Source organism: Methylobacterium sp. E-066, from assembly GCF_022829635.1.
Lineage (GTDB): Bacteria > Pseudomonadota > Alphaproteobacteria > Rhizobiales > Beijerinckiaceae > Methylobacterium.
The window spans coordinates 1-51,369 of sequence record NZ_JAKSYO010000127.1; the positions used below are offsets into that span (position 1 = coordinate 1).

Below are 51,369 nucleotides of genomic sequence, written 5' to 3' on the forward strand. Positions count from 1 at the left end.
GGCGGAAGGCCGGGCCGGGATCTTCCAGGGTGATGCGGATGCGTCGGGAGCGCGTCCCGGCCTCGGCGAGCGGCGCGATCTCCCGGACGCGGCCCTTGGCCGTTAGCTCCGGCGCGCTCTGGAGCAACACGGTGAACACGCCATCCGCCGGCAGGGCGCCGACATATTGCTCTGGTATATCGACCACCGCCTCGCGGATCTCCGGGCGGGCGACGGTGACGACGCCCTGGCCGGCGCTCAGCACCTGCCCGACCTCGGCGAGGCGCTGGGTGACGACGCCGTCGAACTCGGCCTTCAGCTCCGTGTAGCCCATCTGGTCCCGGGCCTTCTGGAGGCTCGCCGCAGCTTGATCGAGCCGCGCCCGGGCAGTGTCGCGCTTGGCAACCGCCTGATCGAGGGACGCCTGCGAGACGTTGTTCCCCGCCATGAGACGCCGGGCACGCACCTCGGCGGCCTCCGCGTTCTCGGCCTGCGCGCGGGCGTCGGCGAGATCGGCCTCGGCCCGGGTCAGGTCGAAGCGCGTGACCACGGTGTCGAGGGCGGCCAGCCGCTGCCCCTTCTTGACGATGTCCCCGACGGTTACGTCGCGCGCCACCATCCGGCCCGGAATCTGGAAGCCGAGCTGCGACTGGTAGCGCGGCTCGATCGTGCCTGCGAAGGGGCCGAACGCGATGCTGTCGCTCGGCACGGCCACCTGCGTGAGCACCGGCCGCACCGGCGCCGCCGCCTCCTTGGGCGTTTCGCCATGGCCGTCGCAACCGCCGAGACTGAGGGCGAATGCGATAGTCGCCAGAACCGCGCGCACACTCATGGGTTGCCTCCGACGAGGGCGGCGGCAACCTCCTGCCCCGGCCGCAGAAACTGGATGCCCGCGATGACGACGCGCTCGCCCGGCTCGACGCCGCTCTTCAAGGCGATGACATCCGGCCCGTACCGGTCGATCTCGACGGTGCGGACCGACACGGTCCGCCGGCCGGTGTCGTAGATCCAGACCGCCGGGTGGCCGTCGTAGCGATAGAGTGCCGACCAGGGCAGGATCACCGCATCATGCGGCGCGAAGCGTCCGTGGCCGATGACGACGGCGCCGAGCCCCATGGCGGGCGGCGTCTGCTCCAGGCCGATCTTGACCCGGACCGTGCCGCTCGACGCATCCACCGTCGGCGAGACCTCGCGCACAGTTCCGCGCGCCGTGATCGCCGGGTTCGCCTGCAGCGAGACGGTGATGGTCTTGTCGCCGGGCGGACGCGCGGTGAGCGATTCGTAGACGTTGAACACCGCGTCGCGCGGCCCGTCCTGGGCGAGCACGAGCACGGTCTGGCCAGATTGAACCACCTGACCGACCTCGACACTGCGGCTCGTAACGATCCCGGACACGCCGGCACGCAGCTCCGTGTAGGAGAACTGCTCCTGCGCGGTCCCGAGTGCGGCCTGGGCCGAATCGACCGCGGCCTGCGCGGTGCGCAGCTCCTGCTCGGCATTGTCGTAGCTCGGCCGCGTGGTGTAGCCGCCCGCCAGGAGCTGCTTCTGGCGCTCGTAGGCCATCTTGGCCTGGGTCAGCCGCGCCTCCGCGGAGGCCAGGGCGGCCTTGGCGTTGTCGAGATTGGCCCGCTGGGTCAGCGGCTCCAGCACGGCGAGAACCTGATCGGCCTCGACGTGATCGCCGACCTCGACCCGGCGCTCGGCGACCTTGCCGTTCGTCCGGAACGAGACATTGACCTGCGCCTGGGCCTGGATATCGCCGGTCAGCACGACCTCGGAGGCGACCGGCGTGCGCTGGGCTTCGACCACGCGGATGCGCGCCAGGGCCGAATCCGGCGCCATCGTCGGTTCAGCGGCGTGGACCGCCGACGCGAGGGCGATCGTCGCCAGCACCACGGATGTGTATCGATGAGCGGTCATGCGGATCTTGCGGTCGACCATCGCGGCGGAATGGGAGCCCACGGCGTGACGGGTTCCTACTTCATCGCTTACATACCGTCCAGTCGGTTTCTAAAACGGTGACCCATGCGCGTGAAACGGCAGCGGCTGGCGGAACGGCCGGAGATCATCCTAGAGGCGGCCGACGCGGTGTTGCGCAAGGGCGGCGCGCGGGCGCTGACTATCGACGCCGTTGCGGCCGAGGCGGGCCTGAGCAAGGGCGGCGTGCTACATCACTACGCGTCGAAGGATGCGTTGATCCTGGCCCTCGTCGCCCGCAAGCTCTCCGAGCTGCGCGAGGACATCGCCGCCTGCGAGGCCGAGATCCCGCCTGGACCGGCGCAGCTGCCGATGGCCATGGTGGCGCATGTCCGGTCGCATTACTGCGACGACGACGAATCCTCCCGCGCCCTGCTCCTGGCCTCGATCGAGTATCCGGCGGCCCTCAACGACTACCGGGCCTTCGTGGCCGACCAGCTCGACCGGCTCGCCGGGATGAACGGCGCCCGCCCGGGCGAGGGCTCGGTGCTGTTCTTCGCGATCCTGGGCGTGATCATGGGCCGGACCCTCGGCTTCCACCAGCTCGGCACGGACGAACTGGAGCCGATGTTCGGGGCGCTGGAGCGGATCGCCCGGAAATCCGAGGGGTGATCCCGTCCCGGACGCCACCGCATCCGCTGCGCCAATTGTATCCACAGGTGGGAGAGGCAAAAATTCATCGGCGGTGCCAAGCTCGAACCGCAGTCTTCCGCGATGGCGGATCCCCGACGGAAGACGTACGCGAGCGGTGGAACCTGGCATCCCCGTAATAATCGCGGCGGTGTCTTTACCGGATCGCCGGAACGACCGTGCGACGAAAGAGTCTCAATCGTGTCGCGTCGTCGGGTGGTCGGGTCATTGCATGCGGTCGATGCTTTTTCCGGTCCACAACACCGGATCGTCATGCGCCGATGAGTCCTCCGGCTGCACAAGCGCGTTGACAGCCGTCCCGTTACTCGCCGCCAGCGTAGCGTCATGAACGAACACGCCGCGTCTCCGTCCTCCGAGGACCTGCGCAACGCCCTGGCACGCGCGCTCTACGATCACGATGGAAGCGGGAACGCCAACCATCCGGCCTGGGACGGAGACACGCTGGATACCCATCATCCGGGGCTGCGCCAGCGCTATCTGCGACGCGCCGACGCCCTGGCCGCCGGCCCCCTTGCCGCCCTGATCTCGGATCGGAACGACCGGACCGCGTGCGACGAGGAGTTGCGCGTGCTCCGGCGGCAGCGCATGGCCCCGGAGCGGGAACGCGAGCTTTTGGAGGCCAACAACCGCGTTCTGGCGCGCGCCCATGCGGCGGAGGCTGCCCAGGAAGCCGCCGAGGCGGCGCTGTCCGTGGCGCAGCGGGAACGCGACGTCGCCCGCGAGGCGGAGGCGTTCTGGCAGCGTTTCGCCTTCGATGCCGACGAGTTGGCGACCCGCCGGCTGATCGAGCAGACGGACGCCCGCGCCGAGGCCGAACGCACCGCGATCCGCGAGCGCTGCCGGCGCGAGCGGGCCGAGAGCGCCCTTCGGCTGTTCGCCGACCGGGCCGAAGTGATGCCCAAGGAGGGCTGGGCGTCGGAATTGACCAAGGCCAATCGCGACATCCCGCTCTGGTGGTTCCACGCCGCCCGGGTCGCGCTGGAATCGCACGAGCCGCAGGGCGATCCCGAGCCGGAAACTCCTTGATCCGGCTGCGGGGGTCGCGTTTAGGCCGGACGGACCGTCAGGCCGCGGCCGACCGCGCCAGATCCGCCGGCGGCTCGCGGAACAAAGCCGTGCAGCCGGAGCCGCGATGCATGCTGAGGATCGAGGCCCGGTCGATGTCCGGGTGTGCCTTCAGCACCTTCTGCACGCAGCACAGGACGCGCTCATACTGCGCGGCGTCGTAATTCGGTTCCAGCGGGCTCACGGCGATGTAGGTCTCGACCACGAGCACACGCTCCGCACGATCGCGGTCGACATCGACCGCAATCCAGGACGACTTGATCAAGCTGGTGCTGGCGAGCATGGGCGTTCCTCGTTCAGCTTTGTTGCGCGGTCGTTCACAGCGGGACGACCGATTTTGGCGGAATGATGGACCGCCTTGAGACGTATGCCAAGAGGGCAAGGACCAGTTCCCCCGTTGCTCTGCGGGGTTCGCGTTGAGACCTTAAACTCTTGGGTCTAAGCTGGGGAGCTCGCCACAACCTTCGCGAGTGCTTCTTTGTACTCGCCTCCGGCGGATGGCATGTGGTATACAAATTTCAAGGCCCGCCAGACCGGGCCACGTGACGGAACCGCGAATCGACGGGGCCGCGCATCGGGAGGAAGTTTCGGCATGGTTTGTCCGAGAACGCGAGACGCGTGGTTCCAGACCCGCTGCACAGCCTCCGCGATGACGCGGCGCGCACGACCGATCTGAGACCCCTCCCGTCGCCGCATCCCGAAACCCGACCCGAGATCCGAGACCGATCATGACCAAGGCCCTCGAAGGCGTCCGCATCCTGGACTTCACCCACGTCCAATCCGGCCCGACCTGTACCCAGCTCCTGGCCTGGTTCGGGGCCGACGTGATCAAGGTCGAGCGGCCGGGGGTCGGGGACGCCACCCGCCAGCAGCTGCAGGACATTCCGGATGTGGACAGCCTTTATTTCACGATGCTGAACCACAACAAGCGCTCGCTCACGCTCGATTCGAAGAATCCGAAGGGCAAGGAGGTGCTCTGGCGCCTGATCGAGGAATGCGATGTCCTCGTCGAGAACTTCGCTCCCGGGGCGCTGGCCCGGATGGGTCTGACCTGGGAGAAGATCCACGCCAAGAACCCGCGCATGATCCTCGCCTCGGTGAAGGGTTTCGGGCCGGGCCGCTACGAGGAGTGCAAGGTCTACGAGAACGTCGCGCAATGCGCCGGCGGCTCGGCCTCGACCACAGGCTTCCGGGACGGCATCCCGATGGTGACCGGCGCTCAGATCGGCGATTCCGGAACCGGCCTGCACCTCGCGCTCGGCATCGTCACGGCGCTCTACCACCGCACCCAGACCGGGCTGGGCCAGAAGGTCGACTGCGCCATGCAGGACGGCGTGCTCAACCTGTGCCGGGTGAAGCTGCGCGACCAGCAGCGCCTCGAGCACGGGCCGCTGAAGGAATACAGCCAGTTCGGCGAGGGCATCCCGTTCGGCGAGGCGACCCCGCGGGCCGGCAACGATTCCGGCGGCGGCCAGCCGGGCCGGATCCTGCGCTGCAAGGGCTGGGAGCAGGACCCGAACGCCTACATCTACGTGATCACGCAAGCCGCGGTCTGGGACCCGATCTGCGACATCATCGGCGAGCCGGGCTGGAAGACCGATCCGAACTACGCCTCCCCGAAGGCGCGCCTGCCACATCTCAACGAGATCTTCACGCGTATCGAAGCTTGGACGATGAAGATGTCCAAGTTCGAGGCCATGGACATCCTCAACGGCCACGACATCCCGTGCGGCCCGATCCTGTCCATGAAGGAGATCGCCGCCGACAAGGCGCTGCGGGCGACCGGCACCATCGTGGAAGTCGATCACCCCACCCGCGGGCGCTACCTGTCGGTCGGCAACCCGATCAAGCTGTCGGCGAGCCCGACCGAGGTCGTGCGCTCGCCCCTGCTCGGCGAGCACAACGACGAGATCCTGCGCGACGTGCTCAAGTACTCCGCCGAGGACATCGAGGCGATCGCCGGTTCCGGCGCCATCGGCGGCGTGCAGAAGATCGCCGCGGAGTGAGAGCGGCGGCCGATCCCGGGCCGTCGTCCGGGATCGCCTTCGGGCCGCACGAAAACCCCGCAAATCAAAAAGAATCCCGCCCCGTGTCGGGGCCGGACGACGCCAGGGATCGCCCATGCGCATCGCCGTCATCGGTCAGCAGGATTTCGGCAAGGCCGTCCTGGACGCGTTCCTGAAGCGTGGGGATACCGTCGCGGGTGTCTTCTGCGCGCCGGAGAAGCCCGGGGCCAAGCCGGACGTGCTCAAGACCGCGGCGCTGGAGAAGGACCTGCCGGTTTTCCAGTTCCCGAGCCTGAAGAGCCCCGAAGCCGAGGCGGCGATGCGCGGCCTCGACGCCGATATCGGCATCATGGCCTACGTGCTGCAATTCGCACCGCAGAGCTTCGTCACCATCCCGAAGCACGGCACGATCCAGTACCATCCGAGCCTGCTGCCGCGCTATCGCGGCCCGTCCTCGATCAACTGGCCGATCGCCAAGGGCGACCTGCAGACCGGGCTGACGATCTTCCGCCCAACCGACGGCCTCGACGAGGGGCCGGTGATCCTGCAGAAGACCTGCGAGATCGGCGGCGACGCGACGCTCGGCGACATCTACTTCAACTCCCTGTTCCCGATGGGCGTCGACGCGATGCTGGAGGCGGCCGACCTCGTGGTCGCGGGCGAGCATATCGAGGTCGATCAGGACGAGGACGCGGCGAGCTACGAGGGCTGGTTCCGCGCCGCGGAAGCTGAGATCCGCTGGTCGGCCCATGCCGACCAGATCTATAACCTGATCCGGGCCGCGAACCCGGCTCCCGGTGCCTGGACCACCCTCGACGGCAAGAAGCTCCAGATCTTCGACGCGCACCTGCATCCGGTCCGCCGCCTCGGCGAGGTGAAGGGCAAGCCCGGCGAGGTGATCGCAGTGGACGAGGATGGCTTCAGCGTCTGCGCGCAGGGCGGCCGGATCGAGATCCGCAAGGTCAAGCCGGAGGACGGCAAGAAGATCACGGCTTCCGAGTTTGCCGCCTCCGGCGGCATCGCGCTCGGGCAGATCCTCGGCCGCTGAGCCGAGGATTATCGCGCTTCAACCTTTGTCGACCGCGTTCAGCCCGTAGCCGCGGAAGCGCTCGACGGTGCTGTTGATCTCGTGGTCGGACAGGATGTTCGGGGCGCCGACCTGGAGCGCCACGGCATATTGCCAGCACAGGGTCTCCAGCTCGACGGCGAGCCATAGCGCCTTCTCCAGGCTCTCCCCGGCGGCGATCATGCCGTGGTTGGCGAGCAGGCAGACGTTCCGGTCCTTGAGCGCCGCCAGGGCCAGCTCCGAGAGCTCCGCCGTGCCGTAGGGCGCGTAGGGCGCACAGCGCACGTTCGGTCCGCCGAAGGCCGCGATCATGTAGTGCACCGCCGGGATCTCCCGCCCGCACAGGGCGAAGGCGGTGCAGTGGATGGGATGGGCGTGGACGACGGCGCCGATCTCCGGCCGCGCCGCCAGGATGTCCCGATGGAACCGCCATTCCGAGGACGGCTTGAGCCCGTCCGGGTGCGTCCCGTCGAAGGCCAGCGGCACGATGTCGTCCGGGCCCATGCGCGCGGTGGGCAACCCCGAGGGCGTGATCAGGATGCCATCGCGGAACCGCACCGAGACGTTGCCCGAGGTGCCGCGGTTCAGTCCTTGCGCGTCGAGGTCCCGCGCCGCCGTCACCACGCTCTCGCGTGCGATCCGCTCGTCCGTATCCATGCCCGATCCTCGGATGAACCCGGTACCGGGTACGCACGAAGGCCCGGCGCCGTAAAGCCGGCGCCGGGCCTTCGATGGTTGCGATGCGTCTTACTGAGCGAGCACCGGTGCGAGGTTCGCCTGCGGCGCCTTGGTGTAGGCCGCCCGCATCGGCTTGAGCACGAACAGGGCCAGGAACGCCGCGAGAATATTGAGCCCGGCCGCCACCAGGAACACCGTGTGCCAGCTCCCCGTCATGGTCGTGAGCACGCTGGTATAGGGCACGATCAGCGCCGCCGTGCCCTTGGCTGTGTAGAGCAGGCCGGCATTGGTCGCGGCGTATTTCGAGCCAAAGGTGTCGCCGCAGGTCGCCGGGAACAGCGAGTAGATCTCACCCCAGGCGAAGAACACCAGACCGGTGAGCAGCACGAAGGCGATCGGGTTCTCGCCGAACTGGCTCAGCGCGTAGATGCCCAGGCCCTCGATGGCGAAGGAGATGAACATCGTGTTCTCGCGGCCGATATGGTCCGAGACCCAACCGAAGAACGGCCGCGTCACGCCGTTGAGCACCCGGTCCAGGGTCGCCGCGAAGGTGAGCGCCGGCAGCGTGATCCCGAGCAGCGAGACCGGCACGTCGGCGATCTTGAAGTCCTTGGCGATCGGGCCGAGCTGCGCGGTCGCCATCAGGCCGCCGGCGGCCATCATGACGAACATCGCGTACATCACCCAGAAGATCGGGGTCCGCACCATCTCACCCGGCTTGAAGTCGCGCTTGGACTGGCTGACCCGGGCGACATCCGGAACCTGGCCCTTGGCCGGCGACCGGAGGAACAGGGCGATCAGCATCACGATCAGGCCCTGGCCGATGCCGAAGTAAAAGAACGCGGCCTCGTAGCCTTGGGACTTGATCATGGCCTGGATCGGCACGACGGTGAGCGCCGAGCCGGCGCCGAAGCCCATCGCGGTGATGCCGGCGGCAAGACCGCGGCGATCCGGGAACCACTTGAGGGAGTTGCCCACGCAGGTCCCGTAGACCGCACCCGCGCCGGTGCCGCCGATGGCAGCTGCCACGTAGAGCATCGTGAGGGTTTCCGCATAGGAATTCATCACCCAGGCGATGCCGCAGAGCAGGCCGCCGAACAGGGTGACGATCCGCGGGCCGTACTTGTCGACGAACCAGCCCTCGATCGGCACCAGCCAGGTCTCGGTGACGACAAACAACGTGAAGGCGATCTGAATCGCGGCGCGATCCCAGCCGTGCCGCTCCTGCATCGGGTTCACGAAGAAGGTCCAGCCGTACTGCATGTTGGCGATCATGCACATGCAGACGACGCCGAATGCCAGCTGGAGCCATCGGCCCCGCCCGACCGGTTTGCGGATCTCGGACATACGCTTCCCTCCAGATTGGATTTATTATTTTCTCTCGTTCGCCGGCTGTGTTTATGACCCGACGGCGCCGCCCGTGGCAGTACAAACCGCGGTGCGTGCTTTGAAAAATTCTTGGCTGGCGGACAAACGAAGTCTCGGCGGCGCCGCCTTCCACCGCCGAAAAGTCTCACCCGCGCCGTTCTGGTCTACGGTATGCCAGATGAATGGTGCTGAGGTCGGGAGGATCTGTCAATCGATCCTGCATAAAAATACACGAATTGGCCGCGGGATTACCGGGGCATCGGATACGTGAGCTCCAAAGTTGGCATTACCGTTCCAGTTTGTGCCGCCACCGCGTGATCTGCTCGATCGCGCCGTTCGCGACCGGTCTGTGGAGTTGGCTCGCAATCGGCTAGGATCTGCCAAAGGTTTGGGCTAGTTCGTTTAAAGAGCGCACGACACAGAACACGTGCGAGAAATCATGGGCATGGGCCGACTGGACGAGGCATGTCGAACTCTGAACCGTTGAGCGTTAAACCGATCGTCGCCAGCTCCAGTCTACGGACCTTGGCTTATGAAGCGCTCAAGACTGCTATCACCAACATGGACATCTACGGGCGGCCGGATGAGGTGCGGCTCGACGAGCGGAAACTGTCGCAGGATCTCGGCGTCAGCCGCACGCCTGTCCGTGAGGCGCTCACCGTCCTGGAGCAGGAAGGGTTCGTTCGGTCCGAGGCGCGCCGCGGTGTCTTCGTTATCAAGAAGAACAAGCGCGAGATCGTCGGCATGATCCACGCCTGGACGGCCCTGGAGAGCATGGCGGCACGCCTCGCCTGTGCCAGCGCCACCGACAAACAGCTCCGGTCGCTGCGCGAATCATTTCCGGAGTTCTATGAGGGCCAGCCGGCCGAGCATATTGACGAATACTCGGACGCCAATATCCGCTTCCATCAGCGGATCATTGCGCTCGGCCATTGCGAGCCGATCGCCGAGCTGACCAGCAACCTGCTGATGCATGTCCGTGGCATCCGCAGCACCGCGCTCCGTCAGGGCGACCGGGCGGAGCGGTCGATCCGCGAGCACGTGGCGATCATCGCCGCGCTGGAAGCCCGAGATGCCGATACGGCGGAACGGCTGGTGCGGGAACACGGTCTCGGCCTCGCCCAGCACGTGGACAGGTACGGCGATTACCTCGACTGAGGATCCTCGACCGGGCGATGAATCGTGGTCGAACGGTACCCGCCTCCCGCGAGCCTGTTTGACCGGCGTTTCCCATCCTCGCCCTCATCCTGAGGCGCCGGAGCGGAGCGGAGGCCTCGAAGGAGCCCTCCAGCCAGCCGCGCGGTCCCTGGAGGGCTCCTTCGAGGCCCGGCGATCTGCGATCGCCGGGCACCTCAGGATGAGGGGAGAGAGTGGGATCGTGCGGTCAAATAAGCTTTGAGCGGCCTCCGAGAGCATCGTTTATCGAACGCGCGTTCTGACAGGACCAATTGTGTCCGATCTCATGTCGCAATCCGATTGCGGTGCAACATGCTCCGTCTTCAAGGGGCCTAACTCGACACATGGCGTGCTGAGCAACCAACACCGCGATCGGGATTGCCGGTCGCTCTCCGGTTGACGGTCGCCTCATGCATTCCGGGCATGACTGGAATTCGGTATCTGGCATACCAGTTTGCGGCGCGGCATGGCATCTCTTGCATCGCAACATCGTTTTCCTGCCGAGCCGCACCGGAGCCTCCCGATGATCGCCAGTTTCCTCGTCGTGTTTGTCGCCCTCGCCGCTTGCCAGGCCCTGCTGGCCGTCAAGCTCGCGGACATCCTGAGCCCGTCCTCCGATGCCGGAAAGGCCTCCGCCCAGCCGGTCCGTCAGGACGGCGCCGTCAGCCTCGCCTGAACACTGCTTTTCCGGCGTCTATACGCGGGCAGACTGCGTAGGGTTAACACTTTGCTCAAGGGTTTCCGCTAGCGTCAACGGATCGTTGACCATGCGGGCGAGGGAGCAACCGCGTTGGCCCTCGGCATCTCTTCGCGGACCGCGGACGGTCCGTTCGTCCTGCTGGTCTCGGATCGTCCATCCGAACGCGCCGCTCTCGAGCGTGCCATCGCTCTGGTGATGGATTGCCGTGCGGTCCCCGCCGGCAAGGCGATTCCTTCGGGACGTCCCCATCTCATCGTTCTGGACCTGCCGCCGACGCAGGCGGCGGCGCTGGAGCCAACGCTGACCCATCGTGGGCTGCCGGTTCCGCGCCTCGTCCTGGTTCGCGGCGAGCCGTTGAAGGCCTCCCCGCATGTGCGCCAGCTGCCGGCGGCCGCTCCGCGCCAGCAGGTGCTGGCGAATGTCTTCGCGATGATCGAGGCCGTGACGCGCTCGGTGGAGACACGCCGGCAAAAACTCGTCGGGCGCGTCTCGGACGCGACCGCGATCGTGTCCGAACTGTTCGACAGCGCGGCGCTCGGAGCGGGGCTGCAGCGCGCCGATGTCGAGCGCGGGACCGCGCTGGTGCTGGCCGCCATCTCCGAGGCCGGGATCACGGATTGGCTCGCCGAAGTCTGGCGCCACGATATCGGCGTCTACCAGCACACGTTGGGGGTGGCCGGCCATGCCGCGAGCTTCGGCGCGCAGATCGGGCTGAGCCGGATCGACCTCGCGCGCTTGGTGCGATCCGCCCTCCTCCACGACATCGGCAAGTCGCGCATCCCGAGCGAGATCCTGAACAAGCCCGGCCATCTCGACCCGGAGGAGTTGCGGCTGATGCAGCGCCATCCGGTGATCGGCGCCGATCTTCTGCGGGCCCAGGGCACGTTCGAGGACGAGGTCATCGACGTCGTCCTGCATCATCACGAGCGCCTCGACGGGACCGGCTATCCGGACCGGCTCCGGGGCGTGGCGATCTCCGATCTGGTCCGTATCGTGGCGATCTGCGACGTGTTCTCGGCCCTGACCGAGCGCCGCGCCTACCGGAAGCCCGCCAGCCCCGCCGAGGCTCTGGCGATCATGACCGACGGGTCCGGCCATCTCGACCCCGATCTCCTGCGCGTGTTCGCACCGGTCATGCTCGGGGGTGACGCCCTCGCGGCCTGATCGCCGTGGCCTCGGCGCCACGGTTCGACGGTGCGGGTCGAGGCCAACGACGAGTGCCGCGCTTTCGCCGCAACCGCGCCCGAGGGAGACGCATCCCGTCTGGAAGCGCTGTCCCCCGTGTCGAAATTTTACCTCGTCGTCGCTGCCGCCCTGTCGCTGTCGCTCGCCGGTTGCGGTGGCCTGTCGTTCACGCCCGAACCGAATGTCGAGACCACAACCCATACCGCGATCCTCGACGAGGTCGCCGCCGCGGCCGTGATCTCGGCCTACCGGGTCCAGCACGGGCTCAGCCCGGTCATCGTCGACACCGGCTTGGTGAAGGCCGCCGCGTTTCAGGCCGGCAACAATGCCCGCCACGGCCAGCTCAGCCACGATGTCGGCGGCAGCTTCACCGCGCGCATGGCCTCAGCGGGTCTGGCAAGGTCCTACGCCGCGGAGAATCTCAGCGCCGGCTCCGAAACCTTCGAGCAGGTGCTCGCCCGCTGGAAGGCCAGTCCCGAGCACAACAAAAACATGCTGCTCCCGCAGATCCGCCGGATCGGCATCGCTCGGGTCGACGCGCCCGATACCCGCTACAAGCGGTTCTGGGCGCTGGTGATGGCGGGCGGCTGATCGATCAGGGCTCGGCCAGAGCTAGATCGACGATCCGCAGCTGTGCCCGCTCGGCCCCGCGCCAGCGGTCGCAGGACAACGTGCCGGCCACGTGCATCTCCTGGCCGATTCCCCTCAGCAGGGCCTGACCGAGCGGGCGTTCCGCGGCGCGAAAGCAGATCGCCCCGACGGCTTGCCCGTCGCGGCTGCGCAGGCGGGCGCGGACATGGCCGGAGCCGACGACAGCGGCATCGACCAGACGATGGCGGCCGAGGGCGAAGACCGGCTCTGGCGCGCCCTGCCCGAACGGCCCGGCGCGCTGGAGCAGCCGCACGGTCTCGGCAGTGGCGCCGCCGGCGCTGAGGCCGCCGTCGATCAGCAGGGCGTCGGCCGCCCGCGAGACCGCGACGCTGGCCCCGAGCAAGGCTGCCAGATGCGTCTCGAAGCGCGGGATATCGTCGGCTCGCAGGGTGACGCCGGCCGCCATGGCGTGGCCACCGCCCTTGCTGGCGAGGCCGGCCTCGACGCAGGCGCGGACGGCTAGGCCGAGATCGGCTCCCGGAATCGAGCGCCCGGAGCCGGTGGCGCTGCCGTCCGGCCGGATCGCGAAGGCGAAGGCCGGGCGGTTGAAGCGCTCCTTGAGGCGCGCCGCGATCAGCCCGACGATACCGGGATGCCACTCGGCGTTCCCCGTCACCAGCACGGCCCGGGCGGGATCGAGGGTCAGGGCGCGGTCCATCTCGGCCTCCGCCTCGGACACGGCATGCGCCTCGATCGCCTGACGCTCGCGGTTGAGCCGGTCGAGGTCGGCGGCGATCCGGGCGGCCTCGACCGGATCCGCGGTGGTGAGCAGGCGCGCCCCGAGGGCCGAATCGCCGATCCGGCCGCCGGCATTGATCCGCGGCCCCAGCACGAAGCCGAGATGCCAGGATTCCGGGGGTTCGCTGAGGGAGGCGGCGTCGAGCAGGGCCGCAAGACCGATCCGGCCCCGGTGGCGCATCACCGTCAGCCCCTGGGTCACGAAGGCGCGGTTCAGGCCGATCAGCGGCACCACGTCGGCCACCGTCGCCAGGGCCACGAGGTCGAGAGCGTCCGTGAGGGTCGGCTCCGGGCGATCCGGACCGAAATAGCCGTCCCGGCGCAGGGCGCGGTTGAGGGCGGCGAGCGTCAGGAACACGACCCCGGCGGCGCAGAGATGGCCGAGGCCGGAGAGGTCGTCGAGGCGATTGGGGTTCACCACCGCGCGGGCGGGGGGTAGCAGCTCGGCGGCGGAGTGGTGATCGAGCACGATCACGTCGAGGCCCAGCTTCTCGGCCTCCTCCAGCGGTCCGTGGCCGCTCGTGCCGCAATCGACGCAGACCAGCAGGGTTGCGCCCTCGGCCGCCAAGGCGGTGATCGCCGCGGCATTCGGGCCGTAGCCCTCGGTGATCCGGTCCGGGATGTGGATCGGTGCCCGCAGGCCGAGCTGGCGCAGGTAGCCGGCAAGCAACGCCGCGCTGGCCGCGCCATCCACGTCGTAATCGCCGAACACGGCGACGATCTCGCCGCGGCGGATGGCCCGCACGAGCCGGCGCACGGCCGCATCCATGTCGAGCAGCGTGTCCGGATCCGGCATCAGGTCGCGCAGGCGCGGCGCCAAGTGGCGTGCAGCTTCGTCCGGCGCCACCTGCCGGCCAGCCAGCACCCGCGCCAGAAGTTCGGGCAGACCGTGAGCCTGAACCATCTTGGCGATGTGGTTCTGCACCGCCAGGCCGGCGCAACGCTCCTGCCAGCGCCGCCCGGTCACGGAAGCGGCAACCCCCAGGAACGGCGGCGGATCGGCGATCAGCGAGGCGGCGGCGGCGGACACGGGCGGCACTCTACACCGGGTCGGACACGGAATCGCGGGCGCGACGGCAACAGCGGCCGCGATCGACGCTGTCCCGGCAAAACGAAAGGGCGGGCATCGCTGCCCGCCCCTCGCCGAAACCGATTTTCAGACGGTCTCAGAATGCCTTGAGGATGTTGTCGACCACCTTCTTGGCGTCGCCGAACAGCATCATGGTGTTGTCGCGGAAGAACACCTCGTTCTCGACGCCGGCATAGCCCGAGCCCATGCCGCGCTTGATGAACAGCACCGTCTTGGCCCGCTCCACGTCCAGGATCGGCATGCCGTAGATCGGCGAGGCCTTGTCGGTCTTGGCCGCCGGGTTGGTGACGTCGTTGGCGCCGATCACGAAGGCGACATCCGCCTGCGGGAACTCGCCGTTGATGTCCTCCAGCTCGAACACCTCGTCGTAGGGCACGTTCGCCTCGGCGAGCAGCACGTTCATGTGGCCCGGCATGCGGCCCGCCACCGGGTGGATGGCGTATTTCACATCGACGCCCTCCTTCTTCAGCATGTCGGCCATCTCGCGCAAACTGTGCTGCGCCTGCGCGACCGCCATGCCGTAGCCCGGGACGATGATCACCCGCTCGGCGTTCTTCATGATGTAGGCCGCGTCGTCGGCCGAGCCCTGCTTGACCGGGCGCGTCTCGACCTGGCCGGGGCCGGCCGCGGCGGCGGCGTCGCCGCCGAACCCGCCGAGGATCACCGAGATGAACGACCGGTTCATCGCGTGGCACATGATGTAGGACAGGATCGCGCCCGAGGAGCCGACCAGCGAGCCGGTGATGATCAGCGCGAGGTTGCCCAGGGTGAAGCCGATACCGGCCGCCGCCCAACCCGAATACGAGTTGAGCATCGACACGACGACGGGCATGTCGGCGCCGCCGATCGGGATGATCAGCAGGCCGCCCAGGGCGAAGGACAGCAGCACGATCAGCCAGAAGATCGCCTTGCTCTCGTTGCCGATGAACAGCGCGATCAGCACCACCAATGCGACCGCGAGGCCGATATTGATGAGGTGCCGGCTCGGCAGCATGATCGGCTTGCCCGACATGCGGCCGTCGAGCTTGGCGAAGGCGATGACCGAGCCGGTGAAGGTGATCGCGCCGATGGCCGCGCCAAGCGCCATCTCGAACAGCGACTGCTTGTGGATGTGGCCGTTCTCGAGGATGCCCACAGCCTGCGGCGCGTAGAGCGTCGCCGCGGCGCCGGCCACGGCCGCGAGGCCGACCAGCGAGTGGAACGCGGCCACGAGCTGCGGCATCGCCGTCATCGGCACGCGCTTGGCGATGACCGCGCCGGCCCCGCCGCCGATGCCGATGCCGAGGATCACCAGGATCCAGGCGCCGAACCCGGCGGGCGGATGGCCGACGAGCGTCGTGAGCACGGCCAGCGCCATGCCGATCATGCCGTAGAGGTTGCCCTGCCGCGACGTCGTCGGGTGCGAGAGCCCCCGCAACGCCATGATGAACAGGACGCCGGCGACGATGTAGAGAAGCGCGGAGACGTTCTGGGACATCGTCTCAGGCCTTCTTCTTGTACATGCCGAGCATGCGCTGGGTGACGAGGAAGCCCCCGAAGATGTTCACGCTCGCGAGCACGATGCCGATAAAGCCGAAGGCGCGGGCCCAGCCGGTGCCCTTCTCCAGGAGCGGCACGCCGGCGGCGAGGATCGCACCGACGATGATCACCGAGGAGATCGCGTTGGTCACTGACATCAGCGGCGTGTGCAGCGCCGGGGTCACAGACCAGACGACGTAGTAGCCGACGAAGATCGCCAGAACGAAGATGGCGAACTGGAAGATGAACGGATCGACCGCGCCGCCAGTGGCTGCGCTGATCCCGTGGCCCATGCCGGACGCGATGGCCTGGGCCTGGTCGGCGGCGTTGCGGGCGACATCGGCCGCCGCGCGCGCGGCATCGGCCAGCACGCGGGTCTGATCAGCCGCCTGATCGGGAGGGACGACAAGGTTTGCCATTCTGCTTCTCCTCGCGATCGGTCTTCAGTGCGCGCTCGACGGGGCCGGGGCGGCCTCGGCCTTGCCGGTCTCCGACTTAGCGAGGCCCACCGCCGCAGCTTCCGAGGCGGGGCCATCGGTCTTGGACTGGAAGGACGCGTGCACGACGGAGCCGTCGCGGGTCAGGTTGGTGGCCTTCACCAGCTCGTCGTCCCAATTGATCGCCAGGGCCTTGCTCTCCTTGTCGATCAGGGTCTCGGCGAAGGCGTAGAGGTTGCGCGCGTAGAGGCTCGACGCCGTGGCGGCGAGGCGGCCCGGCACGTTGGTGTGGCCGACGATTTTCACGCCGCGGTCGGTCACCACGATCTCACCCGGCTTGGCGCCGGCGACGTTGCCGCCGCGCTCGACCGCGAGATCGATCAGGACCGAGCCCGGCTTCATCGAGGCGACCATCTCCTCGGAGACGAGCTTCGGGGCCGGACGGCCGGGAATCAGCGCCGTGGTGATGACGATGTCCTGCTTGGCGATGTGGCCCTTGACCAGTTCCGCCTGCTTGGCCTGGTAGCCGGCCGACATCTCCTTGGCGTAGCCGCCCGCGGTCTCGGCCTGCTTGAACTCGTCGTCCTCGACCGCGACGAACTTGGCGCCGAGGGATTCGACCTGCTCCTTGGTGGCGGGGCGCACGTCGGTGGCGGTCACGACCGCGCCGAGGCGCCGAGCGGTGGCGATGGCCTGGAGGCCGGCGACGCCGACGCCCATGATGAAGACCCGGGCTGCCGGCACGGTGCCCGCGGCGGTCATCATCATCGGCATGGCCCGGCCGTACTCGGCGGCCCCGTCGACGACGGCCCGGTAGCCGGCAAGGTTCGCCTGAGAGGACAGCACGTCCATCACCTGCGCCCGGGTGATGCGCGGCATCAGCTCCATGGCGAATCCCGAGACCCCCGCCTCGGCCAGGGCCTTCAGCGCGGCCTCGTTGCCGTAGGGATCCATGATCGCGATGATCGTGGCACCGCGCTTGAACAGCGACAGCTCCTCGGCCGCCGGCCGGCGGACCTTGAGGACGAGGTCGGCATCCCGCGCCGCATCGGCAGCGCTGCCGGCAATCTCGGCGCCCGCGGCCTCGTACTCGGAATCGAGGATCCCCGCCTTCAGACCGGCACCCGCTTGCACGGTGATGTCGGCGCCGAGCGTCTTGAATTTCTTGACGGTCTCCGGGACTGCGGCCACCCGCGGTTCCGCAGAGTCCGTCTCGGACAGCACAGCGATGCGCATGCGAGGCTTCCCCTGAACAAGCTTGGCCTCTCGAATGCGCGAACCGGCATAGCTTTTCGAGACGCGAAAGAAGTTTGCGCTGATGGAATAAGTGGGAATGTAACCCGCGGCGCACCGACCCGGCGGCCACGCTTCAATGCATCATCGGACCGCTCGGCCAGTCAGGCGAGCGGTCCTCCTCGCAGGTTCAGGCGAAGGCGAGATACAGGAAGAGGAGAATGGCAACGACGAGGGGCCCGCGCCATCCGATGGCGGGGGCCAGGGCACCGACGGCGCCGGCGGCACCCGAGACGATCACGCTGAGAATCGCCAGAAGCCACGCTTCGCGAATCCCGCCCACGGCGAGCGCCAGCACCCAGCAGATCACCACGCCGGTACCGATCTCGACGAAGCGCACGAAGCCGCGATAGGTCTGCTCGTGGGTGCTCGCGTCCATCGCCGGGCTGTAGGTGTGCCCGGCCACCGTCTCACTCTCGGCCATCGTGCGCTCGTTTCCCTCAGATGCGACTTCTTGTGGTCACCCCGGGATGTAGCTCAAGCGTTTTCCTGCCGCAATCGGACGTTCGCAAGTTGATTGCCCTCACGGTGGGCTTCCGTGTGCGAATTTACGCCGGCTTCGGCAGACCGGCCTGGGCGAGAATCTGGTCTTGGCGCACACCGAGCTTTTCCAGTGAAAAATGCTCGATCTCGGCCTCGAACAGCCGGTGGTAGTTCAATTCCGAGCGGAGATGCAGGAACACCGCTCCCAGGCCCACGGCGGCACGGTCCATGAACACGAACTCCTGAGGCACCGTCACGGGACCGCGCTCCTTCAGGGCCTGATGCACCTGGAACGCCTGCCGCCGGCCATAGTCGCCGGGCTTGACCCCGTCCGCCACGGTGCGGGTGCGGTCCTCCAGGAGCGGGCCGTAGATGAAGCGCGCCCAGATGTTCAGGATCTCGATCTTCTCCTTGTCGAGGTTCTTGAATCCCCAGACCTCGTAGGCATGGACGATGCGCGCGGAATCGTCCTCCAGCAGGCCGCGATACAGATCGACCACGCCGCCGACGAAGCGCGGATGGAAGATCCGCACGCAGCCGTAATCGAGCAGATTGATGCCCGCCGCCTCGCCGCCCTCCGAGAAGACCGTGTAGTTGCCAAGATGCGGGTCGCCGTGGATCACGGCGGCGCGGCTGAACGGATGCCACCACGCCTTGAACATCGCTTGCGCGATGCGGTTGCGCACCTCGACCGGCTCTTCGGCGAAACCGAGGATCTTGTCGCCGTCGAGCCAGCTCAGGGTGAGGAGGCGCTTGGTCGACAGGTCGGAGAAGACCCGCGGCACGCGCACAGCGTCGATATCCTTGAGCACCTCGCCGTAGAGGCTCGCGTGCTTGGCCTCGCGCTCGTAATCGAGCTCTTCGCGCACCCGCGCGCCGATCTCCTTGGCGATCTCGCGGGTATCGAGCCAGCTGTTCATCCGCCGGTGGAGCGCGAAGGCGATCTCGAGCTGCTGGAGGTCGGCCTCCACGGCCGATTGCATGTCGGGGTACTGAAGCTTGCAGGCCAGCTTTTCGCCATCCTTGGTGGTGGCGCGATGGACTTGGCCCAACGAGGCCGCGGCGGCGGGCTTCAGGTCGAAGCTGCCGAATCTGTCCTGCCAGCCGGCGCCCAGCTCGGACTGCATCCGCCGCTTGACGAAGGCCGCGCCCATGGGCGGCGCATCGGCCTGGAGCTTCTGGAGTTCGGCGGCGTATTCGGGGGGCAGCAGATCGGGGATGGTGGCGAGCAGCTGCGCCACCTTCATGATCGGCCCTTTGAGGCCGCCGAGCGCCTGCGCCAGGGCGGCAGCGCTGGTGGTCCCCTCCTTACCGAACAGCCGGGACATCGCCATCCGCGCGGCGACACCGCCAACATTCGCGCCGACGCTGGCGTAGCGGCCCGCGCGGGCGGAGAAGCGATTGGCTTCGCGGTCGGTCTCGGCCATGGTCCAGGATCTTCCTCGGTGCAGGCTGGGACATAAGCGTTTCGGCACCCCGCACCAGCCCGCCGGGTCGCTGCGCCGCGGCGGCTCAGCCGGCCGGCCAGTTGTCCCGGATCCAGCGCGTGAGGCCGGATTCGTCGATCTCGCCCGCGGCGAGGCCGCGTATCATCACCACGGCCTCGGCCTCGTCGGCGACGAAGTCGATATCGTTGAGCCCGAGGAACGTGATGAGGGCCAGAAGTGCAGCCCGCTTGTTGCCGTCGATGAACGGATGATTCTTGGCGATGCCGAAGGCATAAGCCGCCGCGAGTTCGGCCAGATCGATCTCCGTGCCGTCCTCGGCATATGCGACCCGATTGACCGGCCGCCCGAGCGCGGATTCGAGGGCGCCTTCGTCGCGAAGGCCGGGCGGTCCGCCGAACTGCTTCAGCTGCAGGGCATGAATCGCCTTCACCAGCTCGCTCGTGAGCCAGACGATCTCGCGATCGGTGCTCATTTTGCGAGCTCCGCCAAGGCATTGCGATAGGTCTTCATCGCCTTCTCGGCGACCTTCATGCCCTTCTCAAATGCAGGATCGTAGGGCGACAGCCGCACGGAGCCGTCGGCATTCTCGGTCACGTAGAGCCAGTCGCCCTGTGCCAGCTTCAACTTGCCGAGAAAATCCTTGGGCAGGATCAGACCGGTCGAGTTCCCGACGCGCTTCACCTCGAGCTTCATGACCACCTCCGCGATGTTATACATCACGTATAACATCGCGGGGATCGGCTTGGAAGCGGGCTAGGCCTGGCCCTCCATCCCCTCCAGCTCGACGATCATCCCCTCGATCATCCCGAGGCCGATCTGCCAGAAACCCGGATCCTTCGCGTCGAGCCCGAACGGCGCGAGCAATTCGCCGTAGGGCTTCGAGCCGCCGGCCGCGAGCAGCGCGAAGTAGCGTTCGACGAAGCCCGATTCCGCCTCGGCGTAGACCCCGTAGAGCGAGTTCACCAGGCAATCGCCGAACGCGTAGGCGTAGACGTAGAACGGCGAGTGGATGAAGTGCGGGATGTAGGCCCAGAACGGCTCATAACCCGCATCAAGCGTGATCGCAGGCCCGAGGGACTCGGCCTGGACCGAGAGCCACAGGGCGTTGATCTGGTCGCTGGTCAGCTCGCCCTTGGCCCGCGCGAGGTGGACCTTCCGCTCGAACGAGTAGAACGCGATCTGGCGCACCACCGTGTTGATCATGTCCTCGACCTTGGCGGCGAGCATGGCCCGGCGCTGGGTCGTGTCGGTGGTCGCCGCGAGCAGCTTGCGGAAGGTCAGCATCTCGCCGAACACGCTGGCGGTCTCGGCGAGCGTCAGGGGCGTTGGCGCCATCAGGGCACCGTTCGGACCGGCGAGCACTTGGTGGACGCCGTGGCCGAGCTCATGGGCCAGCGTCATCACGTCCCGCGGCTTACCCTGATAGTTGACCAGCACGTAGGGGTGGACCGAGGGTACGGTCGGGTGCGCGAAGGCGCCCGGGGCCTTGCCGGGCCGGGTCGGCGCGTCGATCCAGCGCTCGTCGAAGAACCGCTTCGCGATCCCGGCCATCTTCGGCGAGAACGCGTCGTAGGCCGACAGGACCGTGTCGCGGGCCTCGGTCCAAGGGATGGTGCGCTGCTCGACCTTCGGGAGCGGGGCGTTGCGGTCCCAGTAGGGCAGCGCGTTCTGCCCGAACCACTTGGCCTTCAGCCGGTAGTAGCGGTGCGAGAGCCGCGGGTAGGCCGCCTGCACGGCATCGACCAGGGCCGCAACCACCTCCGGCTCGACCCGGTTGGCGAGGTGGCGCGCGTCGGCGACGTCCTTGAAGCCACGCCAGCGGTCGGAGATCTCCTTGTCCTTCGCCAGGGTGTTGGTGATCAGCGTGAAGACCCGGAGATTGCCGCGCAGGACCTCGCTGATCGCCCCGGCCGCCTCCTTGCGGACGGCGCCGTCCGGATCCTGGAGCTTGTTCAAGGTCGGTTCGAGCGGCATCTGCTCGCCCTGGACGGTGAAGCGCAGGCCGGCGATCGTCTCGTTGAACAACCGGTCCCAGGCGGCGTTCGCGGTGACCGACTTCTCCAGGAACAGCTTCTCGGTGCGGTCGTCGAGCTGGTGCGGCTTCTCGCGCCGCAGATCCTCGATCCACGGGGCGTAATGCGCGAGCGGCCCCTGGGACATCGCCGCATCCATCACCGCATCCTCGACCCGATTCAGTTCGAGGGCGAAGAACAGCAGGTCGGCGGAGGCGTCGGTCAGGCGCTCGCGCGTGTCGCCGTAGAACTTGGCCCGGGCCTCGTCGGTGGTGTCGCCGGAATAGACCAGGCCGGCAAACGACATCAGCTTGCCAAGCAGCTCCTCGATGCCCTCGTAGGCCCGGACCGCCTCGGCGAGGCGCTCGGACGCGTCCGCGGCTGCGACCAGCTCGGCGATGCGGCCGGCATAGGTCTCCGAGAAGCGGCGGCACTCCTCCTCGGCCCGGGTCATGTCGGCCGAGAATTCCGGCGCGTCGATGCCGGCATAGAGATCGGACAGGTCCCATTCCGGAAGATGGCCGAGGTCGACGGCCTTGGCTGCGGCGCGTGCGGCGCTCACGCCATCCGGCGCACGGACGTTCACCGGCGAAGCGGTGGTGCTCGGCATCATGTCTCGCAATCCTCAAGGGGGGTCGAAGGCCAGTACCTTGATATCGAGCGCGCGGCCACGCGTTCAACGTGGCCGGCCGCCCCGTCGCGGTGACGCCCGAACGCAAACGTCGTTAAGCGCGACTTTACGTCTGTCCGGCACCCTCCGGTTCGAAACGAAACACGCGCCGACTCAGGCGGTGCGGCGCGGGCCGATCCCGAGCTGCATTCGGCCTGCCGCGCCGCGCAGGGAGCCGCCATGTCCACCACAATTCTCATCGTGGACGACGATCCGGTTCAGCGGCGCCTCGCCGAGGCGGCGGTGCGCCGGTTCGGCTTCAATGCACGCGTCGTGGAGACCGGTGCCGACGCGCTCACCGTGCTGAAGACCGAGAGCGTGGACGTGGTGCTCCTCGATCTCGTGATGCCGGGCCTCGACGGCCTCGGCGTCCTCGCCGAGATGCGCAGCAGCGGCCTCGACACGCCGGTGATCGTCCAGACCTCGAACGGCTCGATCGACGCCGTGGTCAACGCCATGCGGGCGGGCGCCGTCGATTTCGTGGTCAAACCCGCCGGCGCCGAGCGCCTGCAGGTGTCGATCAAGAATGCCCTGCGGGTCGACGTGCTGGAGGAGGAGGTGCGCCGCATGCGCCGCCGGGCCTCCGGGGCGCTGACCTTCAAGGACCTCACGTCCAAGAGCCCCGACATGGAGCGGGTGATCCGCCTTGCCGAGCGGGCCACGAAATCCAACATCCCGGTGCTGATCGAGGGCGAATCCGGCGTCGGCAAGGAGGTGCTGGCCCGGGCGATCCAGGGTTCGGGCGACCGGCGCGGCAAGCCGTTCGTCACCGTCAATTGCGGAGCGATCCCGGAAAACCTCGTCGAGTCGACCCTGTTCGGCCACGAGAAGGGTGCGTTCACCGGCGCCACCGAGAAGCACGCCGGCAAGTTCGTGGAAGCCTCGGGCGGCACCCTGTTCCTCGACGAGATCGGCGAGCTGCCCCTCGACGCCCAGGTGAAGCTGCTGCGCGCGCTCCAGGAGGGCGAGGTCGATCCAGTCGGCGGCAAGCGCTCGGTGCGGGTCGATATCCGTCTGGTCTCGGCCACGAACCGCTCGCTGCTCGACCTCGTGAAGCAGGGCAAGTTCCGCGAGGACCTGTATTACCGCCTCAACGTCTTCCCGATGACGCTGCCGCCTCTGCGCGCCCGCCGGGAGGACATCCCGGATCTGGTACGCTCGTTCTGCGCCCGGTTCTCCGCGGAAGAGGGCAAGCGGATCCGGGCAATCGCTCCGGAGGCGATGGCGCTGCTCACCCGCTATCCCTGGCCCGGCAACGTCCGCCAGCTGGAGAACGCCCTGTTCCGTGCCGTGGTGCTCGCCGATTGCGACGAGCTGACCGTGGCCGAGTTCCCGCAGATTGCCGCGCAGGTCGAAGGTTTCGACGTCCGCATCCCGGCGGCCCCGACGCAGCCGCAGATGCCGGCCTACGCCCCGGAGCCGGTGCGCGAGATCGTCCGGGTCGAGGTCCGCGACCCGCATGCCATGTCGCTGGTCACCGAGGAGACCGGCGAGATGAAGACCATGGAAGTCCTGGAGACGGAGATCATCCGCTTCGCGCTGCAATTCTACCGGCAGCGCATGTCCGAGGTCTCCCGCCGCCTCGGAATTGGCCGATCCACCCTCTACCGCAAGCTGAAGGATCTCGGACTGGAAGGCGACGAGAAGGCCGAGGACGCCGCCTGAGGCAGCACAGGGTGTGCTAGCGCACCGCGCGCCCTCGGACATGACAGCCCGGGGAAAAGCTTTGCCGCGTTACAGAACACGGCGCGACGATCAATGAATCCCGCGTCGCATCAGCTTATCGATGGGCCGATCGTCGCGAAGACTGAATTTGGATCGACGACGACTACAGTTGCTCAACGCCACGCTTGAGCGGATAATCACAATCAGAGCGTGCGGCCCTGCCGCCGCGTCCCGGGAGATCACGATGCGCGTCCCGCGCTCCAGCCTCGTCGCGCTGGCCGCCCTACTGACCGGAACGCTGGCCTCGGCTGGCGCGCTCGGCGCCGAGACGGTCGCGCTCGACCCGGCGACGCTCGGCACGCCCGCGCACCCGGCCGAGCCCGCGCAGGCGGCACCGACCGGGTCCGATCCGGTCTCGACCGCGTTGCCTGACTACAAGCCCGAGGCCGCGAAGCCGGAACCCGCCCCGGCCCCGGTCGTGGCGGCGCCCGTCGCTCCTGCCGATCCGTTGGGCGCAGCGATCGTCGCACGCTTGACCGATACCGCGCCGCTGCTGCTGCGTCTCCCCGGCAAGGATCGCGACGGCATTCGCGCCTTCTACGAGGCCCGCGCATACAAGCCGCTCTGGATCGCCGACGGTGCCTGGACCGAGGCCGCCAAGTCGATCTCCGCACGCCTGACTGCCGCCGGCGAAGACGGGCTCGACGCTCGGGCCTACACGATCCCGAACCTGGCCGAGAAGCCGGACGACAAGGCGGTGGCCGATGCCGATCTCCGCCTGTCAGCGGCGGCTCTGCTCTATGCCCGGGACGCAAGGGGCGGCCGCATCAACCTCGCCTCGATCTCGCGGCTGATCACGCCGCAGCTCGATCTGCCCGACGCCAACGCGGTGCTGACCAAGCTCTCGGATGCGGGTACCAAGGCCAGCGAGGCTCTTCAGAGCTACAACCCATCCACGGCAGGCTATCAGGCTCTCAAGGCGCGGCTCGCGAGCTTGCGCGGGCCGGCCCCGGCTGCCGTGAAGCCCCTGCGCCTGCCCGCCGGGCCCGTCCTACGGGTCGGCATGCGCGATCCCCGCGTGCCGCTGCTGCGCGCGCATTTCGGCCTGGAGACACGCCCGGCCGGCACCCTCGACCGCGCGCCCGGTGAGCCGGAGGAGTACGATGCCACGGTGGCCGACGCGGTGGCGAAGTTCCAGCGCGGCCGCGGGCTGCCCGGAAACGGCGTGCTCAACGTCCAGACCGTGCTGGCCCTGGCCGATGCCGGCCGGCCGGCGCGGGCGAGCGGCAGCGAGGCCGAGCTGATCGTCAACATGGAACGCTGGCGCTGGCTGCCGGGCGACCTCGGCTCGGACTACATCCTGGTCAACATCCCGGAATACCGTCTGCGTGCCTATCGCGGCGGCAGCCTGCGCGACGAGGCCCGGGTCATCGTCGGCAAGCCGGAATCGCGCACGCCCCTGTTCTCGGGGCTGATGGAATACGCGGTGGTCAACCCGTCCTGGTACGTGCCGCCCTCGATCCTGAAGACCATGGCGCCGAAGCTTGCCGGCTACGGCGGCAAGACCTGGGGCGGCTACGAGGTGGTGCGCCACGGCGGCCACGTCTCGCTGCGCCAGCCGCCGGGTGAGCGTAATGCGCTGGGCTTCATCAAGTTCATGTTCCCGAACCAGCACGCGGTCTATCTGCACGATACGCCGAACCGCTCGATGTTCTCGGCGGCCAAGCGCGACTTCAGCCACGGCTGCGTGCGCGTCGACGACCCCTTCCGCCTGGCGGACGCGGTGCTGCCGGATTGGTCCGAAGCGCGGCTCAAGAAGCTGATCGGCAAGGGCGAGCGCACCATCCGGCTGCCCGCGAAACTGCCGGTGCATCTGGCCTACTTCACCGCCTACGTGGACGATGGCGGCGCGTTCCGCACCCTGCCCGATCTCTACGGTTACGACGCGCCGATGCGGGCGGCCCTCGGCCTGCCCGGCGGCGGCGGACCGATGATCGCCAAGCTCCCCGAGGAGAAGGCGCGCCGCAAGCCCGAGGCCGCGCCGGTGGCGCACGCGGATTCGGCGCCGCGCCGAGAGGCCGCGCGTCCCCGCCGCTACGCCGAACCGGAGCCGAGCGCCCGCTACGACGAATACGATACGCCGCGTCGGAGCGTTCGTCGTGCGGCCCGCGCCGACAGCGCGCCGGAATACGGCGAGCCCGGCCTGTGGACGCCGGCACCGGCGCCGGTGTCTCGCGGCTGGTGGTAGGTTCGCAGCCGGACCGCCGCTTCAACGCTCAGGTGCGCGGCCGCACAGCCGGGCACGATTTCGCCACGGTCCAGCCTTAGCCGTTTCCGTCGCACGCTCGGCGCGACGACGCGATAACGGCCCAGACGGGCCGGGCCGCCTCGACCGGACATCCGCCGAGTGCCCGTTTGCGGGTTCCGGGAGAGGATCAGGACCATCGTGCCGAGCCTTCCACGCCCCGCCCGACACCTCGTCCTGACCCTGTGCGGCATGGCGCTCGGCCTGATCGCCGGCACCGCCGAGACCGAGAACGCGGTCGCCAACGGCGATACCCGTGCACTCACGATCTACCACACGCATACCCAGGAAAGCGCGACCATCACGTTCAAGCGCGATGGCCGCTACGACCGTGCGGCCCTCGAGCAGCTGAATTGGCTCCTCCGCGATTGGCGCGTCAACGAGCCGATCAAGATGGACCCGCGCCTGTTCGACACGGTCTGGGAGGCCTACCGGCAGGTCGGCGCGAGTCAGCCGATCCACGTGGTCTCGGCCTATCGGTCGCCCGGCACCAACGCGATGCTGCGCCGCCGCTCCCGGATGGTCGCCGAGTTCAGCCAGCACATGCTCGGCAAGGCGATGGACTTCTACCTGCCGGAAGTCTCGATCGACCGGATCCGCGAGGTCGGGCTCCAGATGCAGCGCGGCGGCGTGGGCTGGTACCCGCATGCCGGTACGCCCTTCGTCCATCTCGATGTCGGGTCGGTGCGGATGTGGCCGCGCATGACCCATGACCAGCTCGCCCGGCTGTTCCCGGACGGGAAGACCGTCCACCTCGCGAGCGACAACCGTCCCTTCGCCCGCTACGAGGAGGCGAAGGCCGAGATTCTGGCCCGCGGCGGCACCGTGGCCGGCCTCACCACCCAGATGGCGAGCGGCGAGGAGGAGGACGGGCCCGGCCTGTTCGGCTTCCTGGCGAGCCTCTTCGGCGGCGGTTCCTCCGCGCCGGAGCCGGCCGCAGCACCGCCGCCCGCTCCCGTTGCGAAGCGGGGCCGTCAGGCTCCGGTGGTCGCCGTCGCAAGCGCCGATCCGCAGGATCCGGTCGGCACCCGCGCCGCCCTGGCCTACGCCGCGCCGACGGCGGACGATACGCTGCGCAATACGCTCGGCCGGTCCGACCCGGCGAAGGACGGCAAGCCGGTCGACGCCAGAGCCCTGCTGACCGTGGACAAGCCGGCCGCGGAAGACGCCGTTGCCGCCGTGATCGCGCCGCTGCCGCCGCGCCGGCCCTCCGATTTCAATGCCGTCGCGGCCGCCGCGATCAGCATGCCGCTGCCGCCGCCGCGCCCGGTGCAGTTCGCCTCGCTGGACGGCGGCATGGCCAACCTGGCGGCTCCGTCCGCAGGCCGTGCCCTCATCCGAGACATTCCGGCCGAGCCGGCACCTCGGCGCCCTCTCGTGGCCGCCGATGCCGACGGGAAAGCTCAATTGCGCGCGCTGTTCGAGGCGGCCTCCGCCGGCCCGGTCGCGGCCCCGGCGAGCCGCAGCGCCCCCGTGCGGGTCGCCGCCACCCGGGTTCGCGATGCGGCGCCCGATGCCGTCGTGGCGGCGATGCCGGGACCGGTCTCGACCCGGTTCAGCGCGAAGAGCCCGGGGGACGACCTCACGGCCTCGCGCTTCACCGGCTCCGCAACGCGCGGAACGCGCTAAAGGCAAGATCAGCGCAGGGGCTTGGACAGGTTGACCGCCAGGGCGGAGACCAGGGTCGCGGTGTAGCCGTCGTCGTGGGTATCGGCAATGCGCTCGGCTTCGTCGCCGCTATTGGCCGCCACCGACATCATCAGCATCACGGCAGTCATGACCGCGCCAAAGCCGGCGACCGAAGCGAGATAGGCCCGCACGGCGGCACGCGGAACGGGCGAAGCGGCGGTACCGTCGAGGCACAGCGGAGAAGGGCTGCGGTGAATCATGGTCGGTGATTCTGGCGCCTGACGCTGGACCCGAGACAGACTGATTACCAGCACGCACAACCTGGCGAATCAATTAGTCAACGTGCCGTCTTTGTCCGAGTTCATCGAACCAGAATGATTTTCAACCGGGATTTATACAGGTTGGTTGATGACCCGTATCGGGGGCGACGAGCCGCCCCCGATACGGTTTTCAATGAGGCTCAGCCTTCCTTGCCGAGCACTTTGCCCAGCGCCGCCTGCGCGGCGGCGAGGCGGGCGATCGGCACCCGGTACGGCGAGCACGAGACGTAATCGAGCCCGACCTCCTGGCAGAAGCCGATCGAGGCTGGATCGCCGCCATGCTCGCCGCAGATGCCGAGCTTGATGTTCGGACGGGTAGCCCGGCCGCGCTCGACGCCAATCCGGACCAGCTCGCCAACGCCCTCCTGGTCGATGGTGATGAACGGGTCGGCCGGCAGGATGCCCTTCTGGGTGTAGGGACCCAGGAAGGTCGCGGCGTCGTCGCGGGAGATGCCGAGCGCCGTCTGTGTCAGGTCGTTGGTGCCGAACGAGAAGAACTCGGCGGTCTGCGCGATCTCTCCGGCCTTGAGCGCCGCCCGCGGCAACTCGATCATGGTGCCGACCTGGTAGTCCAGGGTGGCGCCCTTCTCCTCGGACACCGCCTTGGCCATGGCGTCGATCCGCGCCTTTACGATGTCGAACTCGGCGCGGGTGAAGACCAGCGGCACCATCACCTCGGGGGTGACCGGGCTGCCGGTATCCGCAGCGGCCTGGACGGCGGCCTCGAAGATCGCCCGGGCCTGCATCTCGGCGATCTCCGGGAAGGCGATCGCCAAGCGGCAGCCGCGGAAGCCGAGCATCGGGTTGTGCTCGGACAATTCCCGCATCCGGTGGCGGATTTTTTCCTCCGATACGCCGGTCGCCTTCACGACCTCGGCCACCTCGGCATCGGTGTGCGGCAGGAACTCGTGCAGCGGCGGATCGAGCAGGCGGATCGTCACAGGCAGGCCGGACATGATCGTGAACAGCTCGACGAAGTCCTGGCGCTGATACGGAAGGATCTTCGCGAGCGCAGCGCGGCGGCCCTCGGCGTCGTCGGCCAGGATCATCTCGCGGACCGCGATGATGCGGTCGCCCTCGAAGAACATGTGCTCCGTGCGGCACAGGCCGATGCCCTCGGCGCCGAAATTCCGCGCCGTGCGAGCGTCGGTCGGGGTGTCGGCGTTGGCCCGGACCTTCATGCCGCGGAACTGGTCGGCCCATTCCATCAGGGTCGCGAAGTCGCCCGACAGCTCGGGCTCGAGCATCTTCACTTCGCCCTGGATAACCTGGCCCGTCGAGCCGTCGATGGTGATCCGGTCGCCGGCCTTCAGGGTGGCGTCCCCGACCTTCATGGTCTGGGCCTTGTAGTCGATCCGGATCGAGCCGACGCCGGAGACGCAGGGCTTGCCCATGCCGCGGGCGACCACGGCCGCGTGGCTGGTCATGCCGCCGCGGGTGGTGAGGATACCTTCGGCGGCGTGCATGCCGTGGATGTCCTCAGGCGAGGTCTCGATGCGCACCAGGATGCACTTGCGCTCCGCCTTGCGCAGGGCCTCGGCGTCCTCGGAGTTGAACACGATCTCGCCGGTGGCCGCCCCGGGGGAGGCCGGCAGGCCGGAGGCGATGACCTTGCGGTCCGCCTTCGGGTCGATCGTCGGGTGCAGCAGCTGGTCGAGGGCCGAGGGCTCGACCCGGCCGATCGCCTCCTCGCGGGAGATCAGCCCCTCGCCGGCCAGATCCACGGCGATGCGCAGGGCAGCCTTGGCCGTGCGCTTGCCGTTGCGGGTCTGGAGCATCCAGAGCTTACCCTTCTCGATGGTAAACTCCATGTCCTGCATGTCGCGGTAATGCGCTTCCAGGATCCCGTAGATCCGGGTCAGCTCCGCGTAGCTCTCGGGCAGGGCCTTCTCCATGGAAGGCTTGTCGCTCTCGGCCTCGATCCGGGCCTTCTCGGTGATGTTCTGCGGCGTGCGGATACCCGCCACCACGTCCTCGCCCTGGGCGTTGATCAGGAACTCGCCGTAGAGCGCCTTCTCGCCGGTGGAGGGGTTGCGGGTGAAGGCGACGCCGGTGGCCGAGGTGTCGCCCATGTTGCCGAACACCATGGCCTGGACGTTGACGGCCGTGCCCCAGCTTTCCGGGATGCTGTTCAGCTCGCGATACTTCTTCGCCCGCGGGATCATCCAGGAATTGAACACGGCGCTGATCGCGCCCCAGAGCTGGTCCTCGGCACCCTGCGGGAAGTCCGAGCCGTGCTCGTCGCGGACGATCTTCTTGTAGGTCTGGATGAGGGTCTTCCAGTCCTCAGCGCCGAGCTCGGTGTCGAGGTCGTAGCCCTTGCCCTCCTTGTAGTGCTCCAGGGCCTCCTCGAAGGCGTGGTGCTCAACATTCAGCACCACGTTCGAGTACATGGTGATGAAGCGGCGGTAGGAATCGTAGGCGAAGCGCTCGTCGTCAGCCTCCTTGGCCAGGGCCAGAACGGTCTGGTCGTTGAGGCCGAGATTCAACACGGTGTCCATCATGCCCGGCATCGAGGCGCGGGCGCCGGAGCGGACCGAGACCAGCAGCGGGTTCGCCGCATCGCCGAACTTGCGGCCGGTCAGCGTGCCGATCTGGTTCAGCGCGGCCGCGACCTGATCCTTCAGCTCCGGCGGGTAGGCCTTCCCGTTATCGTAGTAGGAGGTGCAGACTTCGGTGGTGATGGTGAAGCCGGGCGGGACCGGCAGGCCGAGATTGCACATCTCGGCGAGGTTGGCGCCCTTGCCCCCAAGCAGGTCGCGCATCTGCGACTTGCCCTCCGCTTTGCCGTCGCCGAAGGCATAGACCCACTTCGCGCTGCCGGTCGCCATGTCGATCCCGTCCATATCTGGTGCCCGGCGCAGGCCGAGCTGATGGGCGCGGGTTGGACCATCCCGCAACGCAACGCAAGATGAACGCATTGCGGGCTTGTGCGCGCGCGGCTGACGCGCGGCGAAGTCTGTCAGGAGTCGACCTTGCGAATCGGGCTTACGAGAGGCCGCGTAGCAGGCCGAGACCGATCACGCCGACCACGATCAGGTAGATCGCCACGATGTAGTTGAGAAGCCGCGGCACGATCAGGATCAGGATCCCGGCCAGGATCGCGATCAGCGGCTGAAGGTTCGAGATGGTGATGGTCACGGGCGCCTCCAGGGGCCGAGCTCGGCCGTTGACGATCGACGTCCGTAGCGCATGGCGGTTCCCTGTGGCTGGCGCATGACGAAGCGCCGGATCGGCTCCGGCGCTTCGTGCGTTCGCGTCAGGGCTTCGATGGCTTCAGCGCCGGCTTGTCGGTGCCGGGGATCGGATCCTTCGCTTCGCCGGTCGGCAGGCTCGCCTCGATGGTCGGGTGCGACAGCTCCGGATAGGGGCCGATCACGTTGGCGCCGTTGAGCGGCTTGTTGGCGCCGTTGTGGCAGGTGGCGCAGTTGATCTTCGGCACGTCACCCAGCGCCCCGAGCCGGTTGCGCGGGAAGGTCCCGGTGAGCGGCTCCATGAAGTCCTGGTTTAGGTCGCGCACCATGCGGATGCCGTACCAGGCGTGGACCCGGTTGGGCGTGCTGGTGTCCCACTGTGCCACCGATCGGGTGTTGTGGCAGAAGGTGCAGTTCACCCCGAGCGATTGCGACATGCTGATCATGATCGCGAAGGTCTTCTCCGCGTCCTGGATCGGCTTGCCCTTCGTCTCGGGCAGGACCGTGGTGCCGTTGACCCGCACGGCGTCCTCGGACGTGTCCTTGTGCTGGTAGAACGCCTGGTAGACGTCGTAGGGCAGCGAGGTGTTGCCGACCTCCGCGGAAGCCAGGTTCTGGCTGTTGTTGCGCGGCTTGAACCGGCCCTCGCCCTGAACGGGACGGTCGAACCAGATATTGGCCGGCACCGGATTGCCCCGGTGGCAGGTGTAGCAGGTCACGCCCGCCTCGTGGACGTGCTTCTCCTTCCAGGACGAATTGATCGTCTGAGTCATCTGCAGCATCCGCCGGGCGACGCGCTTCTGGTACAGCTCGTCGGAGGCCATGTTCTCGGTGCTGTGGCAGTAGGTGCATCCCTGCTGGGGCGCCACCCACTCGGTGATCGACACCATCAGCCGGTTGAACTGCTCGGCCGAGAGGTCCCCTAAGACCTGCACGTTCTCGTAGACCGCGGAGGCCTTGTCGCCGCCCGCATCGGCCGGGTCGGCGGGGGCCGGGGCGACATTGGCGGCCGCAAGCGCCTCGTTGCCGGCCCGGGTCCGGATCAGGTCCATGCCGGTGCCGCGAAAGCCGGTCTGCTTGGCCGCCATGGGGGGATGGGTCCAGCCCGCGCCCCCGAACATCGCGATGGTGAGGAACAGGGCGAGCGCCCCGCCGACCACCGCCAGAATCGTCTTCATGACGGCCTCCTCACGGCTTCATGCCGGGTGCGAGATGGGCGGGGTCGACGATCGGGCCGTAGACCTGCGGATAGGACGGGGCGACGCCATGCTTGACCGCCCAGAGGTACCAGTTGTCGACCACCGTGCCGGTGAGCAGGATGCCGATGCCGCCGGTCAGCGTGGTCAGCACCGCGAACCACCACGCCCAACGGTGGATCGACTCCATCGTGGCGTTGAAGCCCATGGTCCAGCGCCAGAACAGGGCGGCGCGCTCGGTGGCGGTGCCGCGATCGACGATCTGGTCGATCTCGCGGTCGGCGCCGTAGCGGGAGCAGGCCAGGATGGTGCCCCCGTGCATCGCGAACAGCAGCGTCGATCCGTAGAGGAACGTGATCGAGAGCATGTGGAACGGGTTGTAGAACAGGTTGCCGTAGCGAAGCGAGAACGCTGCGGTCCAATCGAGGTGCGGGAAGATCCCGAACGGCACCGCCTCCGACCACGAGCCCATCATCAGCGGCCGGATGAAGCCGAGGACGAGGTAGAGCCAGATCGCCGAGGCGAAGGCCCACGGCACGTGGGTGCCAAGGCCGAGCGCCCGCGCCCGGCGATAGAGATGGACCCACCACAGCAGGATTGACGTGGTCAGGAAGAAGCCGGCGATCAGCCACCAGCCGCCCTCGTTGAGCGGGGGCAGGATCTTCAGCCCGTATTTCGGCAAGGGCGGTTCCAGGGCGAGCCAGGGCAATTGCCGGGCGAACTGCACCGGATCCCAATTCACCGAGGCCCACATGTTGAGCCCGATGATCTCGAAAGCGATCAGTCCGCAGACCATCGACAGGGCGGCGACGTAGCCGATGTAGATCGGGCCGACCTGGCTGTTGCCCAAAAGGCCGAACAGGTAGCTGTTGAACGGCTTGCCGACCCGTTCGTTGGAGCTCACCGGAATGCCGTTCTCCGGCTCCAGCGGGCGCACCTGAACCTGGGTGAAGATGTTCTGGTAATAGGCCATCGCCCGCCCTCCCCCCGGTCGACCGCACGCGTCGTGCGGCGCCGGCTTGGATCATTGGTATCGGTTCGCCCGATTCTCGGCGGGCGATGCGTTTTTCAGCGCCACACCGGCAGGTTGAGCCACCAGCCCCACCATTGCGGCCAGCCCTGGGTCCAGAACGGCCCGCTGATCACGATGCAGACGGCGCTCCAGAACCCCGCCGACAGGGCCAGGAACAGGCCGAGCCGGTGGATGCCGAGCGTGCCGATCGAGTAGCCGATCGTGTCGCGGAAGAAGGTGTCCTCGTGCTCGGGGGTCTTCACGGTCTCGCCCTTCTTCGGGTTGGTCGCCGCGAGGATCAGGCCGCCGTGCATCGCCAGCGCCAGGGTGGTCGTGAAGAAGAACGTCACGGCCAGCATGTGCGCCGGATTGTAGTGGAAGTGCAGGTATTGGTATCCGGTGTTCGACACCCAATCGAGGTGGCTGAGGATGCCGTACGGGAAGCCGTAGCCCCAGGCGCCCATCAGGAACGGCCGGACCACCACCAGGGTGAAGTAGGCGAAGATCGCCATGCCGAAGGCGGCCGGCACGTGATAGCCGATGCCGAGCTTCCGGCAGATCTCGACCTCACGCATCATCCAGGACAGGAACGAGCCCAACGCGCAGAACGTGATGATCTGCCAGAGGCCGCCCTCTTTCAGGGGTGCCAGCTTCAGACCGTAGCTGATGTCGGGGGGCGCGATGTTGATCTGCCAGACGTTCCAAGTCGGCCCGATCGCGGCGCCGTAGATCACCAGCGCGGTGCCCAGCACCGTGAAGAACAGCCCGGTCACGCCGAAGAACCCGACGAAGAACGGCCCGACCCAGAAGTCGAACAGGTCGCCGCCGAGCAGCGTCCCGCCGCGGATCCTGTACTTTCGCTCGAAGCTCAGCATCGCCATGGCGGACACTCCTCAGCCCGGCCGCAATTCTTTGGGGTTTTTGGACCGCGGCCCTTGGGAGCCGCGGTCCCGGCCAGCCTGGATCAGGCGGGCATGCTGGGCAGGACGAGCGTAATGTTGCTCGCCGCCTTGTTCGCCTTCGGACCTTCCAGCCAGTTGAACCGGTCGGTCGAGAGCAGGATGAAGTGGATCAGCAGCGCCAAGATGAAGAGGAAGGTGAACAGAGCCACCAGCGTGCGCCGCGGATCGAACAGTAACCAGACCTTGTGCATCCGATCCTCCTCAGCCGATCATCGTGACGAGGGCGCGGGCCGCATCGGTGACGCCTTCGAGAGAGGCGTAGCCCTGCGGTCCGGGGAGCCAGGGGCGCCACAACCAGACGAGGATGTGGGCGACCACGGCAATCGCCGTGAAGATGAGGAAGCTCGTCAGGAAGATCGCGTGGAACTCCTTGGCTTCCGGTTCCGTCAGCCCGGACAGGCTGCTCGGTCTTTCTGTTGCAACGGGTCCACCGGCCATCGTTCAGACCTCCGTGTGTTGGCCGCGCTTCTGGCGAAGCGCGACGGGTGCTGCCGTGTTGCTCTAGGCTGTCACGGCTTGACTTCCCCCGCGTCACCGGACGGAAGCGTCTCGATCAGGGCATTCAGCCCATGAAGGCGAAGGGGATCGCTTGAACCGCCATGGCGCGGGCCTCGCCGAACACCGAACGGCGCGCCGGCGCGAAACCCGGGCGGGCGGCCTCGCGGGCCGGACGGACGCGGTTGAACGCGGCGGCGGCGAGGAAGCACGGGTAGGTCGCGGCCAGGATCAGCCGGAACTGCAGGGCTTCTTGATGCAGGCGCGCGGTCGGGACCATCGTTCGCATCGTCAGGTCTCCTCTCAGGGGAACGGAAAGGCGGTTCATGCGGGGATCCCCCCGGCAAGATCGGCTCGGGCGCGCGCCACATGGGCAGGCGCCACGGCGGCGGATTCGGCTGTGCGGGCGGCGCGCTCGGCCGCGTCGCGCAGGCGCTTGGCGGCGGAGATGCGGGCCAGGACCGGCTGCGCCTCGACCAGGTCGTCCAGCGCCGCGCGCGCGGCCTCGTCCCAGGGCAGCTCGCGGTGGTGGCGCGCCGGGGTGGCCTCGACCTTGTCCATCTCGCGGGCGAGCGGCAGGATGTGGAAGAGCGTGTCGAACAGCGCGTTGCAGACTTCCTGGACCAGGTAGGTCGCGCCGGCGAACCCCATGAACGGCGTGCCGGTGTGCCGCCGGATGATCGCCCCGGGGAACGAGGCCGGGATGTAGGTCGCCCGGGCCCCGCACTCCGCGAGATACATCCGCTCGTTGAACGAGCCGAACAGCACCAGCGGCGGCTTCTCGGCGACGGCCTTGCGTACCGCATCGTTGTCGGGCTTCAGCCCAGCCGACCGGCTGAACGCGAAGTTGCAGGGCAGGCCCATCTCGTCTTCGAGGAAGTGCCGGACGCCGCGGGCGTAGGTCTCGGTCGCGACGATCCCGAAGCTGGCGGTCCCGAAAAAGTCCTGCGTGACTGAGCGCCAGAGGTCCCAGACCGGCTTGATCGTGGTGTGGCGCTCGCGCTCGATGAACGGCTCGGGATCGACGCCCAGGATCGCACCCAGCGAGCGCAGGAACTTGGTGGTCGACAGGATGCCGACCGGGGCCTGCAGGTAGGGCCGCTCTAGGTCCTCGCAGAGCAGGCGCCCGAACTCGCGGTAGAGGCAGATATTGGCGTCGGCATTGACGAGCTTGGGTACGTCCGCGAGGTGCGAGCCCAGCGGGAAGGTCAGGTTCACCTCGGCGCCGATCCCCTCCACCAGCCGCCGGATCTCGGCGAGGTCGGAGGGCATGTTGAAGGTGCCGTAGGCCGGCCCGATGATGTTCACCCGCGGCTTCTCGCCGGGCTTCTTCTCGGGCCGGGCCGGGATGCCCTTCTTGGCGAATTTCTTGGCGCCGTATTCCTGCCAGAGCCAGCGCATCGCGCGGTCGGCGGCCTGCCACTGGTCCTCGTCGATGGTGCGGGGCAGAAAGCGCTGAAGGCCGGTGCCCTCGGGGGTCACGCCACCGCCGATCATCTCGGCGATCGAGCCGGTGACCACGACGCTGGGCAGGCCCGGATCGAGGGTCGCGTGGGCGCGCTTCATCGCGCCCTCGGTGCCGTGGCGGCCGAGCTCTTCCTCGGCGAGGCCCGTGACGACGATCGGCAGCTCGTGCGGCGGCAACGCGTCGGTGTAGTGCAGCACCGAGGTCACCGGCAGGTTCTCGCAGCCGACCGGGCCGTCGATGACGACCTGCAAGCCCTTGATCGCCGTGAAGACGTAGACGGCGCCCCAGTAGCCCCCGGCCCTGTCGTGATCGAGGATCAGCATCACGCCATCTCCCCAATCGGCTTCTTCGGGCCTTCGATCTTCGGGCCCTGGCGCTTCTGCGGGGTTTCCTGCCAGACGCCGGCCGCGTGGCCGGTGCCGACGCCCTCGAAGAACTCGCGCATGGCGTCGAAGCGCGGCTTGTTGGCGAGCGCGCCGTTGATCACCCGCGCCAGGGAACCGGCGCCGGCCGCGCCCATGAGCGGGCGGGCCGAGATCAGGTTGGTGAAGTAGAGGGCCGGCGTGCCGCGCTCCTTGGCCCGCTGCACCACCGGCGTCGTGCCGATGGCCAGATCCGGCTTCAGCGCGTCGAGGGCGAAGAGGTCGTCCTCCAGCGAGGCACGGTAGCGGACTTCGGTGCCGCGGGCTTCGAGCCAATCGCGGTCGGCCTCGGACCACGGTGTCCGCGGGCAGGCGGTGCCGACATACGGGACCTCGGCGCCGCTCTCGATGAGGAGACGCGCCACCAGCAGCTCCGAGCCCTCGTAGCCCGAGAGCGTGATCCGGCCCTTGATCGGCATGGCAGCGAGCGCGCCGCGGATGCCCGGGAGGATCTTGTTTTTGGCCGCCTCGACGGTGGCTCGGGCGACGCCGCAGGCCTCGCCGATCCGGTCGAGCCAATCCGCGGTGCCGTCGACGCCCACCGGGGCGGAGCCGACCACCGGCCGGCCGGCCGCCTCGAACTCGCGGATCGAGGCGGTGTAGAACGGGTGGATCGCCGCAACCGCGGCGCAGTCCAGGGCGGCGTAGAGCTCGCGCCACTCGCGGGTCGGCACCACCGGCCCCGCCGCGAGGCCCAAAGGCTCCAGCAGCGCGCCGATCACCACCGGGTCGGCCGGGAAGACCTCGCCGAGGAGCGCCACGCTCGGGCGCTCCGAGCGGCCGCCGCGCGGGGTCGCGACCGGGCCCTGCTCGGCCTCGGTGCGGGCGACCTTGAGCATGGCCCCGGCCAGAACGTCCTTGGCCTCGGCATGGGTCGGCACCCCGAAGCCCGGCACGTCGATGCCGATCACCCGGACGCCGTCGATCTGCTTCGGCAGCAAGCGGAGCGGGACGCCCGAAGCCGTCGGCACGCAGAGATTGATGACGACGACCGCGTCGTAATCCTCGGGCTTGGCCGTGGCGTGGACCGCCTCGCGGATGTCCTCGAACAGCTTGCCAGTGACCAGGGTCTCGGAATTGAACGGGACGTAGCCGACACTGCGCCGGGCGCCGTAGAAATGCGACGTGAAGGTCAGGCCGTAGACGCAGCAGGCCGAGCCCGAGAGGATCGTGGCGGTGCGGCGCATCCGCAGGCCGACCCGGAGCGAGCCGAAGGCCGGGCACATGCTCTGCGGCTGGTCGTGCGGACCCTGCGGGTAATCGCTGCGGAGTTGCGCCAAGGTGTCCGACATCCCGGCCGCCTCGGCGGCTTCCCGCATCGCGTCCTTGCCGGAATGGCAGCCCAGCCCGTCGCCTTTCGTGGCGTCGAGGTTGATCGCCTCGGCCGGCGGGGCGGCGGGGCGGGGACGAGCCCGCAGATCGGAGATGTCGAGGGAGACGGCCATGCCTCAAACCTCGTCGTAGACGACTTCGAGGGACGGCTTGGTCACGTGCGCGACGCCGCACATATCCTCATGGGTCGCCGGGACCAGGACCACGTCGCGGCCGGTCACGTCGCTGGAGAACAGGCCGAGCAGCCCGTCCTGCGTCAGCGGCGTCGGCCGGTGCGGCGCGGACGTGGCGACGTTGGCGGCGAGGTCCGAGAACAGGCTGCCCCAGCGGCTCTCCGGCCGGCCGATGATCTCGTAATTGGCGCTCTTGCGGCGGATGTCGTCGTCGGCCGGGATCGAGGCCAGGACCGGGATGCCGGCGGCGTCCGCGAAGGCCTGGGCCTCGCCGGTGCCGTCGTCCTTGTTGATCACCAGGCCGCCGACGCCGACATTGCCGCCGAGCTTGCGGAAATACTCCACCGCCGAGCAGACGTTGTTGGCAACGTAGAGCGACTGCAGGTCGTTCGAGCCGACGACGATGACCTTCTGGCACATGTCCCGGGCGATCGGCAGGCCGAAGCCGCCGCAGACCACGTCGCCCAGGAAGTCCAGGAGGACGAAGTCGAAACCCCAATCGTGGAAGCCGAGCTTTTCCAGCAGCTCGAAGCCGTGGATGATACCCCGGCCGCCGCAGCCGCGCCCGACCTCCGGGCCGCCGAGTTCCATGGCGTAGACGCCGTCGCGCTTGAAGCAGACATCGCCGATCGCCACCGGCTCGCCGGCGAGCTTCTTTCGGGTCGAGGTCTCGATGATGGTCGGGCAGGCCTTGCCGCCGAACAGGAGCGAGGTGGTGTCGCTCTTCGGATCGCAGCCGATCAGCAAGACCTTCTTGCCCTGCTGGGCCATCATGTAGCTGAGATTGGCAAGCGTGAACGACTTGCCGATGCCGCCCTTGCCGTAGATCGCGATGATCTGCGTTTCTTTCTTCACGGGGGCGGTCGAGACCGCATCCGGCTCAATCGCCGCTTCGGCGCGGAGCTGGGTGGCCTGATCGAGGGCGGCCTTGTTGAGCTGAACGTTCACGCGGCGTCCCTCCAGTCGAGGATCATCTTCAGGCAGGCGGGATCGGCGAAGGCTTGGCGATAGGCGTCCGGGGCCTGAGCCGCCGGGGCGCGGTGGGTGATCAGCCCGTCGAGGGAGAGGCGGCCGCCCTCGATCAGCGCCGTGACCGCGGCGAGATCCTCGGGACGGAACTCGGCCGAGATCCGGATCCGGGCCTCCCGCATGAAGGCCGGTGGGAAGGCGAAGGACAGGGGCGCCTCGTAGAAGCCGGCGAGCACAATCTCGCCGCCGGGCGCCAGGCGGGCGATCAGCCCGTCGAGGCCGGACGCATCGCCGCTGACATCGGTGATCACCGCGTAATCGCGCCGGGAATCGTCCTCCGGTGCCAGCACCGTGTAGCCGGGGGCGCCTTCGCGGCGAGCCGGGTCCAGCTCCCAGACGGTCGGCTCGGCACCGGCGGCGAGCGTGAGGCGCGCCAGCAGACGCCCCAGCACACCGTGCCCCACGATCAGCGGCTTCGCTCCGGCGGAGAGGCCGCCGAGCGCCCGGTAGGCCGTGGCCGCGAGTGCGATCAGGCAGGCCGTGTCACCGAGAGCCGGGTCCACCGGCACGAGGCGGGCAGCCGGGGCGATGAGGTGCGAGGCCGCGCCGCCGAACAGGCCACGGATTGCACCGAAGCAGCGGGCACCCGGGACGAAGACGGTCTGGCCGACGCGGACCGGCGCATCGGCGGCGGCTTCGACCACCGTGCCGACCGACTCGTAGCCCGGGACCAGGGGGTAGCCCATGCCGGGGAACGGCGGCATGCGGCCCGACCAGAGAAGACGCTCGGTTCCGGTGCTGATCCCGGTCCAGGCCACCGCCACGACCGCGTCGGCGGCGCTGGCAGGTGTCAGGGCCAGGCGATTGAGCGCCAAGTGCTCCGGACGTTCGAAGATGACGGCAAGAGCGTCCATGACTGGAATAATCCGCCCTGTGTTTTGCGACTCTCGCTTTGGCGAAACCGCTATGTGTCATCCTAGATAGACACAATGGCGCGTCAAGTCATTCTTACATTAACGCGCGTCTTTCTGCGCGATGATCAGGCGTGTGAGGAGCGGACGACGGGTCCGGTGCTCGCGCGCGGTCGCAAAACCCGCCCTGCGCAGCATGGCGTGCAGCTCCTCGGCGCGGCGCGGACGGCCCGAGCCCATGGCGAGGAGGTAGAATCCGAAATACGCATCCCCGACCGGCTCGGCGCCTCGCGTGCCCGCCATCGGCTCCGCCAGGATCAGCGTTCCGCCGGGCGGCAGCGCCGCGTGCACGGCCTTGAGCAGGGCCAGCGCCGGCCCGTCATCGTGATCGTGGACGATCCGAACCAGGGACATCGTGTCGGCACCGGCCGGCAGGCCGTCGTGGAAGCTGCCGCCGCGGCAGGCGATGCGCTCGGCCAAACCCGCCTGCGCCAGCCGCTCGGCGGCGCGACCGGCCACGGCCGGAAGGTCGAACAGGGTCAATTGCAGGGCGTCATGCCGGGCCGCGACCGCTTGGAGGAACGCCCCCTCGCCGCCGCCGACATCCATCAGGTGCCGGCTCCGCGAGAGGTCGCAGGCATCGAGCACGTCGTCGGCGATCAGCGCCTGCGACGAACCCATCAGCCCGCCATAGGGCGCCACCGAGGCCGCGTCGGCGGCCTTGCCGGCGGCGTAGGGCCAGTAGCGCGCGAGCCGGGTCGGGTCCGCCGTTCCGCGCAGGAGCGCCACCGGATCCGCCAGGTCGGCGTAGAGCAGCGCGTGGTGCTCCACCATCGCACTGACGCCGGGATTGCCCGTGAGCGCGGCGCCGAGATCGGCAAGGCCGAAGCGATCGCCCGGCAGCGCGCGGACGAGGTCCAGGGAGGCGGCGGCGCGCAGCAGGCAGCGCGCGTTCTCGACCGGCAGGTCGAGGCGGCGCGCCAGCCCGTCGAGGGTCAGCGGCCCCTCGGCCAGGATCCGGAACAGGTCGAGGCGGATGCAGGCCGTCAGCACCTGCGCGTAGACGAAGCCGGCGCAGAGATCGAACAGCGCCCGGGTGTTCTTCCGGGCGATGCCCCGGGTCAGGGGAAAGCCCGCTGCCCAGCGCTGGAAGCGCGGGCTCGCCACCAGGCGGTTCCGCCAGCCGAGCCAGCGGTCCCGGAGCGAAGCCCGAGGGGCCAAGGTTGCGCCGGAGCGCGGAACCGAGCCGGCGGTCAGGCCGCCACCGCGCGCAGGCTCGCGGGCAGGAACAGCCGCGCCTGCGCCTCGATCTCGGCTTTGAGCTGCGCCACACCCGGACAGGCCGGGATCGCCGCCACCGCCTCACGGGTGAGACGGGCCAGGCGATCCAGGGCGCCGTCGGTGCCGAGCAGCGCCGCGGCGTTGGGGCGCCCGAGGGTGGCGTCACGACCGGCGGGCTTGCCGATCTCCTCCTGGCGGCAGGCGACGTCGCGCAGGTCGTCCGCGACTTGGTAGGCCTCGCCCAGGCACTCACCGAGGCGCCGCCACGGCTCCGGATCGGAGCCCGCGGCTGCCGCGCCCAGCACGGTGGCGGCGGCGAACAGGGCGCCGGTCTTGGCCTGCTGGTAGTCGCTCAGGCTGATATGGGCCTCCGATTCCCAGGCCTGACCGGCCGCGATGCCGCTGGGCGAGCCGGCGGCGCGCCCAAGGAGGCCGACCAAGCGGGCGAGCCGGACCGGATAGGGGCCGGCGGCCCGGGCCAAGGTCTCGAAGGCCAGAACGATCAGGGCGTCGCCGGCGAGCACGGCGATCGGCTCGCCAAAGGCAACGTGCACGGTGGGTTTCTGGCGGCGCAGGGGGGCGTCGTCGAAGCAGGGCAGGTCGTCGTGGACCAGGGAGGCGCAGTGCAGCAACTCGATCGCAGCCGCCGCGGCCTCGGACGAGGCTGGGTCGTCGTCACCGCAGGCTTGGGCCACCGAGAGGCATAGGCGAGGCCGGATGCGGTGTCCGCCGGGAAAGACGGCGTAGCGCAGGGCCTCGGCCAGGAGGGGTGGCGCACCCGGCGCCTCGGCATAAGCCACGGCGCGATCCAGCGCCTGTTCGATCCGCCGGCCCGACTCCATGGCGCGCCTCCCGTGTTATGATCGGTTGTCAGCGACAAGTGTCATTTCTTATTGACACTTTGCGGACCGGAGATCAATCCCAATCGGCAGGCGGACGGCATGGGGTTGAGCGTGGCGCAGGAACGCGTCGTGGTGATCGGAGCCGGGATCGGCGGTCTGGCCGCCGCCCTACGGTTGGCGCATGCCGGGCTATCGGTCACGGTGGTTGAGCGCGCCGCCCGGCCGGGCGGCAAGATGGCGCGCGTGCCGGTCGGCGAATTCGCCGTCGAAACCGGCCCGACCGTGTTCACGATGCGCTGGGTCTTCGAAGAATTGTTCGCCGAGGCCGGTGCTCGCTTCGCAGACCATGCGCAGCTGACGCCCGCGAGCCTGCTGGCCCGGCACGCCTGGACGAAAGACGCGCGGTTGGACCTGTTCGCCGACCCGGACGCCTCGGCAGCGGCGATTGCCGATTTCGCCGGGCCCCGGGAGGCCGATGGCTACCGCCGATTCTGCGCCCGCTCGGCCGAGGTCTACCGGACCCTGGAAGGTCCGTTCATCCGCGAGGGCCGGACCAGCCCGACCGGCCTGGCGCAGCGGGTCGGGATCTCGGGTCTCGGCGACCTCTGGCGCATCCAGCCCTTCGCGACGCTGTGGTCGGCGCTCGGCACGTTCTTCCGCGATCCCCGGCTGCTGCAGCTGTTCGGGCGCTACGCGACCTATTGCGGCGCCTCGCCGTTCACCGCGCCGGCGACGCTGATGCTGGTCGCCCATGTCGAGCAGGCGGGGGTCTGGACCGTGGCGGGCGGCATGAGCGCGCTCGCCGGGGCGGTGGCGGATCTGGCCGCGGAGCGCGGTGCCGCGTTCCGCTACGGCGCGCATGTCGAGCGGATCGTCACCGAAGGCGGCCGGGTCTCCGGGGTTGTCCTAGCCGACGGCGAAAAAATCCCGGCGGAAACCATCGTCTGCAACGCCGATGCGGCGGCGCTCGGCGCGGGGCTGTTCGGCCCGGACGCGGCGCCCATGGGCGAGCGGCTGGCGCCGGCCGAGCGCTCGCTCTCGGCCGTCACCCTGTGCACGGCGGCGATCCCGCAGGGCTTCCCGCTGGCCCACCACACCGTGTTCTTCTCGGCCGATTACCGGGGCGAGTTCGACACGATCCTGCGGCAGCGCCGCCTGCCCGACGACCCGACCATCTACATCTGCGCGCAGGACCGGACCGAGACGGGCGCCCCGCCCGCCGGGCCGGAACGCCTGCTGATGCTCGTCAACGCCCCGGCCGACGGCCGGGAGCGCCCGCTGACGCCCTCGGAGATCGCCCGATGCGAGACGAATCTGAATCGCCGGCTGGAAGCCTGCGGGCTGACCTTCGCGGAGACCTTGCCCCCGGTGGTCACGAGCCCGGCCGGGTTCGAGGGCCGGTTTCCGGGGAGCGCGGGGGCGCTGTACGGGCGGGCGCCGCAGGGCTGGGCCTCGACCTTCAAGCGGGCGGGCGCCCGGACCGCCCTGCCGGGCCTGTACCTGGCGGGGGGCACGATCCATCCTGGCCCGGGCGTGCCGATGGCGGCGCAATCCGGCCGGCTGGCGGCGGCAGCGATCCTGCAGGACCTCGATTCGACGGCCCGGTCGCGCAGAACGGCTACGCGTGGTGGTACGTCGATGCGGTGAGCGATGACGGCCGCCAGGGGCTGACGATCATCGCGTTCATCGGCAGCGTGTTCTCGCCCTATTACGGCTGGAGCGCCGACAAGGACCCGTTTGCCCATTGCGCCATGAACGTGGTGCTCTACGGCGACCAAAGCCGCTTCGCCATGACCGAGCGCGGCGCCAGCAGCCTGTCCCGCAGCCGCCACCATATCGCGATCGGCCCCAGCGCCATGGCGTGGGACGGCACGGCCCTGACGGTCCGGATCGACGAGCGCGGCGCCCCCCTGCCCCGGCGGATCCGCGGCACGGTCCGGCTCACCCCGCGCGGCTTCACCCCCGGGCCGTTCCAACTCGATCCCGGTGGGCGGCACCGCTGGTGGCCGATGGCCCCGTCCTCGCGGGTCGAAGTCGATCTCGACCAGCCCGATCTCCGCTGGACCGGGAGTGGCTATTTCGACACCAACGACGGCGACGAGCCCCTGGCCTCGGCCTTCACCCGCTGGACCTGGTGTCGGGCGGACCTGCCTGACGGCGCCGCGATTCTGTACGATGTGCGCCATCGCAACGGCGGCGGCCAGAACCTGTCGCTGCGCTTCTCCCACGACGGCAGCCGCCGCGAGATCCGCCCGCCGCTGGCCGCGACCCTGCCGGCCACGTCGTTCTGGCGCATGCCCCGGGAGACCCGCAGCGACGACGGCCGCTCCCGGGTGCTCACCACCTTCGAGGACACGCCGTTCTATTCGCGCTCCCTGCTCGCCTCGACGCTCGGCGGCGAGCCCGTGCGGGCGGTGCACGAGAGTCTTTCGCTGGACCGGTTCCGCAACCCGCTGGTGCAGCTGATGCTGCCGTTCCGCATGCCGCGGCCCTATGCGGGGTGATTTTTTTGGATGTGGGAATGCGCGCGATCCGGGCGGATGCCTCATAACCCGCCCCGTCATTCCGGGGTGGCGAAGCGGAGCCCGGAATGATGGGGTGTCTGACTTACGTGTGCGCACAAGTCTGACCGCGCTGGAAAGACGAGCTCCAGCAATGCAGCGGCTTTCCAGACATCTTCGTAAGTCGCGAACATATCCTCAGCCCCGAACCTCCCACCCTCCCCCTCATCCTGAGGTGCCGCAGCGAAGCGGAGGCCTCGAAGGAGCCCTCCAGATAGCTCCGCGATCCCTGGAAGCCTCCTTCGAGGCTGCTGCGCAGCACCTAAGGATGAGGGGGTGGGTGGGATCTCGGATTGATCGAGACGCGATCAGAGGCGACCCAGAACCTTCGTCTGCGGTTCCTGAAGGCTCTTCCAGAGCGAAACACCCTTCGACCAGGACGGCATGTCCTCGATGCGGACCGACGCCGGATCCTGCGCATAGGCTTTCGATTTCTCGAGCTCACCCCAGGCTTTGACGAAGTGGTTGACGGCCGGGTCGTCGGTTTCGACGCTCAGGGCGGCACGCCCCTGGTGCCGCTCCTTCGCGAGGCTCTGATACTGCACCTGCGCCGCGGCGCGCTTCTGCGCCCAGTCCAGGGAGGCTTTTTCCTCCGGGCCGGCGCCGTCCAGAACGGTGATCGTCGCCTTGGCGGCCGCCGCCGCATCGGTGCCGCGGGGATTGGCGGTGCGGGACGCGCGCGCCGCGATGGACGCCACCTCGGATTTGGCCGCCTTCACCTCCGTCGCGGAGAACAGGCCGCCGTGATTGGTGGCGATGGCGTAGAGCGCGCGGCGGTCGAGCGTCTGGATGCGAATGGTGCCGTGCCAATCCTGGTCGGTGGTGGCGGCATCGGCCACCTTGCCGAGCTTCTGATAGCCGGCATCCAGAAATTTTCGCGCATCGACGGCGACCTGCGAGAATGATTTCTTGTCCGCGTCCGTCGTCGTGGTCGACTGCGTGGTGGTCGTCCGGGTGCGCCGATCCAAGGTTGAAGGCGTGGACGTTTTCGTCGTCTCCGCGTGCGGATGATAGGAGCTGCCTACGTATTTCAGGAACGCTGAAAACACGATGATTCTCCCGCGAACAATTTTTCGCTATCAATCAGCCGAGGCCAAGATCAAACCGAGGACAATGCTCGGCGCTGCTTGGCACATAATCAGCCAAGGGAATGCTTTTTAAAAATAGGGTTTTGAGGTGGCTATCTGAGAACTTGATATCATCGGGACACGACGTGGTGTCGATGTCAAGAAGAACGCTGCACCGTCATTGCGAGCGCAGCGAAGCAACCTAGGGAAACGCCACATTGGGAGGTCGCGCGCCGCACTGGGTTGCTTCGCTGCGCTCGCAATGACGGCGTGCGGCTTCCTGGGACGGGAGCTCAGGCCAGAGCGGACCGGCGACCGCCCGAAAAGCGCCACGGGCGGATCCGGTCGGCGATGCAGGCAAGGGTCGCGAGCCCCAGGATCAGCCCGAAGGGAAAACCCGTCAGGCCGGCGCCCTCGCGCAGGAGCGCGAACAGGGGCGTGGCGAGCAGGAGCGCGCGCTCGGGGCGGTGCAGGCCGCCGGCGCGGTGGGCGGTGAGCACCAGCAGCAGCGTCGCCGGGACCAGGGGCACGAGGTCGTAGACCGGCAGGTAGGGCGAGAGCAGCGGCGCGGCACCGAGCAGGGCGGCCGCGCGCAGATCGGGCTCTACCGGCCGCGTCCAGGCGCGGATGGCGAGGGCAAGCGCCAGGGCGGCGACGAGCGCTTGCAGCGCCCAGGCGGCGAGCATAGGGCCGCCGAGCAGCCGCACCGCCCCGAAGGCGCTGGCATTGAGTTCGAGCCCGGCCGCGGCCTTTTGCAGGATGATCCGGTTGGTCTCGCCCAAGGTGCCGAGGAAGCCGATCCACGGGGCGGTGCCGAACAGGGCCAGCGAGGCGAGGCACAGGGCGAGCGCGGTCGCCAGGCAGGAGGCCAGGCAGGTTTTGCGGCCGGTGATCAGCAGGAGCAGCGGCGCCAGGGCGGCGAAATGCGGCTTGTAGGCGAGCAGGCCGAAGCACAGGCCGGACAGCCAGGGGCGGCGGTCGACCAGCAGCGCCCCGAGGGTCAGGAGCGCGGCCGTGAACAGGCCGTTCTGGCCGTAGGTCAGGTTGCAGAATACCAACGGGTGGGCGAGCGCGATCCAGGCCGCGTCGCGCCGGCAGGCGGCGAACCGCATCGTCAGCGCGAAGGTGGTCAGCGACAGGACCGTCCAGAGCCAGAAGGCCGGCTGCGGCTCCAGGGTCGCGAAGGCCGCGGCGGGGATCAGGAACACCGGCGGGTAGTGCCAGGCGAACCGGCATTCCGGCCCGAACGCCGCCTTCAGGTTCTCGAGATGGACGGTTAGATCGTAGGGCTCGCCGCCCCGCCCATCGAGGGCGGACCGGCCGGCCACCCAGATCTGGCTGAAATCGTTGCCCAGCATGTCGCCATACCAGTTCCGGCGCGGCTCCGGCCCGGTGCCGAACACCACGGCGACGATGGCGAGCGTCAGCGGCACCAGCACCCAGGCGGCGCGCTTGGCGAAGGCGAGCAGCCGGGCGTCGCTGCCGACGAGGCCCTTGAGATCGGCCCAGAGCGCCGCGTTCCAAGACACCGGCGCTGCGATCGGGATGGGCGCGGACATGGCGGCTTTCGGCGGGGTGTTCGACCGCCACTCTAAGGCGAAGGCGGTTCCGCCGTGGTTAATGACGCGGTTTGCCGAACGCCGCGGCTTGTGCGAGAGGGGCGCGGCTGCGACATTCGCGCCGTCAACGGGGGCGGCGATGACGATGCGACCGGACGAGGCCTCCCCCGCCCCGCGCGTCCTGATCTACAGCCACGACACGTTCGGGCTTGGGCACCTGCGGCGCTCGCGGGCGATCGCCAACGCCATCGTGGCGTGCAACCGCGGCGCGCGGGCGATGATCATCTCCGGCTCCCCGGTGGTCGACCGCTACGCTTTCGCGCAAGGCGTCTACACCGTGCGGCTGCCGTCCGTGACCAAGTTCGCCGACGGGAACTATGCCAGCCTCGACGGCACCACGCCGCTGGCCCGCACGGTGGCGCAGCGCACGGCGATCATCGCCCGGACCGATGCCAGCTTCGCCCCCGACCTGATCCTGGTCGACAAGGAACCCGCGGGCTTCCACGGCGAGCTGATGCCGGTGCTGGAAGCCGCCGCCGCCCGGGGCACGCGCCTGGTGCTCGGCCTGCGCGACGTGCTCGACGATGCCGACCGCCTCGTGCCCGAATGGGAGCGCAAGGGCGCCGCCGAGATCATGGCGCGGTTCTACGACGAGATCTGGGTCTACGGCCTCAGCCGCATCCACGAGCCCCTGGCCGCCCTGCCGATGGAACCCGAGATGGCCGCCCGGATCGCCGAGCGGCTGATCTATACCGGGTATCTGCGCCGGGAGGTGCCGGAGATGCGCGCCGGCCGTGAGGAGCCGGCCATCGCCCGGGGGCCGTTCGTGCTGGTCACGCCCGGCGGCGGCGGCGACGGCGCGGCGCTGATCGACTGGGTGATCGCCGCCTACGAGACCGATCCCGGCATCCCCCTGCCCTCTCTGATCGCCTTCGGGCCGTTCCTCGACGACGCCACCCGGGACGGCTTCACGGACCGGATCGACCGGCTCGGGCAAAAAATCGCGGCGATCACCTTCGACAGCCAGATCGAGTTCCTGATGCGCAAGGCCGCCGGGGTCGTGGCGATGGGCGGCTACAACACCTTCTGCGAGATCCTGTCCTTCGACCTGCGGGCGATCCTGGTGCCGCGCACCGAGCCGCGCCGGGAGCAGGCGATCCGGGCGCTGGCAGCCGAGCAGCTCGGCCTCGCCCGGGTGCTGCTGGAGGCCGACGGCCGCGCGCCGCAGCGCATGGCCGCCGCGCTTCGCGCCCTGCCGGACCAGAGCGTTCCGTCGCGGGTGCTGGTGCCGGGCCTGCTCGACGGGCTCGACGCCGTCGCACGCCGGGTCCGGGCGCTGGCCGGCCCCGGGACGCTAAGCGCCCGGGCGCGGGCCTTCTCGTGACGGGCAAACGCATCGCGGTCGTGCTGAAGGGCTATCCGCGCCTCTCGGAGACCTTCATCGCCCAGGAGCTGCTGGCCCTGGAGCGGCGCGGCCTGCCCCTGGAGATCTGGTCCCTGCGCCGGCCCACCGACCGTGCCCGCCACCCGATGCACGCGGCGATCCGGGCGCCCGCCGCCTACCTGCCCGAATATCTTCGCGATGCGCCCTTTCGGGTGCTGCGCGGCCTCGGCGCAGCCCTGACGCGGCCGCGCCTGCCGGCCCTGCTCGCCCTGTTCGCCCGCGACCTTTTTCGCGACCCCTCGGCCTCGCGCCTGCGCCGGCTCGGGCAGGCGCTGGTTCTCGCCCGGGAGCTGCCGCCCGAGGTCAGCCATATTCACGTGCATTTCCTGCACACGCCGGCCAGCGTCGCCCGCTACGCCGCGCTGCTGACCGGACGGCGCTGGAGTTTTTCCGCCCACGCCAAGGACATCTGGACGACGCCGGCCTGGGAGCTCGCCGAGAAGCTCACCGATGCCGCCTGGGGGGTGACCTGCACCCGCGACGGGCTCGGCCGCCTCGAAGCCCTGGCGCCGGGCCGGACGCGGCTCGCCTATCACGGTCTCGACCTCGCCCGCTTCCCCGCCCCGCCCCCACCTCGCGTGCCACGGGACGGGACCGACCCGGCGGACCCGCTGCGGCTCCTCTGCGTCGGCCGCCTGGTCGCCAAGAAGGGCCACGACGACCTGATCGACGCCCTCGCGGCCCTGCCCAAGACCCTGCACTGGCGCCTCGACCTGATCGGCGGCGGCGAGCTGCGCGGCGCCCTCGAAGCGCGGGTTCGCGAGCGGAGTCTCACGGAGCGCGTGACCTTTCTGGGCGCCCTGGCCCAGCCGGCGGTGGTCGCGGCGATGCGCGCGGCCGACCTGTTCGTGCTGCCGACGAAGCCCGCCCCGGGCGGCGACCGCGACGGGCTGCCCAACGTGCTGATGGAGGCCGCGAGCCAGGCGCTGCCGATCCTGGCCACCGCCTTCGCGGGCACGCCGGAATTCATCACCGACGGCACCCACGGCACGCTGGTCGCCCCCGGCGATCCGGCAGCCCTCGCGAACGCCCTGTCTCGCCTCGCTTCCGATCCGGCCCTGCGTCTGCGCCTCGGCGAGGCCGCCCGGGTCCGGCTGGTGCGCGATTTCTCGGAAGCGGCTGCGATCGACCTGATCGCGGAGGCCCTGCGCCTCTCGGCGGGTCTGACCCCGTCAGCCAAAAGCCTGGAACCGGAGCTGGCTGCGTGCGCGTCCTGATCGCGGTCACGCATCTGCTCGGCGCCGGCCATCTCACCCGCGCCGCCGCCCTGGCGCGGGCGTTTGCGGCGGCGGGCCATGAGGCGCTGCTGGTCTCGGGCGGCAGGCCGGCCCCGATGGTCCGGCCGGAGGGCCTGCGCCTGGTGCAGCTGCCGCCGCTCCACGTCGCCGGCACCGACTTTGCGCGGCCCCTCGGGCCGGACGGAAGCCCGGCCGATGCGGCCCTGTTCGCGCAGCGCCGCGCTCTGCTCCTGGACGCCCTGGCGGATTTCGCCCCCGACGCGGTGATCACCGAGCTGTTCCCCTTCGGACGCCGGGCGCTGGCCGCCGAGTTCCTGGCCCTGGTCGAGGCCGCGCAGGCGCGCCGGCCCCGCCCGTTGGTGCTGGCTTCGGTGCGCGACATCCTGGTCGCGTCGTCAAAGCCGGAGCGGATCGCGCAGGCGCATGAGCGGGTGGCGCGGCTCTACGATGCCGTGCTGGTCCACGGCGATTCGGCGCTGGTGCCCCTCGACGCCTCCTGGCCCGTCGATGCCGGGACCGCCCAAAAAATCCGGTACACGGGCTATGTCGACGAGGGCACCGCCTGCCCATCGGAAACGACGCGCAAGGGCGTGCTGGTCGCGGCCGGATCCGGGCCGGCGGGGCTCGGTTTGCTGCGGGCGTCCGCCGAGGCGGCCCGGCTCCAGCCGGCGCTCGGCTGGCGGATCCTGGCGGGGCACGGCGTGCCGGAGGCCGATCTGGCCGCACTCGGCCGCTTCTTGCCGGACGGCACGATCGAGCGGGCGCGTCCCGATTACCGGGCCCTGCTCGCGGGAGCGGCCCTGTCGGTGAGCCAGTGCGGCTACAACACCGCCATCGACCTCCTGGCGACGGCCACGCCCGCGGTGCTGGTCCCCTTCGAGGCCGGCGGCGAGACCGAGCAGCGGCTGCGCGCGGAGTGCCTGGCCGGACGCGGCCTCGCCCGGGTGCTGCCGGAGGCGGACCTGACCGCGGCATCACTCCTGCAAGCGGTGGCCGCCCAGCTCGGCGCAACGCCGCCCGAGCCGCACGGGATCGATCTCGGCGGGGCGAGGCGGACGGTCGGGATCGTCGAGGATATTTTGATTGGTTGCAGCGCTCAGGTCTTCCCGGCGGATCGGACGCTGCCGGATGCG

At 69.0% G+C, this 51,369-nt stretch carries 47 protein-coding genes; 16 read left to right on the plus strand and 31 right to left on the minus strand.

Annotated elements, in window-relative coordinates:
• Nucleotides 1–811, minus strand: an 811-nt coding sequence (locus tag MKL20_RS18615; protein ID WP_244037915.1) for an efflux RND transporter periplasmic adaptor subunit, incomplete at its 3' end; no start/stop codon positions are given.
• Nucleotides 808–1,899 carry an efflux RND transporter periplasmic adaptor subunit gene (locus MKL20_RS18620; RefSeq protein ID WP_244037949.1) on the minus strand — a complete coding sequence of 364 codons (1,092 nt, stop codon included), beginning with the start codon at nt 1,897–1,899 and terminating at the stop codon, nt 808–810. The genes MKL20_RS18615 and MKL20_RS18620, both read right to left, overlap by 4 nt.
• Before the next feature lie 105 nt (nt 1,900–2,004).
• On the opposite strand from MKL20_RS18620, the gene MKL20_RS18625 reads away from it, so the two are divergent.
• Both MKL20_RS18625 and MKL20_RS18630 read left to right on the plus strand, forming a co-directional pair.
• The gene (locus MKL20_RS18625) at nt 2,005–2,568 is read left to right on the plus strand and encodes a TetR/AcrR family transcriptional regulator (protein ID WP_244037916.1); all 564 of its coding nucleotides are present in this window, start codon (nt 2,005–2,007) and stop codon (nt 2,566–2,568) included.
• A gap of 363 nt (nt 2,569–2,931) precedes the next feature.
• Nucleotides 2,932–3,633 (plus strand): hypothetical protein, encoded by a 702-nt coding sequence (locus tag MKL20_RS18630; protein ID WP_244037917.1) that lies wholly within the window; start codon nt 2,932–2,934, stop codon nt 3,631–3,633.
• A 37-nt stretch (nt 3,634–3,670) separates the two neighbouring features.
• On the opposite strand, the gene MKL20_RS18635 is transcribed toward MKL20_RS18630, so the two are convergent.
• Nucleotides 3,671–3,955, minus strand: a complete 285-nt coding sequence (locus MKL20_RS18635) for a hypothetical protein (protein ID WP_243972660.1) — start codon at nt 3,953–3,955, stop codon at nt 3,671–3,673.
• Between the two features lie 445 nt (nt 3,956–4,400).
• Between MKL20_RS18635 and frc the strand changes: the two genes are divergently transcribed.
• Both frc and MKL20_RS18645 read left to right on the plus strand, forming a co-directional pair.
• Complete coding sequence (frc, locus tag MKL20_RS18640; RefSeq protein ID WP_244037918.1) at nt 4,401–5,678, plus strand: formyl-CoA transferase; 1,278 nt, start codon at nt 4,401–4,403, stop codon at nt 5,676–5,678.
• Between the two features lie 115 nt (nt 5,679–5,793).
• Nucleotides 5,794–6,726, plus strand: a complete 933-nt coding sequence (locus MKL20_RS18645; RefSeq protein ID WP_244037919.1) for a methionyl-tRNA formyltransferase — start codon at nt 5,794–5,796, stop codon at nt 6,724–6,726.
• Between the two features lie 18 nt (nt 6,727–6,744).
• On the opposite strand, the gene MKL20_RS18650 is transcribed toward MKL20_RS18645, so the two are convergent.
• Both MKL20_RS18650 and oxlT read right to left on the minus strand, forming a co-directional pair.
• Entirely contained in the window at nt 6,745–7,401 is a 657-nt protein-coding gene (locus MKL20_RS18650; protein ID WP_244037920.1) for a class II aldolase/adducin family protein, read from the minus strand.
• A gap of 90 nt (nt 7,402–7,491) precedes the next feature.
• Nucleotides 7,492–8,769: an oxalate/formate MFS antiporter gene (oxlT, locus tag MKL20_RS18655; RefSeq protein ID WP_243972668.1), complete on the minus strand. Its 1,278-nt coding sequence runs from the start codon at nt 8,767–8,769 to the stop codon at nt 7,492–7,494.
• A 486-nt stretch (nt 8,770–9,255) separates the two neighbouring features.
• Here oxlT and MKL20_RS18660 point away from each other — a divergent pair, with 486 nt between their 5' ends.
• The 4 genes from MKL20_RS18660 to MKL20_RS18675 all read left to right on the plus strand — a co-directional run bounded on the left by MKL20_RS18660 (nt 9,256) and on the right by MKL20_RS18675 (nt 12,442).
• Entirely contained in the window at nt 9,256–9,948 is a 693-nt protein-coding gene (locus MKL20_RS18660) for a GntR family transcriptional regulator (protein WP_243972671.1), read from the plus strand.
• Nucleotides 9,949–10,489: 541 nt separating this feature from the next.
• Entirely contained in the window at nt 10,490–10,642 is a 153-nt protein-coding gene (locus MKL20_RS18665; RefSeq protein WP_244037921.1) for a hypothetical protein, read from the plus strand.
• Nucleotides 10,643–10,756: 114 nt separating this feature from the next.
• Nucleotides 10,757–11,830 (plus strand): HD-GYP domain-containing protein, encoded by a 1,074-nt coding sequence (locus MKL20_RS18670; RefSeq protein ID WP_244037922.1) that lies wholly within the window; start codon nt 10,757–10,759, stop codon nt 11,828–11,830.
• A 117-nt stretch (nt 11,831–11,947) separates the two neighbouring features.
• Entirely contained in the window at nt 11,948–12,442 is a 495-nt protein-coding gene (locus tag MKL20_RS18675; RefSeq protein ID WP_244037923.1) for a CAP domain-containing protein, read from the plus strand.
• A gap of 4 nt (nt 12,443–12,446) precedes the next feature.
• Here MKL20_RS18675 and recJ read toward each other — a convergent pair whose 3' ends face one another.
• The 9 genes from recJ to MKL20_RS18720 all read right to left on the minus strand — a co-directional run bounded on the left by recJ (nt 12,447) and on the right by MKL20_RS18720 (nt 22,134).
• Nucleotides 12,447–14,270 (minus strand): single-stranded-DNA-specific exonuclease RecJ, encoded by a 1,824-nt coding sequence (gene recJ, locus MKL20_RS18680; RefSeq protein ID WP_244037924.1) that lies wholly within the window; start codon nt 14,268–14,270, stop codon nt 12,447–12,449.
• Nucleotides 14,271–14,406: 136 nt separating this feature from the next.
• Nucleotides 14,407–15,807, minus strand: coding sequence for an NAD(P)(+) transhydrogenase (Re/Si-specific) subunit beta (locus tag MKL20_RS18685; protein WP_243972690.1), 1,401 nt, complete (start codon nt 15,805–15,807; stop codon nt 14,407–14,409).
• A 4-nt stretch (nt 15,808–15,811) separates the two neighbouring features.
• Nucleotides 15,812–16,267, minus strand: a complete 456-nt coding sequence (locus MKL20_RS18690; RefSeq protein ID WP_058194406.1) for a proton-translocating transhydrogenase family protein — start codon at nt 16,265–16,267, stop codon at nt 15,812–15,814.
• A gap of 24 nt (nt 16,268–16,291) precedes the next feature.
• Nucleotides 16,292–17,521, minus strand: coding sequence for a Re/Si-specific NAD(P)(+) transhydrogenase subunit alpha (locus MKL20_RS18695; RefSeq protein WP_244037925.1), 1,230 nt, complete (start codon nt 17,519–17,521; stop codon nt 16,292–16,294).
• 187 nt (nt 17,522–17,708) lie between these two features.
• Nucleotides 17,709–18,002, minus strand: coding sequence for an aa3-type cytochrome c oxidase subunit IV (locus MKL20_RS18700; RefSeq protein WP_243972698.1), 294 nt, complete (start codon nt 18,000–18,002; stop codon nt 17,709–17,711).
• Nucleotides 18,003–18,126: 124 nt separating this feature from the next.
• The gene (locus MKL20_RS18705) at nt 18,127–19,488 is read right to left on the minus strand and encodes an ABC1 kinase family protein (RefSeq protein ID WP_244037926.1); all 1,362 of its coding nucleotides are present in this window, start codon (nt 19,486–19,488) and stop codon (nt 18,127–18,129) included.
• Nucleotides 19,489–19,573: 85 nt separating this feature from the next.
• The gene (locus MKL20_RS18710) at nt 19,574–19,981 is read right to left on the minus strand and encodes a type II toxin-antitoxin system death-on-curing family toxin (RefSeq protein WP_244037927.1); all 408 of its coding nucleotides are present in this window, start codon (nt 19,979–19,981) and stop codon (nt 19,574–19,576) included.
• Nucleotides 19,978–20,202, minus strand: a complete 225-nt coding sequence (locus tag MKL20_RS18715; RefSeq protein WP_244037928.1) for an AbrB/MazE/SpoVT family DNA-binding domain-containing protein — start codon at nt 20,200–20,202, stop codon at nt 19,978–19,980. Before MKL20_RS18715 ends, MKL20_RS18710 begins: the two co-directional genes overlap by 4 nt.
• A 60-nt stretch (nt 20,203–20,262) precedes the next feature.
• A complete protein-coding gene (locus tag MKL20_RS18720) occupies nt 20,263–22,134 on the minus strand; it encodes a M3 family oligoendopeptidase (RefSeq protein WP_244037929.1) in 1,872 nt (623 codons plus the stop codon).
• 237 nt (nt 22,135–22,371) lie between these two features.
• On the opposite strand from MKL20_RS18720, the gene MKL20_RS18725 reads away from it, so the two are divergent.
• From MKL20_RS18725 to MKL20_RS18735, 3 genes are all read left to right on the plus strand, one after another.
• Complete coding sequence (locus MKL20_RS18725; protein WP_244037930.1) at nt 22,372–23,856, plus strand: sigma-54-dependent transcriptional regulator; 1,485 nt, start codon at nt 22,372–22,374, stop codon at nt 23,854–23,856.
• 244 nt (nt 23,857–24,100) lie between these two features.
• Complete coding sequence (locus MKL20_RS18730) at nt 24,101–26,104, plus strand: murein L,D-transpeptidase (RefSeq protein WP_244037931.1); 2,004 nt, start codon at nt 24,101–24,103, stop codon at nt 26,102–26,104.
• A 198-nt stretch (nt 26,105–26,302) separates the two neighbouring features.
• A complete protein-coding gene (locus MKL20_RS18735; RefSeq protein WP_244037932.1) occupies nt 26,303–27,790 on the plus strand; it encodes a DUF882 domain-containing protein in 1,488 nt (495 codons plus the stop codon).
• Nucleotides 27,791–27,798: 8 nt separating this feature from the next.
• On the opposite strand, the gene MKL20_RS18740 is transcribed toward MKL20_RS18735, so the two are convergent.
• From MKL20_RS18740 to MKL20_RS18810, 15 genes are all read right to left on the minus strand, one after another.
• Nucleotides 27,799–28,050 carry a hypothetical protein gene (locus MKL20_RS18740; RefSeq protein WP_244037933.1) on the minus strand — a complete coding sequence of 84 codons (252 nt, stop codon included), beginning with the start codon at nt 28,048–28,050 and terminating at the stop codon, nt 27,799–27,801.
• Nucleotides 28,051–28,250: 200 nt separating this feature from the next.
• A complete protein-coding gene (ppdK, locus tag MKL20_RS18745; protein ID WP_244037934.1) occupies nt 28,251–30,941 on the minus strand; it encodes a pyruvate, phosphate dikinase in 2,691 nt (896 codons plus the stop codon).
• Between the two features lie 157 nt (nt 30,942–31,098).
• Entirely contained in the window at nt 31,099–31,251 is a 153-nt protein-coding gene (locus MKL20_RS18750) for a DUF3096 domain-containing protein (protein ID WP_092041181.1), read from the minus strand.
• Nucleotides 31,252–31,369: 118 nt separating this feature from the next.
• Complete coding sequence (gene pufC / locus MKL20_RS18755) at nt 31,370–32,482, minus strand: photosynthetic reaction center cytochrome PufC (protein ID WP_244037935.1); 1,113 nt, start codon at nt 32,480–32,482, stop codon at nt 31,370–31,372.
• A gap of 10 nt (nt 32,483–32,492) precedes the next feature.
• Nucleotides 32,493–33,473 (minus strand): photosynthetic reaction center subunit M, encoded by a 981-nt coding sequence (gene pufM, locus MKL20_RS18760; protein ID WP_243972721.1) that lies wholly within the window; start codon nt 33,471–33,473, stop codon nt 32,493–32,495.
• Nucleotides 33,474–33,568: 95 nt separating this feature from the next.
• The gene (gene pufL, locus MKL20_RS18765) at nt 33,569–34,393 is read right to left on the minus strand and encodes a photosynthetic reaction center subunit L (protein ID WP_243972729.1); all 825 of its coding nucleotides are present in this window, start codon (nt 34,391–34,393) and stop codon (nt 33,569–33,571) included.
• An 83-nt stretch (nt 34,394–34,476) separates the two neighbouring features.
• Nucleotides 34,477–34,665 (minus strand): light-harvesting antenna LH1, alpha subunit, encoded by a 189-nt coding sequence (gene pufA, locus MKL20_RS18770; RefSeq protein ID WP_058194393.1) that lies wholly within the window; start codon nt 34,663–34,665, stop codon nt 34,477–34,479.
• A gap of 10 nt (nt 34,666–34,675) precedes the next feature.
• Nucleotides 34,676–34,912, minus strand: a complete 237-nt coding sequence (pufB, locus tag MKL20_RS18775) for a light-harvesting antenna LH1, beta subunit (protein ID WP_058194392.1) — start codon at nt 34,910–34,912, stop codon at nt 34,676–34,678.
• A gap of 124 nt (nt 34,913–35,036) precedes the next feature.
• A complete protein-coding gene (locus tag MKL20_RS18780; protein ID WP_244037936.1) occupies nt 35,037–35,258 on the minus strand; it encodes a hypothetical protein in 222 nt (73 codons plus the stop codon).
• Between the two features lie 35 nt (nt 35,259–35,293).
• A complete protein-coding gene (gene bchZ, locus MKL20_RS18785; RefSeq protein WP_244037937.1) occupies nt 35,294–36,760 on the minus strand; it encodes a chlorophyllide a reductase subunit Z in 1,467 nt (488 codons plus the stop codon).
• The gene (gene bchY, locus MKL20_RS18790) at nt 36,760–38,304 is read right to left on the minus strand and encodes a chlorophyllide a reductase subunit Y (protein ID WP_244037938.1); all 1,545 of its coding nucleotides are present in this window, start codon (nt 38,302–38,304) and stop codon (nt 36,760–36,762) included. The genes bchZ and bchY overlap by 1 nt, the downstream gene beginning before the upstream one ends.
• Before the next feature lie 3 nt (nt 38,305–38,307).
• Nucleotides 38,308–39,312: a chlorophyllide a reductase iron protein subunit X gene (locus MKL20_RS18795; protein ID WP_244037939.1), complete on the minus strand. Its 1,005-nt coding sequence runs from the start codon at nt 39,310–39,312 to the stop codon at nt 38,308–38,310.
• Nucleotides 39,309–40,247, minus strand: a complete 939-nt coding sequence (bchC, locus tag MKL20_RS18800) for a chlorophyll synthesis pathway protein BchC (RefSeq protein ID WP_244037940.1) — start codon at nt 40,245–40,247, stop codon at nt 39,309–39,311. Before bchC ends, MKL20_RS18795 begins: the two co-directional genes overlap by 4 nt.
• Nucleotides 40,248–40,346: 99 nt before the next feature.
• Nucleotides 40,347–41,465: an acetylserotonin O-methyltransferase gene (locus tag MKL20_RS18805; protein WP_244037941.1), complete on the minus strand. Its 1,119-nt coding sequence runs from the start codon at nt 41,463–41,465 to the stop codon at nt 40,347–40,349.
• A gap of 32 nt (nt 41,466–41,497) precedes the next feature.
• On the minus strand, nt 41,498–42,367 hold the full coding sequence (locus tag MKL20_RS18810; protein WP_244037942.1) for a polyprenyl synthetase family protein: 870 nt from the start codon (nt 42,365–42,367) through the stop codon (nt 41,498–41,500).
• Nucleotides 42,368–42,466: 99 nt separating this feature from the next.
• On the opposite strand from MKL20_RS18810, the gene crtD reads away from it, so the two are divergent.
• Complete coding sequence (gene crtD, locus MKL20_RS18815; RefSeq protein WP_244037943.1) at nt 42,467–44,014, plus strand: 1-hydroxycarotenoid 3,4-desaturase CrtD; 1,548 nt, start codon at nt 42,467–42,469, stop codon at nt 44,012–44,014.
• Nucleotides 44,011–44,871 (plus strand): carotenoid 1,2-hydratase, encoded by an 861-nt coding sequence (locus tag MKL20_RS18820; RefSeq protein WP_244037944.1) that lies wholly within the window; start codon nt 44,011–44,013, stop codon nt 44,869–44,871. Before crtD ends, MKL20_RS18820 begins: the two co-directional genes overlap by 4 nt.
• A 365-nt stretch (nt 44,872–45,236) precedes the next feature.
• Here MKL20_RS18820 and MKL20_RS18825 read toward each other — a convergent pair whose 3' ends face one another.
• Both MKL20_RS18825 and MKL20_RS18830 read right to left on the minus strand, forming a co-directional pair.
• Nucleotides 45,237–45,977 carry a hypothetical protein gene (locus MKL20_RS18825; RefSeq protein WP_244037945.1) on the minus strand — a complete coding sequence of 247 codons (741 nt, stop codon included), beginning with the start codon at nt 45,975–45,977 and terminating at the stop codon, nt 45,237–45,239.
• Nucleotides 45,978–46,288: 311 nt separating this feature from the next.
• Nucleotides 46,289–47,554, minus strand: coding sequence for a glycosyltransferase family 87 protein (locus MKL20_RS18830; protein WP_244037946.1), 1,266 nt, complete (start codon nt 47,552–47,554; stop codon nt 46,289–46,291).
• Between the two features lie 145 nt (nt 47,555–47,699).
• Here MKL20_RS18830 and MKL20_RS18835 point away from each other — a divergent pair, with 145 nt between their 5' ends.
• The 3 genes from MKL20_RS18835 to MKL20_RS18845 form a co-directional block, all read left to right on the plus strand.
• Nucleotides 47,700–48,938 carry a glycosyltransferase family protein gene (locus tag MKL20_RS18835; protein ID WP_313902735.1) on the plus strand — a complete coding sequence of 413 codons (1,239 nt, stop codon included), beginning with the start codon at nt 47,700–47,702 and terminating at the stop codon, nt 48,936–48,938.
• A complete protein-coding gene (locus MKL20_RS18840) occupies nt 48,935–50,215 on the plus strand; it encodes a glycosyltransferase family 4 protein (RefSeq protein WP_244037948.1) in 1,281 nt (426 codons plus the stop codon). Before MKL20_RS18835 ends, MKL20_RS18840 begins: the two co-directional genes overlap by 4 nt.
• On the plus strand, nt 50,203–51,369 hold a 1,167-nt coding region (locus tag MKL20_RS18845; RefSeq protein ID WP_313902734.1), incomplete at its 3' end, for a glycosyltransferase family protein. The genes MKL20_RS18840 and MKL20_RS18845, both read left to right, overlap by 13 nt.

What these genes read in the sequence shown, in the direction of transcription:
- MKL20_RS18685 (WP_243972690.1), bottom strand. Translation starts at nt 15,807, where the DNA reads ATGTCCCAGAACGTCTCCGCGCTTCTCTACATCGTCGCCGGCGTCCTG.
- MKL20_RS18830 (WP_244037946.1), bottom strand. Translation starts at nt 47,554, where the DNA reads ATGTCCGCGCCCATCCCGATCGCAGCGCCGGTGTCTTGGAACGCGGCG.
- crtD (WP_244037943.1), top strand. Translation starts at nt 42,467, where the DNA reads ATGGGGTTGAGCGTGGCGCAGGAACGCGTCGTGGTGATCGGAGCCGGG.
- MKL20_RS18625 (WP_244037916.1), top strand. Translation starts at nt 2,005, where the DNA reads ATGCGCGTGAAACGGCAGCGGCTGGCGGAACGGCCGGAGATCATCCTA.
- MKL20_RS18780 (WP_244037936.1), bottom strand. Translation starts at nt 35,258, where the DNA reads ATGCGAACGATGGTCCCGACCGCGCGCCTGCATCAAGAAGCCCTGCAG.
- MKL20_RS18660 (WP_243972671.1), top strand. Translation starts at nt 9,256, where the DNA reads ATGTCGAACTCTGAACCGTTGAGCGTTAAACCGATCGTCGCCAGCTCC.
- bchY (WP_244037938.1), bottom strand. Translation starts at nt 38,304, where the DNA reads ATGGCCGTCTCCCTCGACATCTCCGATCTGCGGGCTCGTCCCCGCCCC.
- bchC (WP_244037940.1), bottom strand. Translation starts at nt 40,247, where the DNA reads ATGGACGCTCTTGCCGTCATCTTCGAACGTCCGGAGCACTTGGCGCTC.
- MKL20_RS18715 (WP_244037928.1), bottom strand. Translation starts at nt 20,202, where the DNA reads ATGAAGCTCGAGGTGAAGCGCGTCGGGAACTCGACCGGTCTGATCCTG.
- MKL20_RS18730 (WP_244037931.1), top strand. Translation starts at nt 24,101, where the DNA reads ATGCGCGTCCCGCGCTCCAGCCTCGTCGCGCTGGCCGCCCTACTGACC.
- pufA (WP_058194393.1), bottom strand. Translation starts at nt 34,665, where the DNA reads ATGCACAAGGTCTGGTTACTGTTCGATCCGCGGCGCACGCTGGTGGCT.
- pufC (WP_244037935.1), bottom strand. Translation starts at nt 32,482, where the DNA reads ATGAAGACGATTCTGGCGGTGGTCGGCGGGGCGCTCGCCCTGTTCCTC.
- MKL20_RS18620 (WP_244037949.1), bottom strand. Translation starts at nt 1,899, where the DNA reads ATGACCGCTCATCGATACACATCCGTGGTGCTGGCGACGATCGCCCTC.
- MKL20_RS18695 (WP_244037925.1), bottom strand. Translation starts at nt 17,521, where the DNA reads ATGCGCATCGCTGTGCTGTCCGAGACGGACTCTGCGGAACCGCGGGTG.
- MKL20_RS18740 (WP_244037933.1), bottom strand. Translation starts at nt 28,050, where the DNA reads ATGATTCACCGCAGCCCTTCTCCGCTGTGCCTCGACGGTACCGCCGCT.
- MKL20_RS18690 (WP_058194406.1), bottom strand. Translation starts at nt 16,267, where the DNA reads ATGGCAAACCTTGTCGTCCCTCCCGATCAGGCGGCTGATCAGACCCGC.
- MKL20_RS18810 (WP_244037942.1), bottom strand. Translation starts at nt 42,367, where the DNA reads ATGGAGTCGGGCCGGCGGATCGAACAGGCGCTGGATCGCGCCGTGGCT.
- MKL20_RS18710 (WP_244037927.1), bottom strand. Translation starts at nt 19,981, where the DNA reads ATGAGCACCGATCGCGAGATCGTCTGGCTCACGAGCGAGCTGGTGAAG.
- MKL20_RS18705 (WP_244037926.1), bottom strand. Translation starts at nt 19,488, where the DNA reads ATGGCCGAGACCGACCGCGAAGCCAATCGCTTCTCCGCCCGCGCGGGC.
- bchZ (WP_244037937.1), bottom strand. Translation starts at nt 36,760, where the DNA reads ATGCTGATCCTCGATCACGACAGGGCCGGGGGCTACTGGGGCGCCGTC.
- pufL (WP_243972729.1), bottom strand. Translation starts at nt 34,393, where the DNA reads ATGGCGATGCTGAGCTTCGAGCGAAAGTACAGGATCCGCGGCGGGACG.
- MKL20_RS18630 (WP_244037917.1), top strand. Translation starts at nt 2,932, where the DNA reads ATGAACGAACACGCCGCGTCTCCGTCCTCCGAGGACCTGCGCAACGCC.
- MKL20_RS18720 (WP_244037929.1), bottom strand. Translation starts at nt 22,134, where the DNA reads ATGATGCCGAGCACCACCGCTTCGCCGGTGAACGTCCGTGCGCCGGAT.
- pufB (WP_058194392.1), bottom strand. Translation starts at nt 34,912, where the DNA reads ATGGCCGGTGGACCCGTTGCAACAGAAAGACCGAGCAGCCTGTCCGGG.
- frc (WP_244037918.1), top strand. Translation starts at nt 4,401, where the DNA reads ATGACCAAGGCCCTCGAAGGCGTCCGCATCCTGGACTTCACCCACGTC.
- MKL20_RS18650 (WP_244037920.1), bottom strand. Translation starts at nt 7,401, where the DNA reads ATGGATACGGACGAGCGGATCGCACGCGAGAGCGTGGTGACGGCGGCG.
- pufM (WP_243972721.1), bottom strand. Translation starts at nt 33,473, where the DNA reads ATGGCCTATTACCAGAACATCTTCACCCAGGTTCAGGTGCGCCCGCTG.
- MKL20_RS18665 (WP_244037921.1), top strand. Translation starts at nt 10,490, where the DNA reads ATGATCGCCAGTTTCCTCGTCGTGTTTGTCGCCCTCGCCGCTTGCCAG.
- MKL20_RS18635 (WP_243972660.1), bottom strand. Translation starts at nt 3,955, where the DNA reads ATGCTCGCCAGCACCAGCTTGATCAAGTCGTCCTGGATTGCGGTCGAT.
- MKL20_RS18725 (WP_244037930.1), top strand. Translation starts at nt 22,372, where the DNA reads ATGTCCACCACAATTCTCATCGTGGACGACGATCCGGTTCAGCGGCGC.
- MKL20_RS18835 (WP_313902735.1), top strand. Translation starts at nt 47,700, where the DNA reads ATGCGACCGGACGAGGCCTCCCCCGCCCCGCGCGTCCTGATCTACAGC.
- ppdK (WP_244037934.1), bottom strand. Translation starts at nt 30,941, where the DNA reads ATGGCGACCGGCAGCGCGAAGTGGGTCTATGCCTTCGGCGACGGCAAA.
- oxlT (WP_243972668.1), bottom strand. Translation starts at nt 8,769, where the DNA reads ATGTCCGAGATCCGCAAACCGGTCGGGCGGGGCCGATGGCTCCAGCTG.
- MKL20_RS18700 (WP_243972698.1), bottom strand. Translation starts at nt 18,002, where the DNA reads ATGGCCGAGAGTGAGACGGTGGCCGGGCACACCTACAGCCCGGCGATG.
- MKL20_RS18645 (WP_244037919.1), top strand. Translation starts at nt 5,794, where the DNA reads ATGCGCATCGCCGTCATCGGTCAGCAGGATTTCGGCAAGGCCGTCCTG.